This window comes from Marinobacter sp. L-46 (genome assembly GCF_056859535.1).
Genome location: NZ_JBSXOP010000050.1, coordinates 1 through 56,965 on the forward strand (window position 1 = coordinate 1; position 56,965 = coordinate 56,965).

At 61.1% G+C, this 56,965-nt stretch carries 51 protein-coding genes and 1 pseudogene (1 of these 52 cut by a window edge); 28 read left to right on the forward strand and 24 right to left on the reverse strand.

The genetic code is table 11. From position 1 onward, the window contains the following. Positions 1-556: pseudogene (locus AC13DJ_RS06855) on the reverse strand (IS1380-like element ISMaq3 family transposase); the annotation flags it as partial. A gap of 138 nt (positions 557-694) precedes the next feature. Between AC13DJ_RS06855 and AC13DJ_RS06860 the strand changes: the two are divergent. The 3 genes from AC13DJ_RS06860 to AC13DJ_RS06870 all read left to right on the forward strand — a co-directional run bounded on the left by AC13DJ_RS06860 (position 695) and on the right by AC13DJ_RS06870 (position 3,003). Then, complete coding sequence (locus tag AC13DJ_RS06860; protein WP_022988451.1) at positions 695-1,117, forward strand: OsmC family protein; 423 nt, start codon at positions 695-697, stop codon at positions 1,115-1,117. A gap of 99 nt (positions 1,118-1,216) precedes the next feature. Continuing rightward, the gene (gene speD, locus AC13DJ_RS06865) at positions 1,217-2,008 is read left to right on the forward strand and encodes an adenosylmethionine decarboxylase (protein ID WP_022988452.1); all 792 of its coding nucleotides are present in this window, start codon (positions 1,217-1,219) and stop codon (positions 2,006-2,008) included. A 137-nt stretch (positions 2,009-2,145) separates the two neighbouring features. After that, a complete protein-coding gene (locus AC13DJ_RS06870; RefSeq protein WP_482933674.1) occupies positions 2,146-3,003 on the forward strand; it encodes a pirin family protein in 858 nt (285 codons plus the stop codon). Between the two features lie 3 nt (positions 3,004-3,006). Here AC13DJ_RS06870 and AC13DJ_RS06875 read toward each other — a convergent pair whose 3' ends face one another. Both AC13DJ_RS06875 and AC13DJ_RS06880 read right to left on the reverse strand, forming a co-directional pair. Beyond that, positions 3,007-3,873, reverse strand: coding sequence for a phosphoribulokinase (locus tag AC13DJ_RS06875; RefSeq protein WP_199458227.1), 867 nt, complete (start codon positions 3,871-3,873; stop codon positions 3,007-3,009). Between the two features lie 19 nt (positions 3,874-3,892). Further along, positions 3,893-7,648: a DUF1631 family protein gene (locus AC13DJ_RS06880; protein ID WP_482933675.1), complete on the reverse strand. Its 3,756-nt coding sequence runs from the start codon at positions 7,646-7,648 to the stop codon at positions 3,893-3,895. A 92-nt stretch (positions 7,649-7,740) separates the two neighbouring features. Here AC13DJ_RS06880 and AC13DJ_RS06885 point away from each other — a divergent pair, with 92 nt between their 5' ends. Beyond that, positions 7,741-8,811 carry an aminopeptidase gene (locus AC13DJ_RS06885; RefSeq protein WP_482933676.1) on the forward strand — a complete coding sequence of 357 codons (1,071 nt, stop codon included), beginning with the start codon at positions 7,741-7,743 and terminating at the stop codon, positions 8,809-8,811. Here AC13DJ_RS06885 and argA read toward each other — a convergent pair. From argA to coaBC, 7 genes are all read right to left on the reverse strand, one after another. Beyond that, entirely contained in the window at positions 8,785-10,092 is a 1,308-nt protein-coding gene (argA, locus tag AC13DJ_RS06890; RefSeq protein WP_058342444.1) for an amino-acid N-acetyltransferase, read from the reverse strand. The two genes, AC13DJ_RS06885 and argA, sit on opposite strands and share 27 nt — an antisense overlap. 14 nt (positions 10,093-10,106) lie before the next feature. After that, positions 10,107-11,276, reverse strand: coding sequence for an acetylornithine deacetylase (argE, locus tag AC13DJ_RS06895; RefSeq protein ID WP_289101558.1), 1,170 nt, complete (start codon positions 11,274-11,276; stop codon positions 10,107-10,109). A gap of 23 nt (positions 11,277-11,299) precedes the next feature. Continuing rightward, positions 11,300-12,544: an acetylornithine deacetylase gene (locus AC13DJ_RS06900; RefSeq protein WP_482933677.1), complete on the reverse strand. Its 1,245-nt coding sequence runs from the start codon at positions 12,542-12,544 to the stop codon at positions 11,300-11,302. 26 nt (positions 12,545-12,570) lie between these two features. Continuing rightward, positions 12,571-13,467: an acetylglutamate kinase gene (gene argB / locus AC13DJ_RS06905; RefSeq protein WP_022988460.1), complete on the reverse strand. Its 897-nt coding sequence runs from the start codon at positions 13,465-13,467 to the stop codon at positions 12,571-12,573. A gap of 39 nt (positions 13,468-13,506) precedes the next feature. Next, on the reverse strand, positions 13,507-16,140 hold the full coding sequence (locus AC13DJ_RS06910) for a phosphomannomutase/phosphoglucomutase (protein ID WP_482933678.1): 2,634 nt from the start codon (positions 16,138-16,140) through the stop codon (positions 13,507-13,509). A gap of 96 nt (positions 16,141-16,236) precedes the next feature. After that, positions 16,237-16,698 (reverse strand): dUTP diphosphatase, encoded by a 462-nt coding sequence (gene dut, locus AC13DJ_RS06915; protein WP_022988462.1) that lies wholly within the window; start codon positions 16,696-16,698, stop codon positions 16,237-16,239. Then, positions 16,695-17,909, reverse strand: coding sequence for a bifunctional phosphopantothenoylcysteine decarboxylase/phosphopantothenate--cysteine ligase CoaBC (gene coaBC, locus AC13DJ_RS06920; RefSeq protein ID WP_199458234.1), 1,215 nt, complete (start codon positions 17,907-17,909; stop codon positions 16,695-16,697). The genes dut and coaBC overlap by 4 nt, the downstream gene beginning before the upstream one ends. Positions 17,910-18,088: 179 nt before the next feature. On the opposite strand from coaBC, the gene radC reads away from it, so the two are divergent. The 3 genes from radC (at position 18,089) to rpmG (ending at position 19,385) form a co-directional block, all read left to right on the forward strand. Continuing rightward, positions 18,089-18,763 (forward strand): RadC family protein, encoded by a 675-nt coding sequence (gene radC / locus AC13DJ_RS06925; RefSeq protein WP_011786974.1) that lies wholly within the window; start codon positions 18,089-18,091, stop codon positions 18,761-18,763. A 218-nt stretch (positions 18,764-18,981) separates the two neighbouring features. Continuing rightward, positions 18,982-19,218 carry a 50S ribosomal protein L28 gene (gene rpmB / locus AC13DJ_RS06930; RefSeq protein ID WP_011786975.1) on the forward strand — a complete coding sequence of 79 codons (237 nt, stop codon included), beginning with the start codon at positions 18,982-18,984 and terminating at the stop codon, positions 19,216-19,218. 11 nt (positions 19,219-19,229) lie between these two features. Further along, positions 19,230-19,385, forward strand: coding sequence for a 50S ribosomal protein L33 (gene rpmG / locus AC13DJ_RS06935; protein WP_008173465.1), 156 nt, complete (start codon positions 19,230-19,232; stop codon positions 19,383-19,385). Between the two features lie 66 nt (positions 19,386-19,451). On the opposite strand, the gene AC13DJ_RS06940 is transcribed toward rpmG, so the two are convergent. The 3 genes from AC13DJ_RS06940 to AC13DJ_RS06950 form a co-directional block, all read right to left on the reverse strand. After that, positions 19,452-20,312 (reverse strand): endonuclease/exonuclease/phosphatase family protein, encoded by an 861-nt coding sequence (locus AC13DJ_RS06940; RefSeq protein WP_288370298.1) that lies wholly within the window; start codon positions 20,310-20,312, stop codon positions 19,452-19,454. A gap of 64 nt (positions 20,313-20,376) precedes the next feature. Continuing rightward, entirely contained in the window at positions 20,377-21,012 is a 636-nt protein-coding gene (locus tag AC13DJ_RS06945) for a thiol:disulfide interchange protein DsbA/DsbL (protein ID WP_058341966.1), read from the reverse strand. 154 nt (positions 21,013-21,166) lie between these two features. Next, the gene (locus AC13DJ_RS06950; RefSeq protein ID WP_482933679.1) at positions 21,167-21,775 is read right to left on the reverse strand and encodes a c-type cytochrome; all 609 of its coding nucleotides are present in this window, start codon (positions 21,773-21,775) and stop codon (positions 21,167-21,169) included. Positions 21,776-21,956: 181 nt separating this feature from the next. Here AC13DJ_RS06950 and yihA point away from each other — a divergent pair, with 181 nt between their 5' ends. Then, positions 21,957-22,601 (forward strand): ribosome biogenesis GTP-binding protein YihA/YsxC, encoded by a 645-nt coding sequence (gene yihA, locus AC13DJ_RS06955; protein WP_022988467.1) that lies wholly within the window; start codon positions 21,957-21,959, stop codon positions 22,599-22,601. A gap of 185 nt (positions 22,602-22,786) precedes the next feature. Here the strand turns inward: yihA and AC13DJ_RS06960 are convergent, their stop codons facing one another. Next, complete coding sequence (locus AC13DJ_RS06960) at positions 22,787-23,449, reverse strand: TetR/AcrR family transcriptional regulator (RefSeq protein ID WP_058341968.1); 663 nt, start codon at positions 23,447-23,449, stop codon at positions 22,787-22,789. Positions 23,450-23,623: 174 nt separating this feature from the next. Here AC13DJ_RS06960 and AC13DJ_RS06965 point away from each other — a divergent pair, with 174 nt between their 5' ends. The 4 genes from AC13DJ_RS06965 to coaD all read left to right on the forward strand — a co-directional run bounded on the left by AC13DJ_RS06965 (position 23,624) and on the right by coaD (position 28,007). Next, complete coding sequence (locus AC13DJ_RS06965; RefSeq protein ID WP_482933680.1) at positions 23,624-25,069, forward strand: coniferyl aldehyde dehydrogenase; 1,446 nt, start codon at positions 23,624-23,626, stop codon at positions 25,067-25,069. A 5-nt stretch (positions 25,070-25,074) separates the two neighbouring features. Continuing rightward, complete coding sequence (locus tag AC13DJ_RS06970) at positions 25,075-25,665, forward strand: hypothetical protein (RefSeq protein ID WP_482933681.1); 591 nt, start codon at positions 25,075-25,077, stop codon at positions 25,663-25,665. Positions 25,666-25,690: 25 nt separating this feature from the next. Continuing rightward, on the forward strand, positions 25,691-27,283 hold the full coding sequence (locus tag AC13DJ_RS06975) for a GMC family oxidoreductase N-terminal domain-containing protein (protein ID WP_482933682.1): 1,593 nt from the start codon (positions 25,691-25,693) through the stop codon (positions 27,281-27,283). Positions 27,284-27,524: 241 nt separating this feature from the next. Continuing rightward, the gene (gene coaD / locus AC13DJ_RS06980; protein ID WP_022988472.1) at positions 27,525-28,007 is read left to right on the forward strand and encodes a pantetheine-phosphate adenylyltransferase; all 483 of its coding nucleotides are present in this window, start codon (positions 27,525-27,527) and stop codon (positions 28,005-28,007) included. Positions 28,008-28,080: 73 nt separating this feature from the next. On the opposite strand, the gene AC13DJ_RS06985 is transcribed toward coaD, so the two are convergent. From AC13DJ_RS06985 to AC13DJ_RS07000, 4 genes are all read right to left on the reverse strand, one after another. Further along, positions 28,081-29,373, reverse strand: a complete 1,293-nt coding sequence (locus AC13DJ_RS06985; protein ID WP_482933683.1) for a DUF945 family protein — start codon at positions 29,371-29,373, stop codon at positions 28,081-28,083. 43 nt (positions 29,374-29,416) lie between these two features. Beyond that, positions 29,417-31,558, reverse strand: a complete 2,142-nt coding sequence (gene ppk1 / locus AC13DJ_RS06990) for a polyphosphate kinase 1 (protein WP_288370285.1) — start codon at positions 31,556-31,558, stop codon at positions 29,417-29,419. A gap of 40 nt (positions 31,559-31,598) precedes the next feature. Continuing rightward, entirely contained in the window at positions 31,599-32,630 is a 1,032-nt protein-coding gene (hemB, locus tag AC13DJ_RS06995; RefSeq protein ID WP_482933684.1) for a porphobilinogen synthase, read from the reverse strand. A gap of 174 nt (positions 32,631-32,804) precedes the next feature. Continuing rightward, complete coding sequence (locus AC13DJ_RS07000; RefSeq protein ID WP_482933685.1) at positions 32,805-33,026, reverse strand: hypothetical protein; 222 nt, start codon at positions 33,024-33,026, stop codon at positions 32,805-32,807. Between the two features lie 272 nt (positions 33,027-33,298). Here AC13DJ_RS07000 and AC13DJ_RS07005 point away from each other — a divergent pair, with 272 nt between their 5' ends. From AC13DJ_RS07005 to panP, 4 genes are all read left to right on the forward strand, one after another. Continuing rightward, positions 33,299-33,928, forward strand: coding sequence for a TetR/AcrR family transcriptional regulator (locus tag AC13DJ_RS07005; RefSeq protein WP_199458242.1), 630 nt, complete (start codon positions 33,299-33,301; stop codon positions 33,926-33,928). Between the two features lie 2 nt (positions 33,929-33,930). Continuing rightward, entirely contained in the window at positions 33,931-35,622 is a 1,692-nt protein-coding gene (locus tag AC13DJ_RS07010; protein WP_482933686.1) for an isovaleryl-CoA dehydrogenase, read from the forward strand. 293 nt (positions 35,623-35,915) lie between these two features. Continuing rightward, positions 35,916-36,263 carry a DUF503 domain-containing protein gene (locus AC13DJ_RS07015; RefSeq protein ID WP_482933687.1) on the forward strand — a complete coding sequence of 116 codons (348 nt, stop codon included), beginning with the start codon at positions 35,916-35,918 and terminating at the stop codon, positions 36,261-36,263. A 183-nt stretch (positions 36,264-36,446) separates the two neighbouring features. Then, positions 36,447-38,141 (forward strand): pyridoxal-dependent aspartate 1-decarboxylase PanP, encoded by a 1,695-nt coding sequence (panP, locus tag AC13DJ_RS07020; RefSeq protein ID WP_482933688.1) that lies wholly within the window; start codon positions 36,447-36,449, stop codon positions 38,139-38,141. 192 nt (positions 38,142-38,333) lie between these two features. Here panP and AC13DJ_RS07025 read toward each other — a convergent pair whose 3' ends face one another. Then, the gene (locus AC13DJ_RS07025; protein ID WP_036219157.1) at positions 38,334-38,600 is read right to left on the reverse strand and encodes a hypothetical protein; all 267 of its coding nucleotides are present in this window, start codon (positions 38,598-38,600) and stop codon (positions 38,334-38,336) included. Between the two features lie 102 nt (positions 38,601-38,702). Beyond that, positions 38,703-40,268: an inorganic phosphate transporter gene (locus AC13DJ_RS07030; protein WP_058341979.1), complete on the reverse strand. Its 1,566-nt coding sequence runs from the start codon at positions 40,266-40,268 to the stop codon at positions 38,703-38,705. Between the two features lie 192 nt (positions 40,269-40,460). On the opposite strand from AC13DJ_RS07030, the gene AC13DJ_RS07035 reads away from it, so the two are divergent. From AC13DJ_RS07035 to AC13DJ_RS07045, 3 genes are all read left to right on the forward strand, one after another. Continuing rightward, entirely contained in the window at positions 40,461-41,564 is a 1,104-nt protein-coding gene (locus AC13DJ_RS07035; RefSeq protein ID WP_482933689.1) for a GGDEF domain-containing protein, read from the forward strand. A gap of 69 nt (positions 41,565-41,633) precedes the next feature. Further along, positions 41,634-42,080 (forward strand): flavodoxin, encoded by a 447-nt coding sequence (locus AC13DJ_RS07040; RefSeq protein WP_482933690.1) that lies wholly within the window; start codon positions 41,634-41,636, stop codon positions 42,078-42,080. A gap of 107 nt (positions 42,081-42,187) precedes the next feature. Beyond that, positions 42,188-44,734 (forward strand): EAL domain-containing protein, encoded by a 2,547-nt coding sequence (locus tag AC13DJ_RS07045; RefSeq protein ID WP_482933691.1) that lies wholly within the window; start codon positions 42,188-42,190, stop codon positions 44,732-44,734. Here the strand turns inward: AC13DJ_RS07045 and tesB are convergent. The 3 genes from tesB to rubA all read right to left on the reverse strand — a co-directional run bounded on the left by tesB (position 44,701) and on the right by rubA (position 46,993). Then, positions 44,701-45,561: an acyl-CoA thioesterase II gene (tesB, locus tag AC13DJ_RS07050; RefSeq protein ID WP_232901184.1), complete on the reverse strand. Its 861-nt coding sequence runs from the start codon at positions 45,559-45,561 to the stop codon at positions 44,701-44,703. The genes AC13DJ_RS07045 and tesB overlap by 34 nt on opposite strands. Before the next feature lie 90 nt (positions 45,562-45,651). Continuing rightward, positions 45,652-46,809, reverse strand: coding sequence for an NAD(P)/FAD-dependent oxidoreductase (locus AC13DJ_RS07055; RefSeq protein ID WP_482933692.1), 1,158 nt, complete (start codon positions 46,807-46,809; stop codon positions 45,652-45,654). 16 nt (positions 46,810-46,825) lie between these two features. Beyond that, positions 46,826-46,993 (reverse strand): rubredoxin RubA, encoded by a 168-nt coding sequence (gene rubA / locus AC13DJ_RS07060; protein ID WP_022988488.1) that lies wholly within the window; start codon positions 46,991-46,993, stop codon positions 46,826-46,828. A gap of 191 nt (positions 46,994-47,184) precedes the next feature. Between rubA and AC13DJ_RS07065 the strand changes: the two genes are divergently transcribed. The 8 genes from AC13DJ_RS07065 to AC13DJ_RS07100 all read left to right on the forward strand — a co-directional run bounded on the left by AC13DJ_RS07065 (position 47,185) and on the right by AC13DJ_RS07100 (position 54,499). Then, positions 47,185-47,742: a hypoxanthine-guanine phosphoribosyltransferase gene (locus AC13DJ_RS07065; RefSeq protein ID WP_232901182.1), complete on the forward strand. Its 558-nt coding sequence runs from the start codon at positions 47,185-47,187 to the stop codon at positions 47,740-47,742. After that, a complete protein-coding gene (locus AC13DJ_RS07070; RefSeq protein WP_232901181.1) occupies positions 47,723-48,274 on the forward strand; it encodes a chorismate--pyruvate lyase family protein in 552 nt (183 codons plus the stop codon). The genes AC13DJ_RS07065 and AC13DJ_RS07070 overlap by 20 nt, the downstream gene beginning before the upstream one ends. Positions 48,275-48,351: 77 nt before the next feature. Continuing rightward, positions 48,352-49,236, forward strand: a complete 885-nt coding sequence (gene ubiA / locus AC13DJ_RS07075; RefSeq protein ID WP_482933693.1) for a 4-hydroxybenzoate octaprenyltransferase — start codon at positions 48,352-48,354, stop codon at positions 49,234-49,236. 134 nt (positions 49,237-49,370) lie between these two features. Beyond that, positions 49,371-50,063 carry a phosphate regulon transcriptional regulator PhoB gene (gene phoB / locus AC13DJ_RS07080; protein ID WP_022988492.1) on the forward strand — a complete coding sequence of 231 codons (693 nt, stop codon included), beginning with the start codon at positions 49,371-49,373 and terminating at the stop codon, positions 50,061-50,063. A 57-nt stretch (positions 50,064-50,120) separates the two neighbouring features. Then, positions 50,121-51,437 carry a phosphate regulon sensor histidine kinase PhoR gene (gene phoR / locus AC13DJ_RS07085; protein ID WP_482933694.1) on the forward strand — a complete coding sequence of 439 codons (1,317 nt, stop codon included), beginning with the start codon at positions 50,121-50,123 and terminating at the stop codon, positions 51,435-51,437. Positions 51,438-51,551: 114 nt separating this feature from the next. Further along, complete coding sequence (locus AC13DJ_RS07090; RefSeq protein WP_482933700.1) at positions 51,552-52,778, forward strand: lytic murein transglycosylase; 1,227 nt, start codon at positions 51,552-51,554, stop codon at positions 52,776-52,778. A gap of 3 nt (positions 52,779-52,781) precedes the next feature. Further along, positions 52,782-53,810 (forward strand): metal-dependent hydrolase, encoded by a 1,029-nt coding sequence (locus tag AC13DJ_RS07095; RefSeq protein WP_482933695.1) that lies wholly within the window; start codon positions 52,782-52,784, stop codon positions 53,808-53,810. Continuing rightward, complete coding sequence (locus AC13DJ_RS07100; RefSeq protein ID WP_199458253.1) at positions 53,810-54,499, forward strand: pseudouridine synthase; 690 nt, start codon at positions 53,810-53,812, stop codon at positions 54,497-54,499. The genes AC13DJ_RS07095 and AC13DJ_RS07100 overlap by 1 nt, the downstream gene beginning before the upstream one ends. A 6-nt stretch (positions 54,500-54,505) precedes the next feature. On the opposite strand, the gene AC13DJ_RS07105 is transcribed toward AC13DJ_RS07100, so the two are convergent. Further along, a complete protein-coding gene (locus tag AC13DJ_RS07105) occupies positions 54,506-55,003 on the reverse strand; it encodes an asparaginase domain-containing protein (protein WP_482933696.1) in 498 nt (165 codons plus the stop codon). A gap of 182 nt (positions 55,004-55,185) precedes the next feature. On the opposite strand from AC13DJ_RS07105, the gene AC13DJ_RS07110 reads away from it, so the two are divergent. After that, positions 55,186-56,965, forward strand: the 5' portion of a protein-coding gene (locus tag AC13DJ_RS07110) for an EAL domain-containing protein (protein WP_482933697.1). 431 nt of this gene lie beyond the right edge of the window; only the first 1,780 of its 2,211 coding nucleotides appear in the window; it begins with the start codon at positions 55,186-55,188; the stop codon falls past the right edge of the window.

Below are 56,965 nucleotides of genomic sequence, written 5' to 3' on the forward strand. Positions count from 1 at the left end.
CCAGCAAGTGCCTACCGCAGAAGACGTAAAGCGGGAAGTAGCAGTGATGGTCGTAATACCGGTTAAAGAACTTACCCGGCTGGTCGCCGTGCACCGGAATATCGGTGCCGTCAAAATCCAGCACGATTTCCTTGGGCGGCTCTTCGTGTTGTTCAATAAAGTGGTGCCAGAGCAGCTCATGGGCCTTCACAATGGTTTGCCGGTCCATTGCCTGTTCCATTCGGCACAGCGTGGATTTGCCAGCCAGAGCGGAGGCGTTACCCGTGGCGGTTTGTAGCGCCTGATCAAAGCGCAGGGCTTCATGGTCATTCAGATCTTCGTAGCCACCGGCCACACCGTAGACCCGTTGCCGGACCAGGGACTTGAGCTCATGACGAATCATCCGGGGATCCCGCTGGTCGGTCAGAGTCTCGGCCAGCCGTTGGGTTAACCGGTGTTGTTTGTCGACTTCGCGCAGTAACAGCAAGCCGGCATCGGAGGTGATATGGCCTCCGGAGAAGTCGGTTTCAATCTGGCGGCGGGAAAGTGGCGAGAAGGTCAGTTTTTGAGGTACCATTTTGGATAGCGGTTGTTGGTGTTGATTGATGGTGTAAGGTCCTGAAATTTTAACACTTTCAGCCGCTTTCTTTTATCCCCTCATGAGAAATTCGGGCTAGCATTCCCCACCATACCCGAATAGCCGATGGAGACACCGATGAAAGCTACCGTTGACTGGACCGGCAATGCCAGCTTCAAAGCCACCAGTGGCACTGGCCACACCGTACAACTGGACGGGCCGCCGGACCACGGCGGCCAGGACCTGGGCCCCCGCCCCATGGAAATGCTGCTGATGGGCGTGGGTGGCTGCTCGTCGTTTGATGTCATGAGCATCCTGAAAAAGAGCCGTCAGGACGTCACCGCCTGCCACGCCGAGCTCGAGGCCGAGCGGGCCGATGCCGTGCCTTCCGTGTTCACCAGGATTCACCTGCACTTTGTGGTAACCGGCCACAACCTGAAAGAAAAGCAGGTAGAACGGGCAGTTAGCCTGTCAGCAGAAAAGTACTGTTCGGCATCAATTATGCTCGGTAAGGCAGGCGTGGAAATCAGCCACAGTTACGAGATCCACGAGGCGGAATAACCGGCTGGAAAAAGTCATTGTAACTACTATCCAATGACACATACGGTATGCATAATACGCAACTTTCTTAAAGGTCTGCGCAAAAGGTGATCAACTATTATGGAAACCAAACTCCAGCTACACGGTTTCAACAACCTGACCAAGTCCCTGAGCTTCAATATCTACGATATCTGTTACGCGCAGACCGAAGAACAGCGTGAAGCCTATATTGATTACATCGACGAGATGTACAACGCCGAGCGTCTGACCCAGATCCTTTCAGACGTGGTCAAGATCATCGGCGCCAACATCCTCAACATTGCCCGCCAGGACTACGAGCCCCATGGCGCGTCTGTCACCATGCTGATTGCCGAGCACGAAGTGACCGACAGTGAAGCCAATAACGAGGAATCGCCGGGCCCGCTGCCAGACACCATTGTTGCGCACCTGGACAAGAGCCACGTAACCGTTCACACCTACCCGGAAAGCCATCCCCACGACGGCGTAAGCACCTTCCGGGCGGATATCGATGTGTCCACCTGCGGCCTGATTTCACCCCTGAAGGTACTGAACTACCTGATCCACAGCTTCGATTCCGATGTCGTGACCGTGGACTACCGGGTGCGGGGTTTCACCCGCGATGTAGACGGCACCAAGCACTACATCGACCACGACATCAACTCGATCCAGAACTACCTGACCGAAGACACCCAGAACGCCTATCAGATGATCGACGTGAACGTGTACCAGGAAAACCTGTTCCACACCAAGATGATGCTGAAGGACTTCAACCTGGATAACTATGTATTCGGCGTGAATGCCAGCGAACTGGACCCGGCCGAAGCCCAGTCGATCGAAGACCGTCTGCGCCGTGAAATGCTGGAGATTTTCTACTCCCGAAACGTGGAGTAATCCGGCCCTGCCGGTGGCCCGGACGGGCCACCGGCCGCTCCTTCAGTTTTTTTGATCCCTCCCGCCAGAATTCTGCGTTTTCATCCTGCCCGTCGCCCCGGTTTAATGGAACCATTGCTAACCGAGAGGACGACACCATGACGCATCGCGCCCTGAAACAGATTATCCCCGCACTGGAGACCTCCGATGGTGCCGGGGTAAAAATCAAACGCTCCCTGGGCCAGCGCCAGAGCATCCGCATGGATCCCTTCCTGATGCTCGACGAGTTCGGCTCTGACCAGCCCCAGGATTACATTGCCGGCTTTCCCGCCCACCCGCACCGGGGGTTCGAGACGGTCACCTACATGATCGAAGGCCACATGTTGCACGAAGACCACCTGGGTAACCGGGGCAACCTGCGCAACGGCGGCGTACAGTGGATGACCGCCGGCCGGGGCATTGTGCACTCGGAAATGCCGCAGCAGGAATCCGGCCTGATGCGCGGTTTCCAGCTGTGGCTGAACCTGCCGGCGGCGGAAAAAATGAAACCGGCCGGCTACCGAGATATCCAGCCCGAAGACATTCCGGCCTTCAGTCAGGGCGGCGCCACCGTCAAGCTGATTGCCGGTGAGATGACCCTCAGTGGTGGCCAGGTATCCGGTACGGTCACCGGCGGCAGTACCGATGCCATCTATGCCGACATTCACCTGGAGCCCGGCAGCCAGCTGTCACTGCCGGTACCGGCCAGCCACAACGCCATGCTGTACCTGTACGAAGGCGACGCCGAGCTGATCACGGGGGACGAGCGCACCCGCCTGCCGGCATCGGCAGCCAGTGTACTGGATGACGGTGACGAGTTGATGCTGGAGGGCGGCACACAGCCGGCCCGTGTGCTGCTGATAGCCGGCAAACCGATCGGCGAGCCGATCGTGCAATACGGCCCGTTTGTGATGAACACCCGGGAAGAAATCGAACAGACCCTGAAGGATTACCAGAGCGGCCACCTGACCGCCTGAGCTTCAGGCGAAGGCCTTGCCGGCCATCAGCTTCTGCACCATGGGCCGGACGATCAGGTCCATGGCCAGGGGCATCTTGGTACCGGGAATCACCAGGGTATCGTGGCGGGACAGAGTGCTGTGGGGAATCACCTGCAACAGCCAGGCAAAGTCGACATCGGCGGCTTCCCGGAAGTGGATCACCACCATGCTTTCATCTTCGGTGGGCACATCCCTGGCAATAAACGGGTTGGAAGTATCCACCAGCGGGATGCGCTGGAAGTTGATGTGGGTATGGGAGAATTGCGGCACGATGTCGTGCACATAGTCGTCCATACGGTTGATGATGGTTTTGACCACCGCATCCGGGCTGTAACCCCGCTGGTTGGTATCCCGGTGAATCTTCTGGATCCATTCCAGGTTAACGATGGGCACCACGCCAATCAACAGGTCCACATACTGGGCAATGTTGTAGTTTTCGCTGACCACCCCGCCATGCAAACCTTCGTAGAACAGTAAATCGGTATCCGCCGGCAATGACTGCCAGGGGGTGAAGGTTCCGGGCTTGAAACCGGCAGCAATCAGCTCCCGGTCTTCATCATGGACATAGTGGCGATAACGGCCGTTGCCGGTATGGCTGTAGTCGTACAGCAAGGCTTCCAGGCGGTCGATGTGGTTGGCCGCCAGGGCAAAGTGGTTGCGCTCGCCGAACTGCCCCTTGGCTGCAAGCCGGGCCATCTGCTCGCGGGTATATCGGTGAAAGCTGTCGCCGCTGACCATCGCCGCGCTGATGTCTTCACTGGCAAACAACCGGCTGAAGATCTGGCCGGTTGTACTGGTGCCCGCTCCGGAGGACCCGGTAACGGCTATGACAGGATGGCGTTTGGACATAAACGGCAAGGCTCCCGGATCAGGTCAGGCTGTCGAGCAGCCGCGGCTTCTCGATCACAAAGCCCTGAGCATAGTCCACACCCAGCTGTCGCAACAGGTCCAGCACGCCCCGGGACTCCACCTGCGAGGCAATCACCTCCCGCTCCATGTAGTGGGCCATGTCGACCATGGACTTCACCATGGTCTGGTCAGTCTCGCTGGCCACCAGCTGGCTGGTGAAGGCACTGTCGATCTTGATCAGGTCCACCGGCAGCGAACGCATGAACTGGAACGAGCTGGGGCCGCTACCGAAGTCACCCAGGCAGAACCGGCAACCCAGCTCCTTCATTTCCGCCATGAAGTCGGCCACCGCCTGCAGGTCATTGATGGCCGAAGCTTCTGTCAGTTCGAACCAGAGCCGTTCAATGGGCGCATCCTGCTTGCTGAGCTTTTCGTAGATAAACTCCAGCAGCGACTGGTCATTCAGGGAGTGACCGGACAGGTTGATACAGATTCCACCTACCGCGCCGGGGTCCGGGGCCTCTTCCCGCAACCAGTCCAGCATGTGACCCACCACCCAGCGGTCCACCACCTGCATCCGGTCATAGCGTTCGGCCATGCGGATGAAGTCCCGCCCGGTAATCAGCTGCCCGCTGTCGTCGTACATGCTGATCAGCACTTCGTACTGGGACGGCATCCTGGCTTTGCCATGCAGCGGGATAATCTTCTGGCAGCGCAGCAACATGCGCTCGTCGCCCGGGTCCTGCAGGTTCGCCAGCCGGGCGGCAATCTGTTCCTGGCGGTCCTGGTCGGCCTTGTCCGGCGCATACTCGGCAATGGTGCCCTCGCCTTTCTTGCGGGCAGCGGTCAGCGCCTGCTCAGACGCCCGCAACCAGCGCTCGCCATTGACCAGCACCGGCAGATCCGGAACCAGCCCCACATTCGCCGACAACGCATACTGGCTGCCACCAAATTCGAACACATCGGTTTCGATGGCGCTGATCAGCGCCTTGGCAATGCTGTTGCCCTTGTCCGCCGGCACCAGCATGGCAAATTCGTTACCCGCCAGGCGCGCCACCGGCCGGCCACCCTCGGCCTCCCGGCACAGGATATCCGCCAGGCGTTTCAGCACTTCATCACCGGCCTGGTAGCCGGCCGTATCGTTCAGTAGCCGGAAACCCCGCAGATCCAGGTACAGCAAGGCCAGGTTTTCTTCCCGCCCCGCCAGTTGCTGGTCGAGCATACGTTCGAATTCCCGGCGGTTCAGCAGGCCGGTCAACTGGTCATGGCTGGATGCCCAGGACAGCTGGTCGTAAACATCCTTGACCATGCGGTCGATACTTTCATCCACCAGCGGCCGATCATACTCGGCATCCGGCACAATCACGCCACGGCGCATCTGGCGAGCCAGGTCTTCCAGGCCCAGCTCCACCACTCTCATGCCCTGATGGTTCACAAAGACAAAGCGGCCGAAGCCCCGGGCCACCCACACCAGCCTGATATGCTGGGGCTGTTCCGGCTGGCTCAGGTCCTTCAGCCATTGCCCGCCCTGCAACTGCTGGGCGCGGGTAATCCAGCGCTGGAGGTTGCGCCGCTCCAGTTCGCTCAGGCCATCCTGGTCCTGTGCTGACGCATCCTGCTCCGGCTCGGCCTCGGGCACATCCACCATTTCAGGCGGCTGCTCCGGCGACCGCACCAGGAACCGTTTGAGTTCTTCCCGAATCCGGGACGAGGGCATATGGTTACCGGAAATAGACGCCAGGCCATCCTGGATCAGCCGCAGCAATTCCGGCAGGTTGATCTCCATCTGCGGGTCTTCACCGAAGGCCTGCAGGGAGTCGATCACCGCCAGGTAATCGGCCCACGCCTGGCTGTCCGGGCCCTGGCGGATCCAGGTCAGCGACAGCAGGTCACGCCAGCCGCCTTCCAGCAGGGTCATCAGTGCCCTGGGCACCCGGCAGCCGGCAATCTTGCGGTTGACCGCTTCAGTGACCGCCGCCCGGGACTCGGATACTTTCTGGGCACCCTCTGCCGCCGCCGTCACCCGCTCAACGTTGCGGCGATAAATCTGGTTCTGGCGTTCGATCAGCCCGTCCAGCTCAGCGAGCGTTTGTTCGAACATCGCCGGGTCCTGCTCGAACTCGGTGGCGATACGGTGCACCAGCTCATCAACCCGGCGCTGCACCACCGGGTTAACCCGGCCGCCCCGGATACCCAGCTCGGCCAGCCGGTTCATCACTTCCCGAACCGGGCTGCCGTGGTCCTCGAAAAACGCAGGATCACGCATCACCACCTTCAGTACCGGCACTTCCAGCCGGCGCATGATGGCCTGGGCGTGTTCACTGAGTTTCGGGCTGGACAACACACTCTGGAAAAAGCGGTCAACCACATCGAGGGTTTCCTGCTGTTCCTCGTTCAGGCCGGCGTCTTCGCCATTTTCCCGAACCTTGCCCAGCACCCGCTCTTTCAGGGATGCGGTATCGTCTTCGTCACCGACAACCTGTAGCTGCAGTTCCTGCAGATCACGGTACAGCTCACCCGGCGACAGCGGCCGGGCATCGGCGTGGAACATCCCGGTTGCCGGCTCCCCGGCGGCCGCCGCCCGACTGGCCTGGAGGGTACTCAACAGGTTGCGGACCGTGGCGAACGCCGTCCGGGCCGACTGGGAATAACCACGGAAGTCACCGGTTGGCCGGTTAGCGGGGTCGCTGATCTTGTCCGCAGTACTTTGCTGATCATCCACAGCCGGTTTCGGCTCTTCAGCCGGCTTTGGCTCCGGCGGCGTCCTGGTTGGCCGGGGATCGGGCTGTTCACTGAGGTAGCGGGACAGGTCGAGATCCGGCAACACACCATGGCGAATCAGTATGTTGTTCAGTTCCCGGTACATGGGCCCGAGTTCCTTCAGCACCGTCAGCTCGAAAACCTTCAGGCAAATTTTTTCCACATCCCGGGACAGGTTGAGCTGCCCCAGGGCATTGTGGAACGCCTCGCTGACCAGGGCCGGCCCCAGCGGATTATGGTGGCCAGTGCGGTTGGCCACCTGCAGGTGATCCAGGCGCAGCTTCAGCTGCAGCAGGTCACCGCGATAGCGGGTGTCGGCCCGGGTCACCATCACCCGTACCGCCAGCCATTCCTCGAATTCGTTCTTGTCGACCACCGACAGCGCCGCGCCGGGCGCGCCCTTGGGTTCGGGCTTCAGAGGTGACTGCAGGCTGGCCGCCATCTGGTGCCAGATGACTCGTTGGCGGCTGTGGATCTGACCGGCCGCTTCCAGGTATTCGTTGGCCTGCTGGCCATGGGAGGCCTTCCTGGCAGCAGCCTGAAGTTCCTCGGCCATCTGAACGATGCAGGCATCCATCAGGGGTTCGATGTAATGGGTAATTGCCCGGGCGGCCTGGTGTAGGACAAACTGGACCCGGTCAGAAGGCGCCTTAAGGGAGGAGCGATCCTGTTCCCGGCTGGCGCCGCACAGCTTGAGCATGGCGTTGACCGCCTCGGGGTCCGAGCGGGTAAAGCTGACGCCCATGGCCCCTTCGGTACGACGGGTGGGTGTCACATGGAACTCGTAACGGCGGTTACCTTCCAGCCCGCGAAAACGCACCACCAGCTCTTTCGGCGCATCACCCGAGAACGCCCGCTCGATCTTGCCGGAAGTTTCGGCAGAATAACGAATGTACATGCCCTCGGCACAGAAATCGGCAATCTGGCACGGCAACGGATTACCTGCACCGATATCCAGCTGGGCTGCGAGTTTGATGGGCTGTCGGGTGCTGCTGCGACGTTCTTTGGGTTCCATGGACATCCTGGCCGGTTACCGGTTCGACGGCGATGGCTGGCAATGTATTTGCTCAGTGACCGTGCAAGTGTTTCATCATAACATTCCATGTCATGAAACAGCTTATTCAGATCAATCTTCTTTTACTACTTCTGGCTGGTGTATCCGGGTGTTCGACTTTCGGCTACTACAGCCAGGCCATCGGCGGCCACCTGTCGCTGATGATGCGGGGCGAGCCGGTAGAGCGCCTGCAAAAGCAGCCGGATACACCGCCGGAATTGCGGCAGAAACTGGAGCTTGCCGAAGCTGCCCGCCGCTTCGCCCGCAACCGGCTCGACCTGCCCGCAGGCGATGCGTTTACCGAGTTCGTGGAACTGGACAGACCCTGGGTGGTGGTCAACCTGGTGGCGGTGCCCGAGTTCTCCCTGGAGCCCCACCGCTGGTGCTATCCGGTGCTCGGCTGCCAGGCTTACCGAGGCTACTTCAAACTCGAACAGGCACGCAAGGAAGAGGCCCGGTTCCGCCTGCAGGGCTACGACACCTTTATTGGCGGGGTGACGGCCTACTCAACACTGGGCTGGTTTGATGACCCGCTGCACACCGGCTTTACCCGCCTGTCGGATGACCGCATGGTAGCGCTGATGTTCCACGAACTGGCCCACCAGGTGGTCTACATGGCCGAAGATACCGCCTTCAACGAAAGCTTTGCGACCGCCGTGGAACTGGAAGGGTTGCGTCTGTGGCTGGAGCAGCAGAACAGTGCGGAAGATTTTGACCTGGCCTTGCTGCGGCAGGAGCACCGAAACCAAACCCTGGCCCTGGTTGAGGCAACTACGGCAGAGCTGGAGCAGCTGTACAACCGGCAGGACAGGCTGACCCCGGAACAACTGCGTGAACACAAGGCAGGACACCTGGAGCAACTGGCGCAGGCCTATGCCCGGCTGGCCGATGACTACCCGGAGCCCGGCCCTTTCGGGGCGCCGCCGGTGCAGCTGAACAACGCCAACCTGGCGCTGTTCCGGCAGTACAACCAGCATGTGCCGGCGTTCCGGCAACTGTTGCGGGAGTTGGACTACAATTTCGGGGAATTCTACCGGCAGGTGGAACAGCTGTCCGGCCAGCCGGAACCGAAACGCTGGGCCCGGCTGGCGGAGTTGTCACATCGGTTTGACGAACACCTTTGAGTTGCGCTGGGTGTTGTAGGCCGCCAGCTTGGGCCCCGGCAGGTTCTGCACAGCCGTCGGCTCGAAGCCCCGCTCCCGGAACCAGTGTTCGGTCTGGGTGGTGAGCACAAACAGTTTGCGGATGCCCTGGCTGCGGGCCAGTTTTTCCACCATAGCCAGGATGTCGTCACCGCGGCCTGCCCGGCGATAGGACGGGTCAACGGCGAAGCATGAAAGCTCGCCTGCGCCTTCATCCGGGTAGTTGTACAAAGCGGCGCAACCCACAATGGTGCCGTCCCGTTCTGCCACCACAAACCGGTCGATTTCGGTTTCCAGCATTTCCCGGGAGCGGCGCACCAGTACGCCCTGCTCTTCCAGTGGCTGGATCAGCTCCAGGATCCCGCCAATGTCTTCCACCCGGGCCTGGCGAATCTGCTCGTAGTTGTCACCGCTCACCAGGGTGCCGGAGCCGTCCCGGGTGAACAGTTCTTCCAGCAAGGCGCCGTCTTCGGCGTAGCTGATAATGTGGGCCCGGCGCACCCCTTTAACACAGGCATCACAGGCAGCTTTCAGCAGCGCGGCATCGTGGCCGGTCACGGTATTGTCGTTCAGCCGCTCGGAAGCCTGGCGCGCAGACAACTCACGGATCAGCGAGCCGTCCTCATCCAGCAGGCCTTCATCATCAATAAAGACAATCAGTTTTTCCGCCTGCAGCGCGGCGGCCACTTGGCTGCCAACATCCTCGTAGGACAGGTTGAAGGCATCGCCGGTGGGCGAATAGCCCATGGGCGGCAGCAGTACAATGTGGCCGAGCTCCAGCAACTGCTCGATACCCCGGCTATCAACCCGGCGCACCCGGCCGGTGTAGCCGAAATCGATGCCATCCAATACCCCGACCGGCTTGGCGGTCAGATAGTTGCCACTGCTGACACGGATCCGCGCGTTGTGCATGGGCGAGTTCACCAGCCCCATGGACAACTGGCTTTCAACGTAGGCGCGCAAGCCGCCAATGGCTTCCATCACCAGCGGTAGATGGTCATCGGGCGTAACCCGGAGCCCGCGGGAGAAGGTGGATTCCAGGCCGGCATCATCCAGCCGCGACTGGATCTGCGGGCGACCACCAAAGGCCACCACCAGTCGCACACCCAGGCTGCTGAGCAAGGCGATGTCGTGGATGATATTAATAAAATTGCGGTGTTCTATGGCATCGCCGGGCATGGTCAGCACCACCGTGCGCCCGCGATGGGCGTTGATGTACGGTGATGAGTGCCGGAACCCGTGCAGCCATTCGTTTGATTTCAAACCGGTCTCCCTGTTCATCCGATACAGAACTGCCTGATCAGTCCCCGCAGAATATCCACCGTGGGCTGTAATTGCGACAATTCCAGGTACTCGTCTGGTTGGTGCGCCTGGTCAATGGAGCCAGGGCCCATCACCAGGGTTTCCAGGCCCAGCTTCTGCAGCCAGGGCGCTTCGGTGGCGAAGGCGACAGCATGGGCGGTGTGCCCGGTGAGCTTTTCGCAGGCTTGCACCAGTGCCGCATCCGCCGGCGTCTCGAACGGTGGCACACCATCGAACAACGGCTCGAAACTGAGGGCCAGCTGGCGCCGCTCCGCCAGCGGCTGGATGCGGTTCAGGATAGCCTGGCGCAGGTTATCCATGTCCATGCCCGGTAATGGCCGCAGGTCAAAGTGCAGCTCGCAGCGGGCACAGATACGGTTCGGGTTGTCGCCACCGTGGATACAGCCAAGGTTAAGGGTGGGCACCTGCACCTTGAAAGCCGGGTTTCGGTACTTCTCCTGCCACTGGCCGCGCAGGGCCAGCAGTTCGGTCATGGCCTCGTGCATACCCTCCAGGGCATTGCGGCCTAAATCCGGGTTCGAGGAATGGCCGGACTGCCCCTCGAAGGCCAGCCGCTCCATCATGATGCCCTTGTGCATACGCACCGGGCGCAGGCTGGTAGGCTCGCCAATCACGGCATAGCGGGCCCTGGGTTTGCCCGCCTCGGCCAGCGCCCGGGCCCCGTTCATGGAGCTTTCTTCGTCGGCGGTGGCAAGGATAATCAGGGGCTGCTTCAGGGGCTGGTCGATAAAGGCTTTCGCCGCCTCGATGGCGAGCGGGAAAAACCCTTTCATATCGCAGGTACCCAGGCCATACCAGCGATCGTCTTTTTCGGTCAGGGTGAAGGGGTCGCTGTGCCAGCGTTTGTCGTCAAAGGGCACGGTATCCGTGTGGCCGGACAGCACCAGGCCGCCGGGGCCGCTGCCCAGGGTAGCCACCAGGTTGTATTTTCCGGGCATGCCCGGCACATCCAGGATCTCGATGGCAAAGCCCAGCGCTTCGAGCCATTCAGCCAGGGTGCGAACCACCGCCTCGTTGCTGTGGTCCCAGTCCGGCGACGCACTGCTGATCGATGGCTGGGAAATCAATCGGGCCAGCATCTCCCGGATGCCCGGCACGCTGGCTTTACTGTCTGTGTGCACCATCCTCGCCTCCCGGCTTGTTGGCGTCAGTCTGCCCGGCCGCGCCGCCAGACTTCGAATTGGCTGATGGCGCGAATCAGTATCGGATAGGATACTTCGCCGCTGCCCACCGAACGGGCGATGTCCATTTCCCTTTCCCCGACAATGTCGAGCCGGCCTTCCAACTGGTTACCGTTCGACAGAGTTATACGAACCTGCCGGCCGATCCAGTCGCTCGCGTTTTCGGAATCTTCTTCATACCACCCCTGCTTGCCCGGCTCTTCCTGGACAGCGACCGGCTCCATGGCTTCAGCCGGCAGAGGCGGCTCAACCACTTCAATGGTGGTCAGGTAAACATCCGGAACCGTGGCGCCATTGTAGGTCACCGGCCAGGCGGCCTCCGGGTTGTCTTCGGTTCGAACCGGGATATCCGGTGTGCCGGTGGTGGCCGCAACCGGGAATACCAGCTCGCCGCCTTCGGTCAGCCACTGTCGATACAGTGCAACGAGTTGGTCACTGGCCTGGTATCCCCGGGCCCGAAGCCCGGCATCCAGTGCAGTTGCCGCCTTGCCTGCCCATTCGTTCACCGTGAGCCCGGTTTCCCGGCCACAGTAGGCTGACAAACGGCGCATCAGGCCACCATCCCGCAAAGTAACACTGGCATTGTCCTGCGCACCGGCCAGGGTCAGCTCCGAATCCAGCAGTTGCAAGCGGGCACCGGGCCAGTGCACTTCCAGGCTGCCGGTATCCACCGTATTCAGTTCCGCGTGCAGGCCTTCGCTGTCCTGAATCAGCAACAGGTCACCGCGGATGGCTTCAATACCCATGCGGGTCAGGTCGCCGCTGCCCAGCTGCTGGCGCGGGTCCGGCGCACAGGACAGCACAACCAGCGGAGCCGGTGCATCCTCGGCTTCAGCGCCGGCGGTTACCCAGTTGCGGAACATCACCGGTTCCAGAACCATGCTGGCCTGCTCTACCTTCAACTGCCAGTCAGATGGCAGCGGCTCCGGGTACATCAGTGCCGTCAGCAGGCTCACCGGCGAGCCGGTGTCCAGCTCCACCAGGCCCAGCTCCAGTGGCTGGGTCAGCCGGAAGTCCTGCCAGCCCGCTTGTTTCAGCAGTAACCGGCCATCCAGTGCCGAGCTGATGTTGCCTCGCTGCAATACACCGACCTCCGAGAGTGCCGTGCGCGCCTCCGCCAGGCGCTGATCCGCCAGCCACCAGGCACCGGCCTTGAAGCCGGCAAACACCACCAGGGCCAGGATGATCAGAAAGGACAGCAGGCGCTTCATGCCACGGTTACTCCCGGTTATCGGCTTCAGTTACGGGAAATCAGGGTACCGACACCTTCGTCGGTAAAGATTTCCAGCAGACAGGCATGGGCCACCCGGCCATCAATGATGTGGGAGGTACGCACGCCGTTTTCCACCGCACTCAGGGCGCAACGGATTTTCGGCAGCATGCCGCCGTGGATGGTGCCGTCTTCGATCAGGTCGTTGACCTGCTGCGCGGTCAGGCCGGTCAGCACCTTGTCGTCCTTGCTCTTCAGGCCGGAGACGTTGGTCAGCAGGATCAGCTTCTCCGCCTTCATGGCCTCGGCCACCTTGCCGGCCACCAGGTCTGCGTTGATATTGTAGGAAGCACCGTCCGGGCCGACACCGATGGGCGCAATCACCGGAATCACGTTGCTGCGGGTGAGCATGTCGATCACATCCACATTCACGCTGGCCACTTCGCCGACATGGCCGATATCAATGATTTCCGGGCGTTCCAGCTCCGGGGAACGATCCACCACTTCCAGCTTGCGGGCGCGGATCAGGTTGGCGTCTTTTCCGGTCAGCCCCACGGCGGTGCCGCCTTGGGCGTTGATCAGGGAAACGATTTCCTTGTTGACCTGGCCGCCAAGCACCATCTCTACCACATCCATGGTCTCGGAGTCGGTCACCCGCATGCCGTTCACAAAGCGGGACTGGATGTTCAATCGCTCCAGCAGCTCACCGATCTGGGGGCCACCACCGTGCACCACAATGGGATTGATACCGACCAGCTTCATCAACACCACGTCGCGGGCGAAGCTGCTCTTCAGGTCTTCATTTTCCATGGCGTTGCCGCCGTATTTGATCACAACCGTCTTGCCGGTAAACCGTTGGATATAGGGCAGGCCCCGGCTCAGTACCGAGGCCACCTGCATTGCTGTTTCACGATCCAGCGCCATGGTGATGTGTTAATCCTTACTGTCAGAGAATGGTTTGAATCAGAAATCGGCCACCAGGTCCGGTGCCGCTTTCTGTAACTGTTCCCGGAACACGGACTTGATCCGCTCCAGGGCGTCTTCGTTTTCGGCCTCGAACCTCAGCACCAGCACCGGCGTGGTGTTGGATGCCCGGCACAGGCCCCAGCCATCGGTGTAGTCTACCCGCAGGCCGTCAATGGTACTGACGTTGCCGTCGCCGAACTCAGCCTGCTGCTCCAGGCGTTCGATAATGGCAAACTTGTCGCTCTCGGTAACCTGTACATTCAGCTCAGGGGTGCTGATGTCTTCCGGGAAGTCCTCGAACACCTCATCGCTGTGGCGATCTTCAATCCCCAGGATTTCAAGCAAGCGGGCGGCGGTATACAGGCCGTCATCAAAGCCGTACCAGCGCTCTGCAAAGAAGATGTGCCCGCTCAGTTCGCCCGCCAGCAAGGCACCGGTTTCCTGCATCTTGGCTTTCATCAGGGAGTGGCCGCTCTTCCACATAATGGGCCGGCCACCGGCTTCGGAAATCACCCCAGCCAGGCGACGGCTGCATTTGACGTCATACAGCACATCGGCACCCGGATTGCGGGACACCACATCCCGGGCGAACAGCATCAGCAGGCGATCGGGCCAGATAATCTTGCCACTGTTGGTCACCACGCCAAGCCGGTCGCCATCGCCGTCAAAGGCCAGGCCGATATCCGCGCCGGTTTCCTGCACCTTCGCGATCAGGTCCTGCAGGTTCTCGGGCTTGCCCGGGTCCGGATGGTGATTGGGGAAGTCACCGTCAACGTCACAATGCAGCGGTGTCACTTCGCAACCCAGTTCTTCCAGCAACATGGGGCCAAGCTCACCGGCAATTCCGTTGCCGGCATCCACAACCACCTTGAGGGGTGCGGCCACGGCAATATCACCGACGATCCGGTCCAGGTAGGCCCGGCGCACGTCTTCCCGGGACAACTCACCCTGGCCGGCACTGAAGTCGGCATTCTGGATGCGGTCATACAGCTTCTGGATAGCATCGCCGGACAGGGTTTCGCCCCCCAGCATAATCTTCAGGCCGTTGTAGTTGGCCGGATTGTGGCTGCCGGTCACCATCACACCAGAGCCGGTTTCCAGGTGGTGGGCGGCAAAGTACAGCACCGGCGTGGGCACTGCGCCCACCTCGATCACGTTACAACCGGTGGAGAGCACACCCCGTGCCAGCGCATCGGCCAGGCCCGGGCTGGAATGCCGGCCGTCGTAACCGATACACAAAGACGTAACGCCCCGGTCGGTCGCCTCAGAGCCGATGGCCCGGCCAATAACCTCGACAACGTCCTCGGTCAGGTTATCGCCAACAATGCCGCGGATATCATAGGCCCGGAAAATTTCCGGCCGCACATCCACCTGCGAGGTCTCAGCCAGAACCGGTTCATCCTCGTCAAACAGTTCGTCGTCGAACATCGGGGCATCGCCGAAGCCCAGGACGTCTTCATCGCCATCCATCATATCCACATCGGGAATGTCGTCCTGGAACATGGGAGCGGCGCTATCGGAGGCAAGTGCACTGGCCCGGGCGGGCTTGCCGTTGCCATTCTCGCCGGCCTTGTTTACCCGGCTGTCTACCGCCAGCGACAACCGGTGCAGCACTTCGCCGGCTGAGGCCACCGTATCCCAATGCAACGCCGGCAGGCGCAGCCGTTCACCGACAAAGGCCTTATGGGCCCACTGGATCAGCGCAGACATATCTTCACGGATACTGCGCTGGGCTGCCGCCAGCAGCATCCACACCAGCAGCGCTGCCAGCAGGGCCGGAATACCGATCAGCAGTGCCAGTGCCATGGGGCTGACCACCGGTTCCGGCGCCGAGGCTGCCTGGTACACCACGGACCAGTCCGGGTTGGTCAATGTGCGGGTTTCTGAGGGCCCGTTTCCGTTACCGGCGCTGGCAACGGTTCCGGAACTGCCGGAAATGGTCTGGACCAAGGCCAGCTGACCGCCCAGCCGGCCATTGGAGACCGTCAGCATCGGTTGCAGAATGTCAGCATCAAAGACAGCCAGTACGGTTCCGACGACCGCATTGCTCACCGGATTCCGGACCGGCGCAGCAAACTGGATATACCAGACACCATCCCGGGGGAAGGCGTCTGGCTGCAGCGGCAAACCTTTTTCGGCCCGACGAGCCAGCTCAGCACCGGCAAACCCCAGCAAGGAGCCGTTATTACCAGCCCGCGGGATATCACCATAGGGGAAGACAAACACCGAACTGGCGCCGGGCAAGGCGGTTTGCAGCTGGCTGGCCAACGCCTCGGTACCGGTGTCTCCAGCCAGGCCCCGGAGCACATGGGGCTGGTTGGCGATGGCCTGAACCTGTTCCTGCTGGGCGGTAAAATACTGATTCAGGCGCTGCTGGGCGCTGTCGGCTTCCACCTGACGCGATGCTTCATGGCGCTTTTCCGCCGCCGGCATCACCGACAGGAAATACACGGCGAGCACAGCGACCACACCGGCCAGTAACACTGCCAGTGCTTGCTGCAACGCAACCGACCCCAGGCGACGACCCCTTTTGGCCACCGGCTCCTGTGACTTGCTACTTTGCTCTACTGGGCTCTGTTCCGGCGTCTGGTCCTGGGCGGACTCTTTGCTCTTCTTTTTACCGAATTTCATAGTGCATCCCGCAGTTATTTTTGAGTCCCGATGCTGCCTTGCTCTGCGAAGTATAGCTGGCAGCCGTGCTGACGGCTCTCAGCCTTTAGGGTGTGGTCAGTGGCTCCCGGTAGAGCCAAATCCGCCGGCACCCCGTTCGCTGGCATGGAACTCCGACACCACTTCAAACTCCGCCTGAACCACCGGAACCAGCACCAGCTGGGCAATGCGCTCGCCCACCTCAATGGTGAACGGGGTCTGACCCCGGTTCCAGCAGGACACCATCAGCTCGCCCTGATAGTCCGAATCGATCAGCCCCACCAGGTTACCCAGCACAATACCGTGTTTGTGGCCCAGGCCACTGCGAGGCAGGATCATGGCCGCCAGCGCCGGGTCTTCGATATAAATCGACAGGCCGGTGGGGATCAGGTGGGTTTCCCCGGGCGCCACCGTCAGCGGCTGCTGGACACAGGCCCTGAGGTCGAGGCCGGCAGAACCGTCGGTTGCGTATGAGGGAAACGGGATCCCGGTTCCGATACGGTCGTCCAGAATCCGGACCTGTAAATTCTTCTTGGTCATGCGTTTTCAATCCTGTCACTGTGGCTGGCAATGAGCGTAACCAGTCGCTCTGCGATGGCCTGTTTGCTGTCCGGGCCGATGGACTCCTGGCCTTCCGGCCAGAAAACCGTAACGGCATTCTGGTCGCTGTTAAAGCCCAGCCCCGGCGCAGAGACATCATTGGCCACAATCATGTTCAGTTTCTTGCGCTGCATTTTGTCGGTAGCGTAGCGGGCGACGTCTGTGGTTTCCGCCGCAAAGCCCACGGTAAAGGGCGCATCAGGCCTGGCCGCGATGGTGGCCAGGGTATCCGGATTGCGCACCAGCGCCAGGCTCATGGCTTCGCTGGTTTTCTTGATCTTGTCGCCGGCGCAGTTTTCCGGCCGGTAGTCCGCCACGGCGGCGGTGGCGATAAAAACATCGCAACCTTCGGTGACCGCTTGCTCGGACGCCCGCAGCATATCCCCTGCCGTCACTACCGGGCGCACTTCCACGCCCTCCGGGGCCGGCAGGTTTACCGGGCCACTGACCAGCACCACCCGGGCACCGGCCGCCGCTGCGGCACGGGCAATGGCGTAGCCCATCTTGCCGGAGCTGTGATTGGAGATGTAGCGCACCGGGTCAATGGGCTCCCGGGTTGGCCCCGCAGTGATCACCAGCCGTCGACCGGCAAGCACTCCCGTAGCCGGGGGTTCCGGCGGCGCCATAACCAGCCGGGCCAGGGCTTCCGGCTCCAGCATCCGGCCCGGGCCGGTATCGCCACAGGCCTGCTCACCCTGATCTGGCCCCCACAGGGTAATCTGTGGATCTTCTGAGAGCAGCTGAACGTTGCGTTGGGTGCGGAAATTTTTCCACATGGCCTGGTTCATGGCCGGCGCAACCGCGATCGGCGCCTCGGTAGCACAGCACACCGTGGTCAGCAGGTCGTCTGCCATACCCTGGGCCAGCCGGGCCAGGAAATCGGCAGACGCCGGCGCGACCACCACCTGGTCGGCCCACTTGGCCAGTTCGATATGCCCCATGCCGGCTTCCGCCTCCGGGTCCAGCAGGGACGTACGAACCGGCTCGCCGCTGAGGGCCTGGAAGGTCAGTGGCGTTATGAACGCCTCGGCACCACGGGTCATCACAACCCGCACTTCCAGCCCGGCTTTTTTCAGCAACCGGACCAGTTCGGCACTCTTGTAGGCGGCAATGCCACCGGTGATTCCCAGCAGAATTCGCTTGGCAGCCATGGGGGCTCCGTAATCCCGTAAAATGAAAGGGTTATAAGATAGCACGCCACGGGCCGGCAGGCAGCCTGCGCGGCCACCCCGTTCGTTTACCAAATGTTACCTTTTCAGGTAACCTTTGTAATTCTGAGAACCCGATGCAGGACGCATCGCCCGTATCAAACCAAAGCAAGGAAGCCCGGATGACCGATTCCAGCTGGCCCACCGACGAGCGGCCCAGAGAACGCCTGCTCGCCCATGGCGCCCAATCCCTGTCTGACGCCGAATTACTGGCCATTTTTCTGCGCACCGGCACGACCGGCATGCCGGTGATGGCGCTGGCACGACACCTGATTGACGAATTCTCCGGCCTGCGGGGGCTGATGACCGCCTCCCGCCGGCAGTTTCTGCAAGTGAAAGGCCTGGGTACCGCCAAGTACGCCCAGGTGCAGGCCGCCATGGAAATGGCCCGGCGGGTCATGGACGAACCCCTGCGCCAGGGTGATCCGCTGCGCTCACCGGCAGACACCCGGCGCTTTCTCACCAGCCGGCTGGGCACCTATCCCCACGAAGTATTCGCCGGACTGTTCCTGGACAACCGCCACCGGGTCATCCAGTACCGGGAGCTTTTCCGGGGCACCATCGACGGCGCAGCCGTGTATCCGAGGGAAGTGGTGCGCCAGGCCCTGGAAGACAACGCCGCAGCCGTCATTTTCGCCCACAACCATCCCAGTGGCGTGGCCGAGCCCAGCCAGGCCGACATTTCCCTGACCCGCAGATTGAAGGAAGCGCTGGGATTGGTGGATATCAGGGTTCTTGACCATATGGTTATTGGCCACGGTGAGGTAATATCGCTGGCTGAACGAGGGTTGATGTAACCGCTGCGGGGTCGCCACCGGAAAACTGGACAATTTCCCAACAATTTTTTGCGTTGGCTGGCCAGTTCTGGTATAAAAGCGTCCCTTTCTGGCGGCGTCTGGCGAGCAGCGTTCAGTTTAGAGGCGCGAACCGGTAGCAGTTATGGCTCCGGAGCAACCAGAGACGCATTAAATAACGAATTCGTATAGATAGACCATTGCTCAGGTCGGAGGCAAGTATGTCCAGAGTTTGTCAGGTTACCGGTAAGCGTCCGGTTACCGGTAACAATGTATCCCACGCGATGAACCACACTCGTCGTCGTTTTCTGCCGAATCTGCAGAACCACCGTTTCTGGGTTGAGTCCGAGAAGCGTTTCGTGAAGCTGCGCGTATCCACCAAGGGCATGCGCATCATCGACAAAAAAGGCATTGACGCTGTGCTGGCCGATCTTCGTGCCCGCGGCGAGAAAGTTTAAGGAGCCGCATCATGCGCGAGAAAATCAAGCTGGTTTCATCAGCAGGTACTGGTCACTTCTACACGACCAAAAAGAACAAGCGTAACACCCCGGAAAAAATCGAGATCAAAAAGTACGATCCGGTTGTCCGCAAGCACGTTGCGTATAAGGAAGCCAAGATCAAGTAATTGATCCTGCCTCCACGAAAAACCCGGCCATGGCCGGGTTTTTTTGTGCCTGAATCTGGAGCAGGATCAGAAGGTTTGCAGGTATCCCTTGGGCAGGGCGACGTCCATGGCGATGGGCAGGTGGTCCGACACCGGATAGCTCACTACTTCAGAACGGCGGATCTCCAGCGACGGACTCACCAGGATATGATCCAGCGCCTTTTCCGGCCGCCAGCTGGGGAAGCTGTGGGCGGTATCCGGCAGCGGAATCAGGTCGGTTTCTTTCAGGGGCGTCCTGGTCAGCAGTTGTTCTGCATGGGCATTCATATCCCCCATCAGCACCACATGCCGGTAGTCGGCAATCAGCTCCCGGATATACCCCAGCTGGCGCTGCTGCGCCGACTTACTCAGGGACAGGTGCATCAGCACCAGCACCAGGGGATCATCCTCTGCCCCGTAACGGGCAATGATGGCTCCCCGGCCCGGAATCACTCCCGGCAACTTGTGCTCGGTCACGTCCAGCGGCCGGAACCGGCTCAACAGGCCATTACTGTGCTGGGCAATCTGCCCCAGATTACGGTTCAGCTGCTGATGCCAGTACGGAATGCCTGCCGCCTCGGCCAGGTATTGCACCTGGTTTATATAACCACTGCGAAGACTGCCACCATCGCACTCCTGCAAAGCCACCACATCGTACTGGCTGAGCAGGGTTGCGATTCGATCCAGGTTCTCGATGCGCCGGCGGTTAGGCAGGAAGTGTTGCCAGCTGCGGGTGAGGTAGTGGTGATATGACGAAGTATTGATGCCCACCTGGATATTAAAGGTGAGCAAACGGATATGGCGGTGGGCCTCAAACTCGGGCACATGCTCGCTGCCCGAGCAGGCACCCCGGGGGCTTTCTTGCGATTTCAGAATCCCGTTCAGCTGATTGCGGATCCGTTTATACATGCGCGCAAATCCCCGGACTGCTCCAGAAAACGGCCAGCGTCAGCGCTGGCACGCGGCCACCGTATTACTCGGCTCCTGCCTGCTCCTGCTCGGCCAGGTATTCGACTACCTGAAGAACATTCTCGTGGCTGCCAGCCATGGAGGCACTGACCACATACTTGCCATTTACCAGCATAGTCGGTGTTCCGGTGATGCGCGCACCACGGATCTTGGACTGCGCCTGCTGCACCCGGGCACGTACGCCGAAGCTGTTGTAGGTGTCGACAAATTCCTGGGCGTCCACCCCGTAGTCAGCCACGAAATCCGCCAGTGCCTCTGCAGAATTCAGCGGGCGACGCTCCCCGGCCAGCGCATTGAACAGGGCGTCGTGCACCTTGTCGAGTTCACCCATGGCTTCAAGGGCGTAGAAAGCGTAGGCATGGGGCTCCCAGCTTTGTCCCAGGGCCGCCGGCAGGCGAACGTAGTTTACATACTCCGGCGCCTTCTCTTCCCAGGCTTCCGCCAGGGGCTTGAAGTTGTAACAGTGGGGGCAGCCATACCAGAACACCTCGGCCACCTCGACACCGCTGTCTGAGGCGGTACGAACCGGGTTATCCAGCGTGCGGTAATGTTTGCCATCCTGCCAGGACTGGGCATTTGCCACGCCTGAAACAAGCAGGGCAGCTGCAAGAAATACAACAGAGCCAAAGCTTCTGATCATCGAAAATCTCCGAGCCATGATTTTGAGTTATCGGGAATTATGACCCAGCATACGGAAAAAGTTCCACCGCAGGCCATGGGCAAATCGTTACAGAAAGGTAAATAGCAAAAACCCCGCCGAAGCGGGGTTTCTGACGCAGCGTTACCAGGAACGATCAGTTCAGGCCGGAAACGTAGTTGGCAACTGCCTCGATTTCCGCGTCGGTCAGCTTGGAGGCCACATCCATCATGATGGCTGCGTTGGCACCGCCAGCGCGTTCACCGGAACGGTAGGCATTCAGCTGCTTGGCAACGTACTCGGCAGTCTGGCCACTCAGTGCCGGATAGCCCGCAGGCTCGTTACCGGTACCACGAGGGTTGTGACAACCGGAACAGGCCGGAACACCGGAAGCCATGTTGCCGCCACGGTACAGGGCCTGGCCCTGTTCCACCAGCTCTGGATCAGCCTGGCCAACCACCATGTCCTGCTCGTTGAAATAGGCTGCCAGGTCCTGGAGATCCTGGTCAGACATGGCGTCCAGCAGGCCTGTCATTTCAGGAATCGGACGGTCGCCGTTCTTGATATCTACCAGCTGCAGGTATGTGTAACGCTCGCCGATACCGGACAGCTTCGGATACACAGTCATTACTGGCTTGGCTCCGCCCTGTCCGTGGCAGCCGGCACATACCGCTGCATTCTGTTCACCCGCTGCCGGATCTCCTGCCCCGTGAGCCATTGCTGTCAGGCCAACTCCGAGAACAACTCCTGCGATCAGTCTTTTCATGCTCGCTCCGCTTCTCTCATCTTTGCATCTTGAAAGTATTCTTCGTTGTGCAACCGGCAAGCACTGACAAAACAGGCTCATAACCGGGGCTAAAGCGGTAACGCGAGGCGTCCCGCCCTGAATTGGTGTAGCATTATACATTAATCGCCGATAACTGAAATCCAAAGGAACGCCAACCGTCGTGGACTCTGATCTGACTCAAAAAAGCCTCTCATTCAACAGCGCCCGATTTCTGATCAGTGCGTCACGGCTGGATGAATGCCCACCGGATTTCGGCGCTGAAGTGGCCTTTGCCGGCCGCTCAAATGCCGGCAAATCCAGCGCCCTGAACGCCATCACCGCCAACGGCAAGCTGGCCCGCACCAGTAAAACGCCGGGGCGCACCCGGCTGATCAACTTTTTCACCCTGAATCGCGAAAACATGCGCCTGGTGGATCTGCCCGGCTACGGCTACGCCAAGGTTTCCCGCGACATGAAAGACGACTGGCAGAAACACCTGGGCCACTACCTGAACGAGCGTCGCTGCCTGCGCGGCCTGGTTTTGGTGATGGATATCCGCCACCCGCTGACCGACTTCGACCAGATGATGGTGGACTGGTGCGAACACAATAACCTGCCCCTGATGATCCTGGCCACCAAGGCCGACAAGCTGAAATTCGGGCAAGCCAAGACTGCCATGCTGGGCATCGCCGGCAAACTCAAGCCTTTTAGCTGCGTACAGCACCTGATCATGTTCTCGGCCACCTCGAAGCGGGGCGTCGACGAATGCCGCGAGGCCCTGACCGACTGGCTGGAAGCGCCTGAAGCGGAAGAGACGGAAGAATAAGCAGAAGAAAAAGAAAAAACCGGCCTGCAAAGGCGCAGGCCGGCGAAACGTCAGGGTTTGCGACGTGCTAAACCTGAGAACTCACTCAGGAGACGCAGAAAAGTCCGATTTCCCACGTCACTACCTGTGACACCGCACTCTTCCAAAAGTTCAAAATCTGCTCAAAAAATAACCGCCAGCTACAATCAAGCCGGCACCGCCTCCGGCAAAACCGGGCGATACTTCTCTCGCAGTACCATCACCCGCTCACGGTATTCAGGCGTCAGGTACGGTATTTCCAGCGTCAGCACCTGGTAAATGCCCTGCTTCAGCTCGGTCAGAGTCAGGCTGGCCGACTCCTCGCTGGCGTGGGCCGTTTTCAGGAATGCCATCCAGTTAGTGATTACCAGCCAGACATTCAGTGACATGGCCGAACGCAGCTCTTCGGGCTGAGGCTCGATAATGCCCGCTTCCGCCAGCTTGCCGAAAATCCGGTTAATAGCGGCCAGGCAGCGGTTGGTAAATTCCCGGTAGTCCCGGCGCAGGCGCGGATCGCTGTCGAGCAGGTATTCAAGGTCCCGGTGGAAGAACCGGTAACTCCAGAGTCCGTCAAAGACCGACTCCAGGTAAAAGGTCAGGTCTTCCAGCGTAATGGCCCGGTCTTCGGGGATATCCAGGTAGTAATCCACCAGATTTTCATATTCCTGGAAGATCTCGTAAATGATGTCGGACTTGTTCCGGAAGTGGTAATACAGGTTGCCCGGAGAAATGGCCAGGTGCGCGGCAATATGGTTGGTGGTGATATTGCGCTCACCCCGCTCGTTGAACAGCTCCAGACTGGAAAGCAGAATTTTGTCTCTGGTTTTCATTCGCCCGCCGGTGTTTGTTGTTATCTGTCTCGCAGATGGCCCGATGGGCTATCCACCGCTTCTTGACTGCCTAGAGTATATACTCTAATAATAGCCGCAAGTGCAAATCCACCGGATTGCAGCCACCGATAACAACAAGCTGTACAGGCAGGCCTGACGGCAAGGGGAGAGAAAATGGGAGCCACCGTTGTTCAGCTCACCGAGAGCAAGAAACAGATCCAGCACACCCACCGGGTTTTCGAAGAGCAGAAAAAAGCCTTCCGCGCCAACCCGATGCCATCCCTCACCGAGCGCAAGGAAAACCTGAAACGCCTGAAGCGCGCCCTGCTGAGCAACCAGGACCGGCTCACCGATGCCATCGACCGGGACTTCAGCTGCCGTTCGAAGGATGAATCCCTGATTGCCGAAGTCATGCCGTCCATTCAGGGCATCAACTACACCCTGAAGAACCTGGGCGACTGGATGAAGCCGTCCAAGCGCCATGTCTCGGTACTGTTCCAGCCGGCCAGCAACAAGGTGCACTACCAGCCCAAGGGCGTGGTGGGCGTGATCGTGCCCTGGAACTACCCCCTGTACCTGGCCGTGGGCCCGCTGGTGGCCTCGCTGGCTGCGGGCAACCGCACCATGATCAAAATGTCCGAGTACACGCCGCATACCTCGGCCCTGTTCAAGGAAATCATCGAATCCATGTTCCCGGAGGAAATGGTCTCAGTGATCACCGGCGAAGCAGACGTCGCCGCAGACTTTTCCCAGCGCCCGTTTGATCACCTGCTGTTTACCGGCTCCACCTCGGTGGGCAAGCTGGTGATGCGGGCCGCCGCCGAAAACCTGACTCCGGTGACCCTGGAACTGGGCGGCAAATCGCCCGCCATTGTGTCACCGGATGTCCCCATGGAAGACGCCGCCCAGCGTATCGCCTTCGGCAAGGCCTTCAACGCCGGCCAGACCTGCGTGGCACCGGACTACGTGCTGTGCCCGGCCGACCGGGTGCAGGCCTTCGTGGATGAATTCCGCGCCCGGTTCGCCGAAATGTACCCCAGTCTGCGGGACAACGACGACTACACCGCCATCATCAACGAACGCCAGTACGACCGCTTGCAGGGTTACCTTGAAGATGCCCGGAGCAAGGGCGCCGAACTGGTTGAAATCAACCCCGCCAACGAAGACATGAAGGAAGGCACCCGCAAGATCCCGCTGACCCTGGTGCTGAAAACCACGCCGGACATGAAAGTGATGCAGGACGAGATCTTCGGCCCGATCCTGCCGGTGATCAGCTACAGCGGCCTGGACGAAGCCGTCCACTACATCAACGAACGCCCGCGTCCGCTGGCCCTGTATTTCTTCGGCTACGACAAAACCCAGCAGCAGCACGTGGTGGACAACACCCACTCAGGCGGCATGTGCATCAACGATGCCCTGATGCACGTAGCGCAGGACGACCTGCCCTTCGGTGGTATCGGCGACTCCGGCATGGGCCACTACCACGGCCGCGAAGGCTTCCTGACCTTCTCGCACCACCGGGCCATCTTCACCAAGCAGAAGTTCAACAGCGGCAAATACGTGTATGCGCCCCACGGCACCGCTGCCCATCGCATGGTCTACAAATTCTTTATCCGGTGAGCCCCATGAACCGGCGCAGTTTCCTGAAAACCGGGGTAGGCGGTGCCGTCTTCCTCGGCACCGTCAGCCTCACCGCCGGCTTGTCCGGCTGCGCCACCGCGCCGGCCGGGCGAGTCAGTGCGGTCGACAGCCGCATGGACGCCAGCTACCGCTTCCGGTTTCTGAGCAAGGACGACATCGCGCTGTTCGAAGCCCTGCTGCCGGCCATGTTCGCCGGCGCCCTGCCGGAAGAACCAAACCAGCGCCAGTTTGCCGTTGCGGCCACCATCGAGCGCATCGACCAGGGCATCGTCCAGTTCGGCGCCCCCAACCAGAAAGAACTGCGCAAGCTGTTCGACCTGCTGAACTTTGCCCCCACCCGGGTCACCCTGGCCCGGGTCTGGTCCGACTGGCCATCCGTGACCACCGGCGAAGCCGACGCCTTCCTGAACCGCTGGCGCAACAGCCGGATCGGCCTGCTCAACAACGGCTACATCGCCCTCAGTAAGATCTGCAACGTGGCCTTCTACGGCCACCAGAACCAGTGGCACCTGACCGGATACCCCGGGCCACAGGAATGGATCGTGAACGTCTTACCCCAGTTCAAAAACACCTGACAGACCCCGGATTACGGAGCGCAGTATGTCCATGAATGATCCCATTGCCCGGGGCCTCGCCGCCGGCTGGAAGGTTACCGACGCCAGCACCCTCACCAGCAACCAGACCGCAGAAGCCGATGTGGTCGTCATCGGCACCGGTGCCGGTGGCGGCACCACCGCGGAAATCCTGGCCCGGCAAGGCCTGGCCGTTATCCTGGTGGAAGAAGGCCGGCTGTATTACCAGAAAGACTTCAAGATGGACGAGCTGACGTCCTACGCCAATCTCTACCAGGAAGGCATGAGCCGGACCACCGCCGACGGTGCCATCGCCATACTGCAGGGCCGCTGTGTAGGCGGCTCCACCACCGTCAACTGGACCAGCAGCTTCCGCACCCCGGACGAAACCCTCACCTACTGGAGCCGGCAATTCGGCCTCGACGGCCTGGCACCAGACGCCATGGCGCCCTGGTTCCAGGGCCGGGAAGAACGCCACACCATGGCGCCCTGGCAAACCGACCCCAACCTGAACAACGACATCCTGCGCCAGGGCTGCGAAAAACTCGGCTACACCTGGCAGGTGATTCCCAGAAACGTCAAAGGCTGCTGGAACTCCGGCTACTGCGGCGTGGGCTGCCCCACCAACGCCAAGCAAGGCGCCCTGCTGACCACCATCCCCGGCGCCCTCGACAACAACGCCCGCATGTACCACGGCCTGCGCGCCGAAAAACTGGTCATGAACCAGGATCGCATCGACCACCTGCAGGCCTGCGCCATGGGGCCAGACGGCGTAACCCCCTCCGGCGTCACCGTCACCCTAAAGGCCCGGCACTTTGTCGTCGCCGCCAGCGCCATCGGCTCACCGGGCCTGCTACTGCGCTCGCAACTGCCCGACCCGCACCAGCGCGTGGGCAAACGCTCCTTCATCCACCCGGTTAACGCCACCGTGGCCCGCATGCCGGCCAACGTAGACCCCTTCTACGGCGCACCCCAGTCCATCTACTCGGACCAGTTCAACTTCAGCCAGGGCGTAGACGGCCCCGTGGGCTACAAACTCGAAGTACCCCCCCTGCACCCGGCCATGGCCGCCGGCGTCGTCCCCGGCCACGGCCCGGACCAACTCGCCGACCTCAGCCAGCTGGCCAGAATGCAGTCTGTCATCGCCCTGCTGCGCGACGGCTTCCACGAACAAAGCCCCGGCGGCACCGTCACCCTGCGCGACGACGGCAGCCCGGTACTCGACTACCCGGTAACCGACTACTTGTGGCAAGGCATCCGCCAGGCCTACCTGCACATGGCCGAAATCCAGTTCGCCGCCGGCGCCGAAGCCGTCCGCGCCATGCACCTGGATTCCACCTGGTACAAAACCTGGGCCGAAGCCAAGGCAGCGATCGCCGAACTCCCCATGAAACCTCACCGCGCCCGCCTGTTCACCGCCCACCAGATGGGCGGCTGCAGCATGGGCAGCAACCCGGAAGACTCCGTGGTCAACGGCTTCGGCGAACACCACCAGGTTCCCAACCTCAGCATCCACGACGCATCGATCTTTCCAACGAGTATCGGCGCGAACCCGCAGTTGTCGGTTTATGCATTGGCGGCGAGGAACAGCACCCGATTGGCGCAGAAACTGACAAGCTGACGAAGTTCCCGGGGAAGGCTGCACTTAGTCAGGGGCGCGGGCTGGGTGGCTCTGTCCGGGAATGTCGGAGGCCATGGATGGCCGGAGTCAAGCGCACAGGGATGTGCTTGTAGCGTTTCCCGGACAGAGCCACCCAGCCTGTGACCTGCACCAATTTATAAAACCGATCACCCAAAGTCCCGGACTACAGAACAACCCCCAACGCTGCTATGCTACCGCCCACAAACAAAAGGAGCTGCGCATGCCAAAAGTCATCTACCCGGGCACCTTCGACCCCATCACCAACGGCCACACCGACCTCATAGAACGGGCCGGCCGCATGTTTGACGAAATCGTCGTCGCCGTCGCCTACAACCCGAAAAAGCAGCCACTACTGAACCTCGAAGAACGCTGCGAACTGGTACGCAAAGCCACCGCCCACGTACCCAACGTAACCGTCACCGGCTTCAGCAACCTGCTGGCCGAATTTGTGCGGGAACAGAACGCCACCGTCATCCTGCGTGGCCTGCGCGCAGTCTCCGACTTCGAATATGAATTCCAGCTCGCCGACATGAACCGCCGGCTGGCCCCGGAAATCGAAAGCGTGTTCCTGACCCCGGCCAACCACCTGTCCTACATTTCCTCCACCCTGATCCGGGAAATCGCATCCCTGGGCGGAGACATCTCGGAATTTGTCGATCCGGCGGTGGCCGAGGCGCTGAAACAAAAATTCAGCCAGGCCTGAGCCCGGCTGGCGAGAAGAAAAGCAAAAGCGGAAAATTAGCGGAACCGCTGCCAGCACAGGCAGCGGTCTGAGCTCAGAGTAGCGGTGGCAGCGGAATCTGCAGCCCGTTGATGTCCAGCACCAGATCTTCCATGCGGCCATCCATCACCAGCCGGTCACCCTCCTGAACCAGCAAACCCTGCTTGATCAGCGGCGCTACCTGCATGCGCACCGCAGCATAGTCTTCGGCCAGCGCCATCGGCATGGAAAAATCCAGCTCGCCGGTCAGGCCCTGCATCACCATCAGCATGGCGTCCTTTTCAGCCCCGGCCAATTCCGGATGAGAGATATCCAGGCTGCCCTGCACCGGCCCTTCCGGCGTTTCCAGGCTCAACTCGCGGATCCCGGCCGAAAAACCCGCAGCGGCCAGGTCACGGATCGACTCATTAAACCGCCGCATCACCGCCATCTGCTGCTCGAAGCTGACACCACCGCCAGCCCCGGCCTTGACCGTCATCGCCTGCAGGTCTGTCATGGCCGAACTGAAGGCATTCCAGCCAGCCACATCCAGGTTATCCACCGAAACCGCCATCCGCTGGGGGCCGAATGCGTCACTGCCGACGCTCACCGACGCCACATCCAGCTCCAGGGTTGAATCCAGCCGACGATCCTGGTCCTTCGCCTCGCTGGCACTGGTCATGGCCAGGCCATTCAGGACCACGGGCTCCACACCCGGGCTTTGTACCGACAGGGACTCCACCGACAAGGTGCCGGTTCCGGTCCAGATATCACCACTTAACCAGGACAGGCTTTGCTCCAGGTGGGCATCTTCCACCGTCAGATCCAGCTCCGGCCCGGACAGCGACAGTGCCGGCCACACCAGCATCAGATCAGCCTGCTCACCCAGACTGCCCACACTGATGCTGGCCAGGCCACCGCTGCTGCGCAGGGACTCGCCCGATGCCGGGTTGTCGATCGCCATTGCCGGCGCTTCCAGCACCAGGGTGGCCGAGCCCCAAATCCGGGTTTCCAGGGTCAGGCGGGGCTTTTCACCACGAAACCAGTTGGCGCCCTCCGGCTGCCAGCCGGCGTCCGGGCGGAAATCCATCAGGCTGCCGGTCACCCCGTGGGACACCTTCACCCGGAAGCCTATCCGGTAACTGTCGCCCCGGGCCGGGTCGGTAATGGTCAGGGTGCCAGCGGCTTCGGAGGCCAGCACACCACGCTGATACTGCTGGGTTTCCAGGTGCACAAACGGCTGGGCAGCGTTTACTTCCAGGGCAGCCCGGGACCACTGCTGCTCGGTCACATAGCCCACGCCCCAGGGCGCGAGGCCGGCACCGACCAGAATCACTCCGCCGGCAACCAACCACTTGTTGAATTTCAAAATCAGAGTCCTGTTATCTAGGTAGTTATTGTTGTATCCGGGCTCAGACCGGCTTGCTGGTCAGGCGCTCCAACAGCACCAGCTGGGAGGCAAAGGGCTCTTCACCCTCGGCCGGCTGGTTCTGGATATAGCTGCCATCGGGCTGTAGCACCCAGGCCTGGCAGTTATCCGCCAGGTAGGTATCCAGGTCTTCCCGCAACCGGGCCACCAGTGCCGGCTCTTCCACCGGGAATGCGGTTTCTACCCGATGCAGCAGGTTGCGTTCCATGCCGTCAGCACTGGAACAGTAAACTTCCGGACGGCCATTATTACCGAAGTAATACACCCGGGTATGCTCCAGGAACCGGCCAATCACCGAACGCACCCGGATGTTATCCGACAGCCCCGGTACTTCCGGCCGCAGGCAGCAGATGCCCCGGATAATCAGGTCAACCTTCGCGCCGGCCTGGGAGGCCCGGTACAGGGCCTTGATCATCTGCGGCTCGGTCAGGGCGTTGAACTTGAAGATAATCCGGCCCTTGTCGCCATAGCTGGCCTCGCGCTCGATCAGGCTGATCAGCCGGTTGTGCAGGGTAAACGGTGCATGGAACAGCTTCTTGATCTTGAGGGCCTTACCCATACCGGTCAGCTGCTGGAACAGCTTGTTGACATCATCGCCAATAGACTCGTCGCAGGTCATGAAGCTGTAATCGGTGTACAGCCTGGCGTTGCCGGCATGGTAGTTACCGGTACCCAGGTGCACATAGCGGCGCAGGCGCCCTTCTTCCCGGCGCACAATCAGGATCATCTTGGCGTGGGTTTTGTAGCCCACCACGCCATACACCACGATCACCCCGGCTTCCTGCAACCGGCTGGCCAGCTCCAGGTTTTCCGCCTCGCTGAAACGGGCCCGCAACTCGATCACCACGGTCACTTCCTTGCCGCGCCGGGCGGCATCGGCCAGCGCTTCGACAATTTCCGAATCGGCACCGGTCCGGTAAAGCGTCTGCCTGATGGCCAGCACATTCGGATCTTTCGCGGCCTGGCGCAGCAGGTCTACCACCGGGCTGAAATTCTCGTAGGGATGCAGCAACAGGATCGGCCGTTTGCGGATGGCATCGAACATCGATTCCTTGCTGCGGATCTGGCGCGGAATGGACGGCGAGAAGCTGGAATAAGTCAGGTCAGAACGGTCTACCAAACCACCCACGGCCATCAGGCGGGTCAGGTTCACCGGGCCCTGTACCTGGTACAGGTCACGCTCGGTCAGCCCGAACTCCCGCAACAGAAACTGCACCAGTTCTTCCGGGCAGTTATCGGCTACTTCCAGGCGCACACCGTCACCAAAGCGACGGCTGAGCAGCTCGCCGCGCAGGGCCGACGCCAGGTCTTCCAGGTCATCTTCCAGCTCAAGGTCAGCGTTACGGGTCAAACGGAACTGGTAGCAGCCCTTTACTTCCATGCCCGGGAACAGCTCATCCGCGTGGGCGTGGATCATCGACGACAGGAACACCAGGTTCTCGCCACCTTCGCAGACTTCATCCGGCAGGCGCACCAGACGGGGCAACGAGCGGGGCGCCGGCAGGATGGCCATGCCGGTTTCCCGGCCAAAGGCGTCTTTGCCATCCAGTTCCACGATAAAGTTCAGACTCTTGTTCACCAGGCGCGGGAACGGGTGTGACGGGTCCAGCCCGATGGGGCTGACCACCGGCAGAATCTCTTCTTCAAAGTAAGTACGCACCCACTCTGCCTGGGCCGGAGTCCATTCCCGGCGCCGCACAAAGTGGATGTTTTCCTGCTCCAGCTCGGGAATCAGGACATTGTTCAGGATGTCGTACTGCTCATGGATATACTCGTGGGCTACCCGGCTGATCTCCGCCAGCACCTGGTCCGGCTGCATGCCGTCCACACCCACGGTTTCCCGGCCGTACTTCATTTGCTGACGCAGGCCCGCCACCCGGATCTCGAAGAACTCGTCCATGTTGCTGCTGAAAATGCAGCAGAAAATCAGCCGGTTGATCAAAGGATGCGTGGTGTCCAGCGCCTGCTTCAGTACCCGGTAGTTGAACTGGAGCTGGCTCAGTTCCCGGTTGAAGTAGTTCTCGCTGGCGTCCAGGTTCACTTCCTCGCCTACCGGCGGAAGCTCAACCGGCGCAGGCACGCTCAGTTCGGCATCGATTGTCTGCTTGGCAGTTTCAGTAGTCATCGCTATCCATATCCGTTGTCTGGGCAGGCGGTCGCCTGCGTCACGCCCGCGCGCGGTCTCTCATCAGTCTCGCGGCGCGCACGGCAAAATAAGTCAGAATGCCATCGGCACCGGCCCGGCGCATGGCCATCAGGCTTTCCATCATCACCGCATCGCCATCCAGCCAGCCGTTCTGGGCCGCCGCCATGTGCATGGCGTACTCACCGCTGACCTGGTAAACAAAGGTCGGCACCTGCAGTTCGGTTTTCACCCGGTGCACGATGTCCAGGTACGGCATGCCCGGCTTGATCATCACCATATCGGCACCTTCCGCCAGGTCCATGGTCACCTCGTGAATGGCCTCGTCGCTGTTGGCCGGGTCCATCTGGTAAGTGGACTTGTTGCTCTTGCCCAGGTTGGCGGCGGAACCGACCGCATCCCGGAACGGGCCGTAATAGCTGGAGGCATACTTGGCAGAGTAGGCCAGAATGCGGGTATTCACATAACCGGCACCTTCCAGGGCTTCACGAATGGCGGCTACCCGGCCGTCCATCATGTCGGAGGGCGCCACCACATCGGCGCCGGCGTCGGCGTGGGACAAGGCCTGGTTCACCAGGGCTTCTACGGTCACATCGTTGAGCACGTAACCGTCGTTATCGATAATGCCGTCCTGGCCATGGGTGGTGAACGGGTCCAGCGCCACATCGGTAATCACACCCAGTTCCGGCTGGGCTTTCTTGAGCGCCCGCACCGCACGCTGGGCCAGGCCATCGGAATCCCAGGCGCCAGAGCCGGACAGGTTCTTTTTCTCCGCCGGCACCACCGGGAACAGCGCCACCGCAGGAATGCCCAGCTCAACCAGCTCCGCCGCCTGCTCGACCAGCAGGTCAATACTCAGTCGTTCCACACCCGGCATGGACGGCACCGCCTCACGCTGGTTCTCGCCTTCGAGCACAAACACCGGGAAGATCAGGTTGTCCGCCGACAACTGGTTTTCCCGCACCAGGCGCCGGGAAAAATCACTGGCACGGTTGCGGCGCAGACGGGTAGCCGGATAGGCTCGGTTGGAAAGCGGCTGGCGTGGTTTGGGCATGAAATACCTCCTGAACATGGATGGCCTTGGAAAGTCATGACATCATACACCCGGTGAGCCGCCTGTTGCAGGGCCGGGGGCAAGTCTGCAGTACTCGGATGACAATTCAATGACAAAAACCAGGACGGCACCGAACCGGCCGCCCTGGTAAAGAAGGGAAATCGGGGAAGGAACTCAGATGGAACGGTTGTTAAAGCCCACTTCCACCTTGCGAGGGGTATCAGCCCGGAAGCTGGTAACCACTGCCTGGATCTTGCCGCCACCCTGCAAAAAGGCTTCGATATCTGACTGCAGCTGGGCCCTCACCCGGGCACGGCCGGCAACAGAATGGTTATCCTCGCTGTCGCTGCCCCAGTTACCAGACTGCTCCAGATTGCTTTCGTCGAATTCACTCATGCTCTTTTCTCCATCAACGAAAACAGATTTTCAGGTGCCCTGTACGCCCTCCCGGGCAGCACCCCGTCTCGACTGCCGGCCGCCTGCGGCCCCGTCTTGGCGTCTTTATAATCCGGTTTCGTTGACGGCGCTATTTCCTGACAACCACTTTTTTGTAACGTTTTGTAAACAGACGCATGCCATTGATTTTGAAGGGCCAATCCCATCACCTGTCAGGCCCTTCAAATTGACACAAAGAATGAATAATGATTCACTGCTTGCAAGGAGCCGGCATGGCTTATCGTGAAACTGAAAAAATGCGCCAACGCAAAGCCCAGGCGCGCCAGAAGATCATCGAAAGCACCTGGGAATGCGTGGCAGACGGCGGTTTCCAGAGCGCCCGAGTTACCCGAATTGCCGGCCTCGCCGGCGTGGCAACCGGCACGATTTACCGGCATTTCGAATCCCGGGAAGACCTGTTTGCGGAGATTTTCCGGCTGGCGACCCAGCGCGAAGTCGACAAGGTAGCCGAAGCCCTGGCCATAACAGGCAATGCGGTACAGCGTCTGGACCACGCCCTGCGCCAGTTCGCCCAACGGGCCCTGAAAGGCCCGATGAAAGCCTGGGCGCTGATTGCCGAGCCGGTGGACCCGAAAGTAGAAGAAGAACGACTGGCGTACCGCAGGGCCTACGCCAACCTGTTTGAACAAGCCATCCGGGAAGGCATCGCCGAAGGCACCATCCCGGAGCAGAACACCCGCCTGGCCGCTACATGTCTGGTGGGCGCGATATCCGAAGCCCTGGTAGGCCCGCTGTCTCCAACCCAGACCAGCGAGCTACCGGACAACGACAACAATGACAATGAACTGGTCGACACCATCGTCTGTTTCTGCCTACGGGGGTTGACCGGCACCAGGAGCTAAACATGAACAACCCGCAGCGCAAAACCGGGTCCGCCACCGACAACCGTTACCTGTCGGCCACCCATGAGGTCATCAACCAGCCCCGGCCGCTGGAGAACTACAACCTCTACGAACAGGACACCTCGCTGCGGGAAGCCGTTCTGCGGGAAGGCGCAGGCTTCGCCAACGTCGACCTCACCCGCTTTGGGGCCTGGGCCGGCCTGGCCGACACCATCGAACTCGGCAACCAGGCCAACGCCAACAAACCCGGCTTCCGCACCCACGACCGCTACGGCCACCGGACTGACGAAGTCACCTTCCACCCGGCCTACCACGAACTCATGCGAGTGGCCCTGGAAAATGGCCTGCACAGTTCACCCTGGACCAACCCCGGCAAAGGCGCCCACGTTGCCCGCGCTGCCAAGTACTACCTGCACTCCCAGGTAGAGGCGGCCCACTGCTGCCCGGTGACCATGACCTTCGCAGCCATCCCGTCGATCCAGAACCAGCCGGACCTGGCCAAACTCTGGGCCCCGAAAATCCTGGCCAACGAATACGACAGCCGAAATGTACCGGACAGCGAAAAAACCTCCGTCACCATCGGCATGGCCATGACCGAAAAACAGGGCGGCAGCGACGTGCGCGCCAACACCACCATGGCCTACCCGATGAGCCAGCAAGGCCCCGGCCAGCCCTACGAACTGGTCGGCCACAAATGGTTCGTCTCCGCCCCCATGTGCGACGCCTTCCTGGTACTCGCCCAGACCACCAGCGGCCTGTCCTGCTTCCTGATGCCCCGCTGGCGCCCGGACGGCACCAAGAACCCCTGGCAGGTACAGCAGCTCAAGAACAAAATGGGCAACGTCGCCAACGCCTCCAGCGAAGTGGAAATCCGCGGCGCACTGGCCTGGATGGTCGGCGAAGAAGGCCGCGGCGTAAGAACCATCATCGAAATGGTCGCCATGACCCGCTTCGACTGCATGATCGGCAGCGCCGCCGGCATGCGCCAGGCCGTCGCCCAGGCCACGCACCACTGCCACAACCGCAGCGCCTTCGGCGCAACCCTCAGCGACCAGCCACTGATGCAAAACGTCCTGGCCGACCTGATCATCGAAAACGAAGCCGCCCTCGCCTACACCATGCGGGTTGCCCGGGCCATGGACAACCAGGACAGCGAACACGAACGCCTGCTCGCCCGCCTGGCCACACCCGTCGGCAAATACTGGATCTGCAAACGCACCCCCAACCACGCCTACGAAGCCATGGAATGCATCGGCGGCAGCGGCGTCATGGAAGACTGCATCATGCCCCGCCTGTTCCGGGAATCCCCCGTCAACGCCATCTGGGAAGGCAGCGGCAACGTCCAGTGCCTGGATACCCTGCGCGCCCTGCAGAAAGAACCCGAAACCCTCGACGCCTTCTTCAAAGAAGCCGCCGAAGCCAAAGGCGCCGACCGCCGCTTCGACCAATACCTGGCCCAACTGCAACACGACTTCGCCGACATCAGCGACTTCCAGTACCGCGCCAGAAACCTCGTCGACCGCATGGCCCTGACCATGCAGGGTTCGCTGCTGCTGCGCTTTGGCGACAAAGACGTCGCCGACGCCTTCTGCGCCTCCCGCCTGCAAAACAACGGCGGCATGAACTACGGCAACCTGCCCTCCGGCACCAACCCGGCGGCGATTATCAAACGGGGGACGCCTGTAGTAGGCTGAGACTACAGCCCCTTGGAGCGGCAAACGACGTGTATTGCCAAAACGGCCAAGGGGGCTCCCCGAACAATGCCCGAGAGCAGGCGGGGATTAGCTTTCCAAAAATGTGTGGAGCCATGGATGGCGGAGCAGAAGCGCCACATGGGTTCGGCCGAGCGCTTATGAAGCAAAGCTTCATGCGACAGCCGAACGACCACAATCTACGATTGTGGGCCGGACCCCGCAGGGGTGCCGAAGGAGCGGTTTTTGGAAAGCCATCCCCCGCCGGTTCCTGCACCAACACGCGGTATCAGACCATGTCAGAAGCCCTTAGAAAACTGCTGAAAGAAGGCAAAACCCCACAACAGCACCAGGACATCACCCCCCACGTAGGCGTCCTCACCCTGCACTTCCAGCTCTACGGCTGCGAAGACCTCAAAGCCAAACGCAAAGCCTTCACCGCCATGAAAGCCATCTGGGGCAAAGAACCCGACCTGGCCGTGGCTGAAACCGCCGACCACGAAGCCCTCGACTGCGCCACCTGGACCGTCGCCGCCCTGGGCGCCAGCGCCCAGCAAATCACCCAGCGCCTGGACCAGGTCGAAAAAGACATACAGGAGCGCATAGACGCCCCCATTCTCGACATCCACCGGGAAATCCTCTGAGCCATGCCCCCGTAACCCCGGGGCATAGCGTCAAATCCGCACAGGCCTTATACTACGGCCCCTCAGGGAACACATGCCTCGCCTAGCGGCAGGCAGCCAAATTCAATGCCGGACCCAGCTCCGGCCCCGTCCGCCGGGTTTCCGGAACCGACCCACGGACAACCACTAAGTGTGTGTGGTGCTATGACCGGAAAGAAAAAATCCGCCCAGGCCTCATTAGAGGCAATGTATCGCGTGTTCACGGTGCCCGAAGCGCCGGAGTCGACCCTGAGCCGGATCGACCAGGACATCTCCCGCAACCTGGCCGGATTCCTGCAGGAGCACATCGTCGCCATCGAACGGGACCTGTCCGAAGTCGAGAAAGACTTCTCCGACTACGTCATCCCGGAGAAACCCGTTTTTGTCTCCGAGCAGACCCAGTTCCTGCTCGACAAACTGGTGGCCAATTCCGTACACACCGCCTCACCGGCCTTTATCGGCCACATGACCTCGGCACTGCCCTACTTCATGCTGCCGCTGTCAAAAATCATGATTGCCCTGAACCAGAACCTGGTCAAAACCGAAACCTCCAAGGCCTTCACCCCCATGGAGCGCCAGGTGCTGGGCATGATCCACCGGCTGGTGTACCAGCAGGACGGCTCCTTCTACCGGAAATGGATGCACGACCCCCGGCACGCCCTGGGCGCCATGTGCTCCGGCGGCACCATCGCCAACCTGACCGCCCTGTGGGTTGCCCGCAACCGCGCCTTCCCCGCCGAAGGCAGCTTCCGCGGCCTGCACGAAGAAGGCCTGTTCCGGGCCCTGAAATACTATGGCTACGAAGGCGCCGCCATCGTCGTCTCCAAGCGCGGCCACTACTCGTTGCGCAAAGCCGCTGACGTGCTGGGCCTGGGCCGCGATGCCCTGGTGCCGGTTGAAACCGACGAATACAACCGAATCCTGCCCGACGCCCTGCGCGACAAGTGCCTGGAGCTGCAGAAACAGAAAATCAAGGTCATGGCCATCTGCGGTGTAGCAGGCACCACCGAAACCGGCACAGTGGACCCGCTGGACAGCATGGCCGACATAGCCCGTGAATTCGGCGCCCACTTCCACGTAGACGCCGCCTGGGGTGGCCCCACCCTGTTCTCCCGCACCTACAAACACCTGCTGCGGGGCATAGAACAGGCCGACTCCGTCACCTTCGATGCCCACAAACAGCTGTACGTACCCATGGGTGCCGGCCTGGTCGTCTTCAAAGACCCCAGCCTGGCCAGCGCGGTAGAACACCACGCCCAGTACATCATCCGTAAAGGCTCAAGAGACCTCGGCAGCACCACCCTCGAAGGCTCCCGCCCGGGCATGGCCATGCTGATCCACTCCGGCCTGAAAATCCTGGCCCGGGAAGGCTACGAAATCCTGATCAACCAGGGCATCGAAAAAGCCAGAACCTTCGCCGGCATGATCGACGAACAACCGGACTTCGAACTCATCACCCGTCCGGAACTCAACATCCTGACCTACCGCTACTGCCCGGAACCGGTCCAGCAAGCCCTGGCCAACGCAGACGAACTGCAGGCAGAAAAAATGAACACCTGCCTGAACCGCATCACCAAGTTCATCCAGAAAACCCAGCGGGAACGCGGCAAAGCATTCGTGTCCCGAACCCGACTGGAACCGGCCCGCTATTACCACTTCCCGTGCATCGTGTTTCGGGTGGTGTTGGCTAACCCGCTAACAACGCCGGAGATCCTGGCAGACATCCTGAAGGAACAGCGGGAATTGTCGAAGGAAGACGGCATTGCCGATGAGATCGCCATCCTGCATCAGATGGCAGAAGCCGTATTGAGCCCCCGACCATCAAAGGCAAAACCCAGGCTGAAGTCAGCTCAGGGATAATACGGCTCATTCATTAAGATGAGAAGTAGCTGGTGCGATGGCGGCATGAACTATGCCCGGGGCGGGGTGTGCGAGGAGCTGTTCAAAAATTTGCGGAGCCAGGGATGGCGGAGCAGAAGCGCCACAGGGATGTGCCGAAGGAGCGGTTTTTGAACAGCTCCTCGCACACCCTGCCCTGCACCTGGCTAAGCTTTAATACAGGGCCTCTTCGTCATCCAGCACCTCGTGCAGGATCTCCAGGAACATCTTGTCCGCCTCACTCCAGGTCTCCGGAATACGGATCGTAGTGTTGGCGCTGATCTCGCGGGCAATCAACTCGTCAGCATTGGGCTCACCCTTGTACTTACGGGCAATCTCCATGGACTTTACGGCGATGGTCGGCTCGCTCATCACCTTCTTGATAAACACCCGTAACTCTTCAATCATTCTGGCCTGACGGCTCTCGGAAGATGAACTCATTCCTGACTCCCTGAAAAATAGCGTTGAAGCAAAACGGCCCGCACAGGGCCTGATGCTCATAGTATGGCCAAACCGCGGGGCGCTAACCAGCCCCGCCCGGCATTAAACCATCAAACCCCGCAGGGCGAAGAACAGGAACGCAGCCATCAGGGCGGACGCCGGCACGGTGATAATCCAGGCTGCGGCAATCTTCACCAGGTGGGAACGCTTGACCATCTCTTCCTTGTAAATCTTCTTCAGGCGCTTGCGTTCAGACTTGGACAGCGGCACCTGCTCCTTTTTCTTCTTTGCCTGCTTGAGCAGCTTTTCCATTTCCTCCACAGAGGCGTTGCGGAAATCGTCAAGGAACGGCTTCAGGCGTTCCTGGTCCGCCGGGTCATGGTGCTCGATCATCTTGTGCAGCTGGCTGGCGTAGTTGGACTTCAGGTACTCCCGCAGGAAGCCCACACCAAACACGCCACCGATAGCGATATGGGTTGAACTGACCGGCAGGCCCAGCTGGGACGCGAGGATTACCGTCAGTGCTGCAGACAGGGCGATACAGAAGGCCCGGGTCTTGTCCAGCTCGGTAATCTCGCTGCCCACGGTCTTGATCAGGCGCGGGCCGAATAGCATCAGGCCAACGGCCAGGCCGAGCGCACCCACCATCATGACCCACAGCGGAATGCTGGCAGAGGTCACCACGCCACCACCGGCGCGAATAGCATCGTTGATCGCAGCCAGCGGCCCGATGGCGTTGGCGACGTCGTTCGCGCCGTGGGCAAAGCTGAGCAACGCGGCGGCAAAGATCAGCGGCCAGGTGAACAGCGTGTTCACGCCCTTGGAGCTGTTCTCCATGGTCGCGGCACGGCGGCTCACCAGGTTACGCATGATGAACCACACCACGGCAGCCACCACCAGGCCCATGATCGACGCCGACAGGAAGTCCACCTTGACGATTTTCTTCACGCCCTTGAGCATCAGGTAGGTGGTGAACGCCCAGGCCATGATCGATACCAGGACAGGCACAAAGGTGCGGGCCGACGACACCAGGTTTTGCCGGTACAGCACGGTTTTCTTGATGGCAAACAGGAACAGCGCCGCCAGGGCACCACCCAATACCGGAGAGATCACCCAGCTGGCCGCAATCTTGCCCATCACACCCCAGTCGGCGATGGCCCAGCCACCGGCCGCGATACCGGCACCCAGCACACCGCCTACAATGGAGTGGGTCGTGGAAACCGGCGCGCCCATCCAGGTGGCCAGGTTCAGCCAAAGTGCGCCGGCCAGCAAAGCTGCCGTCATCAGCCAGACAAAGGCGCGGGGATCTTCCAGGGTGGTAGGGTCAATAATGCCGCCCTTGATGGTAGAGACCACGTCGCCACCGGCAATCAGCGCGCCGGCTGCCTCGAACACCGCCGCCAGCAACACGGCGGCGCCCAGTGACAAGGCACCGGAACCCACCGCGGGGCCCACGTTGTTGGCAACATCATTGGCACCGATATTGATGGCCATATAACCGCCGATGACCGCTGCGGCCATCAGCAACATGCTGTTGGGTAATCCCTGACTGAATGAGCCGACAATCAACCAGACACAGAGCAGGAACAGAACACTGAAACCAACCCTGTACCGTTCCGTAGAGGGGCTGCTGAGAAGGTTATCCAGAAAGCTGCTGGAACGGGCCATAAACAATTGGGTCTCTTGTGAACGGAATGAGTTCAGGCAATTTTGCCGCGCGCAAACTATAAATTTTTTATCATAAAATTGAAACCGAACTGTCATGGGGGGCTAAAGATCACAAACCGGACGGACATCACTCCAAAGCCGCGGTTTTTTGGCGCATACTTGGCAAAAACCTGTCAAAAAGAACAACACAAGATGACGGCCAGCTACCGACCCAACCAGATCATATCGTCCGAGCACGAAGAACAGCAGATTTCCCTCCTGCTGAACGGGTTATCGGCCATGGCGCTGCTGTTCCTCACCGGCATCGGCCTCAAGGCCTGGTTTGCCGACCATCACAGCCATGCCATCGTGCTCTGGCTGTTCAATATACCGGTGCTGGCCAATATGCTCTGGTATTTGCGGACCGGCAACCGGCTGGTGCAGAAGGCGGGACTGCTGATTACCGTTGCCCTGCTGTTTGCCTACCTGATCGCCTCGGGCGGCGAAGGCAACACCGGCCCCCTGTGGTTCTACGTGTTCCCACCGCTACTGTTTTTCCTCACCAGCCTGAAGGGCGGCACCGCAATCCTGCTGTTCTGCTATCTGCTGGCGATCATCGTATTCCAGTTTCCCAACCTGCCCGGAGTAGCCGCCGAATACTCCACTGACTTCAAAATACGCTTTTTCGCCACCCTCACCTTCGAATCCATTTTCTGCTTTGTGCTGGAGGCCGGCCGTCTGCAGGCCCGCAACAAACTGCTGAAACTGGCCGAAAGCCATGAAAAAGCCGCGCGTACCGATGAGCTTACCGGCCTGGCCAACCGGCGGGATATGCACAACCGCCTTGCCGCCGAGTTTTCCCGCTACCAGCGCTCCGGGCACCACTTTTCCGTGGTGCTGATCGACCTGGACCTGTTCAAACGGGTCAACGACGATTTCGGCCACGATGCCGGCGATGCCGCCCTCCGGCACTTTGCCAGCCTGGTGCGCAAGGTGATCCGGCAAACGGATATCGCGGCGCGCTGGGGAGGTGAGGAATTCCTGATCCTGCTGCCCGACACCACCCTGCTGCAGGCCCTGACACTGGCCGAGCGATTGCGTGCGGAAGTGGCGGCCACCGAGTTCCGCCACCAGGAGCAGATCCTGCCGGTGACCATCAGTGCCGGCGTCTGCTCGATCTCCAAGGCCGGGTCCGTCAACGAACTTCTGAAACTGGCCGACACCAACCTTTACAGCGCCAAGGAAGATGGCCGCAACCGCATCGCCCCCAGGGTGCGCAGCCAGGACAGCCAGCCTGCTGCGGAAAACCCGGCTTGAGCGCTGCCCATCGCAGCATTACCATCTCTGCCGGCAATGCAGATACCTGAACAGATATAAGGCAGTAACATGGCAGCAATTCGAATACTCACCGGCAGTGTTTACGGCGGCGCCCTGCTGACCGCCCGCAAGATCATGGAAGAGCTTGAAGCCGAAGGGCACCAGGTGACCGTGCTGGAGACCCCGGCCCTGGAAGACATCACCGGCAATGACGACGCCCTGCTGGTCTGCACCTCTACGACCGGCCAGGGGGAAATCCCTGACAACCTGCTGCCGTTTTACCTGGCGCTGCGGGAACAACTGCCACAGCAGCCCGGTCGCCCTTTCGGCATTATCGTGCTGGGCGACAGCTCCTACGGTGACACCTTCTGCGGCGCCGGCGACCTGATGGAAGAAGCCCTGTACGAAACCGCTGCCCGCAAGGTAGGGGAAACCCTGCGCATAGACGCGCTGGAAACCATGGAGCCTGAAGCCGAAGCCCTGCCCTGGGTCAAAGACTGGGCTAACGGAATCTGACTATTATTTACACAAGTTGCCAAAACTCTGTCTGGCTGCCCTTGAGCCACCCGCAGCGACAGGCCATACTCGACCCATAACGATAATAACGGTAACAACAGATCCTGATGAAACTGGCCCGGCTTCTGGCAGCGTTGACAGCTTTGCTGACTTTGTCGCTTCACCTCCATGCGGCACCGGCTTCCTATATTCCGGAAATGGAGTATCTGCGCCTGCCCCCGGATGCCAGCGTCACCGCCAGCGAAGTCATGGCCTCGGATCAATGGCAGAGGCTGCCGGACCAGACCCCCAATTTTGGCTATATCCGGGACCAGATCTGGCTCCGGTTCCCGGTGACCGACGCAAGCAACAGCAACCTGCTGGAAATCAGCTATCCTCAGCTCGACGCTATCGGCTTCTATCTGTTTAAAGACAACCGGTTACTGCGGGAAGTAATAACCGGCGACCGCATGCCCTTTGCCGAGAGGCCGGTACAACACCCCCACTTCCTGTTCCCCCTGCAACTGGCGCCTGGCGGCAATTACCAGGTGTTACTGCGGATACAGACAGAAGGTGCCATGCAGGCACCACTGCGGCTCTGGAACAACAGAAGCTATTTCGAAAAGGCCTCCGTTGAAAGCCAGCTCCACGCCGTTTATTACGGCATTCTGATTGCCGTTATCTGCTTCAACCTGTTTGTCTTTATCGCCCTGAAAGAAGCCGTTTACCTGTTCTATGTGCTCTCCACCCTCGGCTACCTGTTGCTGGTGGGCGGACTGAACGGTATTACCTACCAGCTACTGTGGCCGGAAAGTCCGACCATACAGAACCGGGCCATGGCGATGATTGTGCCCCTGGCCATGAGTTGCACCCTGATGTTCTCCAGGGCGTTTTTACGGCTCAAACAGGTCAGCCCGAAAATGGATCGCCTGGTACTGGTGGTGCTGTCCCTGAACCTGGCCATGGCGGCGGCCAACCTGTTCATCGATTACAACACCGGTATGCGCCTGAGCGTTGCCCTGGTGATCCCAAGCTCGCTGCTGCTGACCTTTATCGGCCCCCTGCAGTGGCTCAGGGGCAACCCCCAGGCTATGTACTACACCCTGGCCTGGGCGGCACTGACCCTCGGCAGCGCGATCACGGCCGCCAACAAATACGGCTGGATTCCCAACAGCTTTATTACCTCCTACGGCATGGAACTGGGCTCGGCCCTGGAAGCCATGCTGCTCAGCCTGGCCCTGGCAATCCGGATCTACCGGGAACGGCAGGACCGCCTGCACTCGCGGGAAGCGGAACTGCACGCACTGGAAGCCCGCCGTAACGCGGAACTGCAGTTGATGGACCAGGCCCTGCACAACCCGCTGACCGGGCTACCCAACCGCAGCAGTTTCGAGCTGCGGGTGAGCGAACTGATCCGCCGCAACCCGAAGCAACGGCTGGGCATTGCAGTCATTCACCTGAACAACCTGTATGCCGTGACCAAGACGCTCGGGCACCGCAATACCGACCGGATACTGGAACTGGCATCACGGCAGTTCAACGATGTCACCCGTAAGGTGCCCGGCATTGTCGCCATAGAACAGAGCGAGGGCCGGGACTTCTACCTGGCCAGCCTGGACCCGCAAACCTTCGCGCTGATCAGTTACGCTGACCGCACAGAATCCGTACCCCGCCACGTACTCAGGGATATCGAAGTTATCCGCCAGCCCATTGACTTCCTGGGCATGCAGATACCGCTCACCCCCCAGCTGGGGGTGGCCATCTACCCCGATCATGGCACGGACGTGAACACCCTGATCCGGCGAGCCGTCATTGCCGAGGGTTCGGAACGGGCCAGGGAACGGGGTGTGGCCTATTACAAGCCGTCGAAGGATTCCTACAGCACCGAACGGCTGACCCTGGTGTCCGAGCTTCGGCAGGCACTGGAGCTGAACCAGCTGACCCTGTACCTGCAACCCAAGCAGTGCCTGAAAAGCGGAGACATTACCGGCTTCGAGGCCCTGATCCGCTGGCCGGACCGGGAGCGGCAAGTCCCGCCCCATGAAGTGATCGAACTGGCCGAGCAAACCGGCCTGATCAAACCGCTCACCCGCTGGGTGCTGCGGGAAGCACTGGAAATACGGGAAAAGCTGGCGGCAAAGGGCGCCCCGACTCGTATCGCCGTCAACATTTCCCCCAACAACCTGCGGGAGCCGGACTTCCCGGTGTTTGTGCAACGAATGATGCAGAGCTATCAGTGCCCCGCCGGAGACCTGGCCTTCGAGGTAACGGAAACCTCAATGATGCAGGACCCGGCCAACTCCCTGAAAGCCCTGAAAGCCATCAATGCCGCGGGCATCCCCTTGTCCATTGATGACTTCGGCTCCGGCTATTCCTCGCTGTCATACATCAAGCAGCTGCCCGCCAGCGAGATCAAGATCGACCGTTCACTGATCACCGAGCTGGCAGAGCGGGAGGAGGACCGGGTCATTGTGCGCACCACCATCGAGATGTGCCACAGCCTGGGCTACACCGTGGTGGCAGAGGGCGTGGAGAGTGAGAAAACACTGAAGCTGCTGGAGAGCATGGGCTGCGACCTGGTTCAGGGTTATATCCTGGCCCGGCCGCAACCTTTTGACCGCATTATCGACTGGCTGGCAGATCAGCCCTGCCGTTCCCGGATCAACGCTTCCTGAGTGGTCGAAGCCACCAGTACGCCATCCCGGGTGAAGAAATTACCCCGATTGAAACCACGACCGCCGGAGGCACTGGGGCTGTCCTTGTCGTACAGCAGCCATTCGTCCATCCGGAAGTCCCGGTGGAACCAGATGGCATGGTCCAGGCTGGCTACCTGCATGTTCCGGTTCATGAACGTGCGGCCGTGGGGTGCCATGGAGGTGCCGAGGAACGAGAAATCCGACGCGTAGGTCAGCAGGCAGCGGTGCAAGACCGGATCATCCGGCAGTGGCCCCAGAGCCCGGAACCAGTTCTGGCGGTAAGGCGGCTGTTTCTCCGGTTTGAGCGGGTTGCCGGGGTTCACCGGGCGGATCTCGATGGGCCGGTCCCGGGTGAGCAGGTCCCGAAGCTTCTCCGGCACCTGGTCCACCAGCAACTGACCCAGTTCCTGTTCGGATTTCAGGGTTTCCGGTGCTGGCGCTTCCGGCATCGGGAACTGGTGGCTGAGCCCTTCCTCGGCCACCTGGAATGACATGGAACCGGTCAGGATTTCCTTGCCGTCCTGGCGGGCAATGACCCGGCGCACCGAAAATGTGCCGCCATCGCGAACCCGCTGAACCTCATAATCAATCGGCATGCTGTGGTTGCCGGGGCGCAGGAAGTAGGCGTGCAATGAATGGCACAACCGGCCTTCAACGGTACGGCTGGCCGCCATCAACGCCTGGCCAAGCACCTGGCCGCCAAACACATGGGGAAAGCCGAGATCCTCACTGTCACCCTGAAAATGATCATCTCCGATGGGCGACAAATCCAGCAAATCAATCAGCTTCCGGGTTATTTCCAGCATGCATGCTCCTGTTGTTTTGGTCAGGAGCCAGCGGCCAGCTCCTTAGCTTACGAAAGAATTTCTACCTCAGGTGAAACAATTTCGCAACGCTCAGTCACTGTGGATGGGCGGCACTTCCCGCGACAACGCCTGTTTTTCCACGGCAAACCGGCCGGTCACCGCAAAGCCGAGCACCTCGCCCGATGGCGACAGGAAACGGGCTTTCACGTCTGAACCCTCCTGCTCGATGTCCCATTCGCCTTCGGCACCGGCCGGTGGCGGGCACACCGCTGTGGGACAACAAGGAGTTTTGATCATCACCGGCATGGCACCGTAGCTCACCTCAGTGCGTTCACCCGTAAGGGTTTTCGCCAGGGCGCGGGCACAGGCCATCAACGGCAATACATACAGCAACACCTGGCCGTCTACCTCGGCGCAGTCACCCAGGGCATAGACATCCGGTGCCGACGTTTCCAGGGCCCGGTTGACCACAATGCCGCGGCCGGCTTCAATGCCGGCGGCACGGGCCAGCTCGGTGCGCGGCCGCAGACCGACCGCCGAAACCACCAGGTCTGCCGCCAGAGTGCCGCCGTTGGCCAGCGCCAGCTTTACGCCCTGCCCGTCGCGATCCACCCGCTGTACCACCGTGCCCAGGTGGAAGTTCACACCCAGGGCCTGCAACTCCTGCTGCACGGCGTTGGCGGCCGCCTCCGGCAGCAAACTGGGCATAACGGCGGCATCCGGGGCAATCACATCCACCTCATAACCGCCGTTGCGCAGGTCGTTGGCAAATTCACAGCCGATCAGCCCCGCACCCATGATGGCCACCCGCTTGCCACCTTCCAGGGCCTTGCGGAACGCCCGGTAATCCAGCAGGTCGTTGATCGAATAGACCCGGTCCAGGCCATCACCGTCCAGGCCCAGGCGGATCACATCCGCGCCCCAGGCCAGCACCAGTTTGCTGTAGGCCAGCCGCTCGTCGCCCAGCACCAGCTCGCGGGCACCGGTATCAATACCGGTAACGGTGCTGTAGGTGCGAATGTCCACCGACAGCTGTTCGGCCATTGCCTCGGTGTCGCCCTGGGCCAGCCCTTTGGCATCCTTACCCTTGGTAAAGCCGGTGGACAGCATCGGCTTGGAGTAATTCACGCCGTCGTCTGCGGTTACCATCACCACCGGAGTGGTTTTATCCAGCTTGCGCAGTTCCCGCACCAGCGAGTATCCGGACAATCCGGTGCCTACTATTACAATCGGTGCCTGGTCGGTCATAGTCCTGCTCCGTTAATCAGCCGATTTCGATCATCTCGAAGTCTTCCTTGCCCACGCCACAGTCCGGGCATACCCAGTCATCCGGCACATCTTCCCACTTCGTGCCCGGCTCGATGCCGTCTTCCGGCCAGCCTTCAGCTTCGTCGTAAATCAGGCCACACACTACACACTGCCACTTCTTCATACTTGCTCTCCATTAAAATTCCGTGCGCCATAATACCCTCCACCCGGTCTGTGACCAATGCCACGCGAGACGCCGGTTGTCCGGGTTTTGTGCCAATAGGCATGATTACAGATAGTCCGTTCACCATCTGCCCCTCCCTTCAGGGCAACCGGTTCGGTATAATCGCCGGTTTTACGACAGGACCGACCGTTATGACCGATACCGTCGCCGAAATGAACCAGGTCATGGCTGAAGCCGACTGCCTGGTAGACGAACAACAGGTAAGTGCCGCCATCGACACCATGGCCTCGGCCATCACCGATCGCCTGAAAGACAGTAACCCGCTGTTGTTCTGCGTTATGAACGGTGGCCTGATCACAACCGGCCAGCTGTTGCCCCGCCTCAAATTCCCGGTGCAGGCGGAATACCTGCACGCCACCCGCTACCGCCAGGAAACCACCGGCGGCATCCTCGAGTGGAAACTCCAGCCGGAATCCGACATGAAAGACCGCACGGTGCTGATTGTCGACGACATCCTGGATGAAGGCACCACCCTGTGCGCCATCGCTGACTACTGCCTGGCCCACGGCGCCCGGGAAGTGCTGACCGCGGTACTGGTCGACAAGATTCACGAACGCAAGGCCCGTCCGGGCCTGAAAGCCGACTTCACCGGCCTCTGCGTTGAAGACCGCTTCCTGTTCGGCTACGGCATGGACTACAAAGGTTACTGGCGTAACGCCCCCGGCATCTATGCTGTCAAAGGACTCTGACCGGGAAAACAGCCTGAAGATCCCGCCTACCCGCTGGTACCGGTCGCTGGCTGCGGCCGGGCTGCGCAACCCGGAGGTTCACGGCCCGGCCCGCTACTGGCTGCAGGTGGAGGGGTCTTTCACCCAGGCCCTGAAGCACCGGTGCCTCGAGAGCTTCCATGTGGAAGTCGCGCGCGAAGGCTACGCCACGCCGTTCCCGGAAGAGGTTCGCCGGCTCGGGCTGCAGCCCCGGCAACAGGCCTGGATCCGCGAAGTCCGCCTGTGCGGCGATGGCCAGCCCTGGGTCCTGGCCCGCACGGTCATCCCCCACCAGTGTTTTGAAGGCAAGGGCAGGCAGCTGCGCCACCTGGGCAACAAGCCCCTCGGTGCCTTTCTGTTCAGCAGCCCGGACTGGTCACGGGGGCCGCTGGAAACCGGCCTGTGCCTGCCCGATCATCCGCTTCAGCCCCGGCTGGCCCGGCGCTCCCTGTTCCACCACGGCAACAACGCCTTGATGGTGGGTGAATACCTGTTGCCGGTGCTGTACCGGTAAGCTTCGGTTTAACCCCCGGGCCCGGGCTGGCTATAATCCGGTGTTTGCCACGCACCTGACCCACGGAAGAGCGCACCATGTTGCAGAATGCCCTGCCAGACCCTGTCCAGGCACGCCTGGCCGACTACGCCCGCCTGCTTCGCATTGACCGGCCTATCGGCAGCCTGCTGTTGCTCTGGCCGACCTATTGGGCACTCTGGCTGGCCGGCGACGGCAGCCCCTCTATTGCCAACGTCATTATCTTCACCCTGGGCGTGTTCTTTATGCGGGCCGCCGGCTGCGCCATCAACGACTTTGCCGACCGGGACTGGGATCGCCACGTAAAACGCACCCAGGACCGCCCCCTGACCACCGGCCGCATCCAGTCCTGGGAAGCCGTTGCCCTGTTTCTGGGCCTGTGCCTGGTTTCCTTCCTGATGGTAGTACTGTTCACCAACCGGCTGACCCTGTACCTGTCCTTCGGTGGCGCCCTGCTGGCGTTTATCTATCCGTTCATGAAGCGCTACACCCACCTGCCCCAGCTGTTTCTGGGGGCCGCGTTCTCCTGGGCCATCCCCATGGCCTGGGCCGCACAGGCCAACGAGCTGAGCCAGCTTACCTGGCTGCTGTTCACCGCCAACGTGTTGTGGACCGTGGCCTACGATACGCTCTATGCCATGGTGGACCGGGATGACGACCTGAAAATCGGCATTAAATCCACCGCCATCCTGTTCGGCGAAGCCGACCGGGCGATCATCGGCATACTGCAGGCGCTGGTGGTGCTGATCCTGGTAATTGTAGGAGGCCAGGCAGAACTGGGCGCGTTCTGGTATCTGGGCGTGGCGGTAATGGCAGGCCTGTTTGCCTATCACCAGTACCTGGCCCGCGACCGTGCCCGGGAAGGTTGTTTCAAGGCCTTCCTGAACAACAATTGGGCCGGGTTTGCGGTATTTGCCGGGCTGGTGGCCGACCAGCTTCTCTGAGTCGCCAGCTGGCACGGAACCGCTGCTAACTCAATCGTGTCATATACTTGTAACAAAGACGCGTTGTAATGAGCCAGCAACATTACTGGGGAGCGCAAATCCTGCTCCCGGGGTTCTGACACAGGTTGAAGCACATGAATGGAAAAACTGTCCTGATCGTCGATGACGAGCCAGCCATCCGCGAAATGATCGCCGTGGCCCTCGAAATGGCTGATTACGACTACCTCGAGGCAGAGGACGCCCGCCAGGCCCACGCCCTGGTTGTTGACCGGCAGCCAGACCTGATCCTGCTGGACTGGATGCTGCCGGGCACCAGTGGTGTCGAGCTGGCACGGAGGCTAAAAAAGGAAGAGGCAACCGCCGACATCCCGATTATCATGCTGACCGCCAAGGTTGAGGAAGACAACAAGATCCAGGGCCTGGAAGTCGGCGCCGATGATTACATCACCAAGCCCTTCAGCCCGCGGGAACTGGTTGCCCGGCTGAAAGCGGTACTGCGCCGGGCAACGCCGGCCGGCGTCGACAGCCCGATCGAAGTGGACGGGCTGACCCTGGACCCGGTCGGCCACCGGGTAACCACGCCGGAAGGCGCCCTGACCATGGGCCCCACCGAGTACCGGTTGCTGCAGTTTTTCATGACCCACCAGGAACGGGTCTATACCCGGTCGCAGTTGCTGGACCAGGTCTGGGGTGGCAATGTCTATGTTGAAGAGCGCACGGTAGACGTACATATCCGGCGCCTGCGAAAGGCCCTTGGCGACCGCTACGACCACCTGGTCCAGACCGTCCGGGGCACTGGCTACAGGTTCTCCACCAGGGTCGCATAACCACTTCGGCCACTGGCCTGACACCAGAACACAGAACACAGAACAAGGCTGCGCCTGATGCAACACAACTGGTCACGATATCTGCGCCTGATCCTGGCCAGCCTGGCCGGCACCACGCTGGTTGGCCTGTATTTTGGTGAACCGGTATACGGCCTGCTCGTTGGCCTGGTGGGTTACCTCTGGTGGACCCTGATCCAGGCCCGCCGCCTGTACCAGTGGCTGGGCAACCCGGACGCCAGTGAAGAAGCGCCCCAGAGTATCGGCATGTGGGGCAGCATCTTTGACGGCCTGAACAAGCTGCACCAGGGCCACCTGCGTACCCAGGACCGCCTCCGGGCCCGCATCAACCGGGTTCAGGAATCCACCAACGCCATGCGCGACGGCGTGATCATGACCGACGCCCGGGGCGCCATGGAATGGTGGAACGGCTCAGCCGAATACCTGCTGGGGTTCCGGCGCAGCACCGACCGGGGCCAGTACATCCACAACCTGATCCGAAACCCGGCCTTCAAGGCCTACTTCGACTCCCGGGACTACCGGGAACCGCTGGAACTGAACTCCCCGGCCAAGCCCCATCTCCACCTGCAAATCCAGATCAGCCTGTTCGGCGACGACGACCGCCTGATCGTGGCCAAGGACGTTACCCGGCTGTACCAGCTGGAACAGATGCGCCGGGACTTCGTGGGCAACGTTTCCCATGAAATGCGCACCCCGCTCACGGTAATCAGCGGCTACCTGGAAACCCTCGTTGACCATGCCGACGAACTGCCACCCAAGTGGCGCAGGGCCATTAACACCATGGCCGCCCAGTCATCCCGGATGGAAGCACTGATTACCGACCTGATCCTGCTGTCGCGTATTGAAACCGGTGAACACACGGTAGATGACACCCTTGCCGACATGGATGCCCTGCTGAACCAGATCTGTCACGACGCCCAGGCCCTGAGCGGCAGCAAACAGCACCGCATTACCGTGAATATTTCCGACCACCGGCTGCTGCGTGGCGATGAAAGCCAGCTGCGCAGTGCCTTCTCCAACCTGGTGTTCAACGCCGTGAAGTACACGCCGGCGGAAGGCGAAGTGACTGTATCCTGGACGGCCAATCGCGACGGCGCCCATCTGTCCGTCAAAGACAGCGGTATCGGCATCGACCCGGTTCACATTCCCCGCCTGACCGAGCGCTTCTACCGCGCCGACCCGAGCCGGCATAAAGACACCGGTGGCACCGGCCTGGGACTGGCCATCGTCAAACACGTGCTGATCAACCACGATGGCAACCTTGAAATCCGCAGCAAACCCGGCGACGGCAGCGAATTCATCTGCCACTTCCCCCGCGAGCGACTGGTAGAACGGGTACCGGAACTCCGGGATTAAAGAATTGTCACTCCCGGGCCGGTTCAGCGGTATTTCCGAACCGTAAAAACGCGCTAACATGGCATTCATACCCGCCCATTCATCTTGCGAGGTTTTACTGTGGCCAATCAGCCGATGCCGGGGCCAGTACGTCACGCCCTGACTGCCCTTTTCCTGCCAGCCCTGCTCTTTACCAGCCAGGCTTCGATGGCAGAACTACCCACCATGACCGACGCCGCCTTTGCAGAGTGCAAGGCAGGCCTGCAAGACAAAGCGGTCCAGGCCGGTGTCAGTGCCGACACCGCCAGCCGGGTGATGGCCGATGTCAGCTACCTGGAACGAGTCATCGAACTGGACCGCCGGCAACCGGAGTTCACCACCACCTTTGCCGACTACCTGAACCGCCGGGTTAACGAAAGCCGGATCAGCAAGGGCCGGGAAATGCTGGCCGAGCACAAGGACCTGCTGGCCCGGGTGACCCGGGAAACCGGTGTGCCTGCGCCCTACCTGGTGGCGTTCTGGGGCCTGGAAACCAACTACGGCAGCTACTTCGGCAAGATGCAGGTGCCCAGTGCCCTGACCACCCTGGCCTGTGACCCGCGCCGCACGACCTTCTTCACCGAACAGCTGATTGCCGCCCTGCGCATTATCGACGAGGGCGCCATTCCGGCAGAACAGATGGAAGGCTCCTGGGCCGGCGCCATGGGCCACGTCCAGTTCATGCCCACGGTGTTCCTGAAACACGCCGTAGACGCCGATGGCGATGGCCGCCGGGACCTGTGGAACAGCCTGCCCGATGCCATGATGTCGGCCGGCAGGTTCCTGGAATCCATGGGCTGGGACGGCGACTACCGCTGGGGCCGGGAAGTGTTACTGCCCGAAAACTTTGACTTCAGCCAGGCCGATGGCCGCCGGCTGCCCCTGGCAGAATGGCGGAAACTGGGCATTACCGATGCCTTCGGCAATGCCCTGGCCCGGGAGCCCATTGAAGCCGCACTGGTGGTGCCCAGCGGCCACCAGGGCCCGGCCTTCCTGGCTTACAGCAACTTCCGGGTCATCATGGGCTGGAACCGCTCGGAGTTCTACGCCATCGCCGTTGGCCACCTGGCCGACCGGGTGGCCGGTGCCGGCGGCCTGCAGAACCCGCCACCGGAAGACCAGCCTGCCTTGTCCCGGGACCAGATCTTGCAGCTGCAGGAAAGCCTGAACGCCAAGGGCTACAGCAGCGGCGAGCCTGACGGCATTCTGGGTTCCAACACCCGCAAGGCCATCCGCCAGTACCAGAAAGCCGAAGGCCTTATTGCCGACGGCTTTCCGTCCGGGCAACTGCTGCAGGCGCTGGATATCCAGGCCGGTAGCTGAACCATGGACTCCATTACCCAGGCCGCCCTTGGCGCCACCCTGGCCGGAGCTGTGGCCGGCAAAACCCTGGGGCGGTCGGCACTGCTGACCGGCGCCTTGCTGGGCACCCTGCCGGACCTCGACGTAGTCATCGACTATGGCACCGCGGTCGCCAACTTTACCCAGCACCGGGGCTTCAGCCATTCCCTGCTGATTCTCGCGCCCCTGTCGCTGCTGATCGCCTGGGGCCTGTGGCGCTGGAAGCCTGTCATAAGCTACCGGCGATGGCTGGCGCTGGTAGCACTTATCCTGATCACCCACCCCCTGCTGGACGCGCTCACCACATACGGCACCCAGCTGTTCTGGCCGTTCGGCACTCCGGTGGCTATCAACAGTATTTTCATTATTGACCCGCTCTACACCCTGCCGCTGCTGGCAGGCTGCCTGGCGTTTCTGGTGCGCCCGCCGGCTCGCACCGCGCTGAGCCTGGCACTGGGACTATCCACCCTGTATCTGGGCTGGACGCTGGTGGCACAGCAGATCATCACCGACAGGGTTCAACCGGCACTGGCCCGGGCCGGGCTGGAACAGCCGGCACTGATGGTACAACCCATGCCGTTCAATACCCTGTTATGGCGAGCCACGGCCATCACCGACGACACCCGGGTGGAGATTGTTACCGGTTTTCTGGATCGCACGCCGGAACTGTCACTGGAATACTTCTCCCGCAATCCGGTGCTCCGGGCCCGGGTAGCAGACCTGCCGGAAGCCCGGCGCCTTGAGTGGTTCACCCGCGGCTTCCTGCATTATGAGCAGGCCGACCAACAGATTACCGCCACCGACATCCGCCTGGGCATTCCCGGCGCGCACCCGTTTACCTTTACCCTGGCGAACCTCTCGGATCAGGGTTTAGCCCCGATCCCCAGCGGCAGACTGGGCCGGCCGGCCGTCAATCCGGACGCCCTGCCACTGCTTTGGGCCCGGCTGACCGGAGAGCTGCCGGTGCTGTGCCTGGCCACACTGGCCCCGCCGGCTCAGGGACATGCTTGCTGATGCGCCTGGACCAATACCTTGCCAACGGCACCGGGTTGTCCCGCAAAGACGCCAAGCGGGCAATCACCGGCAAGCGGGTTCAGGTGAACGGTCAGTTGTGCCGCAGCACCAGCGCCAACATCAACACCGGAGACAGCGTGCTGCTCGACGGCGAGCCGGTGACCCTGCCCGGCGAGCTGTACCTGATGCTGCACAAACCCGCCGGCGTGATCAGCGCCACCACCGACAGCAGCCAGCCCACCGCGCTGGACCTGCTGCCACCGGAACTGGCGCGGCAGGTGCACATTGCCGGACGGCTCGACAAAGACACCACCGGACTCCTGCTGCTCACCAGCGATGGCCAGTGGTCGCACCGGGTTACCTCGCCCCGGCGGGACTGCCCGAAAACCTATCGGGTACAACTGGCCGAGCCATTAACGGCAGAAGCCCGACAGGCCCTGGAACAAGGCATTCAGCTCAACGGAGAAGACACGGCCACGCGACCGGCGCAGGTGGTGGCCTGTTCCGAACAGGAGATAGAGCTGACCATCAGCGAAGGCCGTTACCACCAGGTCAAACGCATGCTGGCGGCGGTGGGAAACCATGTCACGGCACTGCACAGACAACGTATCGGCGCGATTGAACTGGATGCAGGGCTGGCACCGGGCCAGTTTCGGGAATTGACCCGGTCAGAAATCGATTCGGTTTAGCGAGCGCTACCGGGCTGCGTCATCGATACGTTCGAACTTCTGGGCCTCCAGGTTCTTGCGCACCGCTCCCGCCTCGAACACCTCGCCATTCATGGCAATGTAGACCCCCGGCGGCAGTAGCCGGGCCGCCGCCCAGGCAAAGCCGATATTGAAGATGGCATCGGTACGACGCATCCGGGCCGGTTGCATGGCCCCGGTCAGCACAATGGTGCGATCGGGCAGGGTTTTCAGGACCTGGGCCGTCTGGGCCATGGTGTCGGTGCCATGGGTGATAATAATTCGGGAATGTTCGGTCTGCTTTACCGCCTCGAGAATACTGTCGCGGTCGTCATCGGTCAATTCCAGGCTGTCTTTGCGCATCAGCCCCCGGATGGCATAGCCCTCATGGATGTTCGATTCTGCCAGCAATTCCGGTAACAGGCTGTCGCCGATCTCGAACTTGCTGTTGGCATCAAAGTACACCTTGTCGATAGTGCCGCCGGTGGTCAGTATCTGGATGGTCACGGGGTATCCTCTGTTGGAATGGAGCTATCGGGAACAGGTCTCATTTTAACCATCCCCATGAAACTCCAAATGCAAAATATCTTTAAATGCATTAAAATTTGTTCAAATTCATGATGTTGCAATATGTTGCATAGGGTAACATTGTGTATCAAAACCTTTGCACCAACCAGGATTGCTACGGAATGGGCGCAGCCTCCACAAACCAACACAGCCCAGAGCGGGGCCGGGGCCGGCGCGCCAGTGGCAACGGGCTGCAACGCTGGTTTCCGTTTGTGGTGCTGCTGGTAGTGGCAATCTATGGTTTGCTGGCGGCATTTCTGGGCCAACACGCTTCGTCGCTGGTTGGCGACACGGCCATCGCCGAGCCTGACCTCCCGGTCATGGCCTGGAAGTCCTTCGTCACCGGCATGCTAGTGTTTGCCCTGCTGCTCAACCTGAGCATTGTCATCAGGCTTCGCCGGCCCGGGCTGGCCTGGCTCAGTGTGCTGATGGTGGGTGTTATCTACAGCCAGCTGGTGATGGATGGCCTGGGGCTCTGGCTGATCTGGCCCGGCATACCGGAGCTCAACGCCCTGCTGTCCGTCAGCCTGCCACTATGCCTGATTGCCCTGTGTGAATTCACCCCCCACTTTATTGCCGTGGGCCGGCAAGGCGCCCGGCTACTTCGGGGCTTCAGCCTGGCCGCCGGCCTGCACCTGCTGGCGGCCCCCTTCGCCATCGGCCCGCTGGGGCAGGATGTGTTCCTGGTAGTTGCCGCCACCGGTGGCGTGTTCATCTTCGGACTGGTGCTGGGGCAGATCCGCAAGCACGTCTACGCCCGTTATTTCGCCCTGTCGGTACTGGCCATTCTGGTCGGCGCACTCACCACGTCCCTGACAACCATCGGCTGGCTGCCGGTCAATCCGCTGACCGACTCTGCGTTCTTTCTGGGGGCAGCCGCCGGCTCCCTGATCCTCACCAGCGGTGTCGGCCGGCTGTTGCTGGAAGAGCGCAAACGCCGGCTGAGCGCCGACATCCGCGCCCGGGAAGAACAGGCCCTGCGCGCGCGCATCGAACAGGATTACGACCGGGTCCTGAAAACCCACCGGGTAACCGGCAAACCCAACCGCCCCATGCTGGAAGAGGCGCTGACCGCCATCGACAGCCGGCAAACCCCTTACACGCTGTGCATGGTGCGGCTGACCCGCTTCAATGAGCTGGAGCAGGCACTGGGTTACCGCTCTGCCGAAGAGCTGTTGAGGCAGTACCTGCGGAAGATGAACCGGTTCCTGAAACAGGCATTAGGCGAGCAGCTGATTCCCATCAACGGCTATGCCATTGCCACACTGGATACCGTCAACCATGCCTTTGCCCTGCGCCGCAGCCCGAACCAGCCGGAGCTAGAAACCCGCGCCCTGAGCGCCATTGCCGACTGGTTATCGGGCAACTTCAGGGACGGCCGGTTCTCGTTTTCCTGGGCTGCGTCACTGGGCCTTGCCCACGCCCCGGAGCATGGCACCGACGCCGGCAGCCTGCTGTCGGCGGCCGGCTTTGCCTCACTGAACAGCGACAGGGCCCTGAGTGTTTATGACCCGTCTATTGCCGAGTGGCAGTACCGCCAGCAGATCCTGATGCTGGACGTTGAAGATGCCCTGAACTCCGGCGACATGTGGCTGGAATACCAGCCGAAAGTGAGTATCCGCGACGGCCGGATCAGCTCGGTGGAAGCCCTGCTGCGCTGGGAACACAGCGAATTCGGACGAATCCCCCCGGACCAGTGGATTCCGCTGGCCGAGGAAGTGGGCATTATCCACCAGGTTACCCGCTGGGTGCTGGACCGGGCCTGCCGTGATGCCAGCGGCCTGCGGGCAAGGTACGGCGACCACATCGCCATCAGCGTCAATATTTCCGCCAAGGACCTGGCTCACCCGCTGTTCGCCGAACAGGCCCGGGCGATCCTGCGCCGGCACCATCTGCTGCCCC

Excerpts from the sequence above, each read along its gene's own strand:
- AC13DJ_RS06860 (WP_022988451.1), top strand. The coding sequence starts at position 695 with ATGAAAGCTACCGTTGACTGGACCGGCAATGCCAGCTTCAAAGCCACC.
- speD (WP_022988452.1), top strand. The coding sequence starts at position 1,217 with ATGGAAACCAAACTCCAGCTACACGGTTTCAACAACCTGACCAAGTCC.
- AC13DJ_RS06870 (WP_482933674.1), top strand. The coding sequence starts at position 2,146 with ATGACGCATCGCGCCCTGAAACAGATTATCCCCGCACTGGAGACCTCC.
- AC13DJ_RS06875 (WP_199458227.1), bottom strand. The coding sequence starts at position 3,873 with ATGTCCAAACGCCATCCTGTCATAGCCGTTACCGGGTCCTCCGGAGCG.
- AC13DJ_RS06880 (WP_482933675.1), bottom strand. The coding sequence starts at position 7,648 with ATGGAACCCAAAGAACGTCGCAGCAGCACCCGACAGCCCATCAAACTC.
- AC13DJ_RS06885 (WP_482933676.1), top strand. The coding sequence starts at position 7,741 with ATGAAACAGCTTATTCAGATCAATCTTCTTTTACTACTTCTGGCTGGT.
- argE (WP_289101558.1), bottom strand. The coding sequence starts at position 11,276 with ATGGTGCACACAGACAGTAAAGCCAGCGTGCCGGGCATCCGGGAGATG.
- AC13DJ_RS06900 (WP_482933677.1), bottom strand. The coding sequence starts at position 12,544 with ATGAAGCGCCTGCTGTCCTTTCTGATCATCCTGGCCCTGGTGGTGTTT.
- argB (WP_022988460.1), bottom strand. The coding sequence starts at position 13,467 with ATGGCGCTGGATCGTGAAACAGCAATGCAGGTGGCCTCGGTACTGAGC.
- AC13DJ_RS06910 (WP_482933678.1), bottom strand. The coding sequence starts at position 16,140 with ATGAAATTCGGTAAAAAGAAGAGCAAAGAGTCCGCCCAGGACCAGACG.
- dut (WP_022988462.1), bottom strand. The coding sequence starts at position 16,698 with ATGACCAAGAAGAATTTACAGGTCCGGATTCTGGACGACCGTATCGGA.
- coaBC (WP_199458234.1), bottom strand. The coding sequence starts at position 17,909 with ATGGCTGCCAAGCGAATTCTGCTGGGAATCACCGGTGGCATTGCCGCC.
- radC (WP_011786974.1), top strand. The coding sequence starts at position 18,089 with ATGACCGATTCCAGCTGGCCCACCGACGAGCGGCCCAGAGAACGCCTG.
- rpmB (WP_011786975.1), top strand. The coding sequence starts at position 18,982 with ATGTCCAGAGTTTGTCAGGTTACCGGTAAGCGTCCGGTTACCGGTAAC.
- rpmG (WP_008173465.1), top strand. The coding sequence starts at position 19,230 with ATGCGCGAGAAAATCAAGCTGGTTTCATCAGCAGGTACTGGTCACTTC.
- AC13DJ_RS06940 (WP_288370298.1), bottom strand. The coding sequence starts at position 20,312 with ATGTATAAACGGATCCGCAATCAGCTGAACGGGATTCTGAAATCGCAA.
- AC13DJ_RS06945 (WP_058341966.1), bottom strand. The coding sequence starts at position 21,012 with ATGATCAGAAGCTTTGGCTCTGTTGTATTTCTTGCAGCTGCCCTGCTT.
- AC13DJ_RS06950 (WP_482933679.1), bottom strand. The coding sequence starts at position 21,775 with ATGAAAAGACTGATCGCAGGAGTTGTTCTCGGAGTTGGCCTGACAGCA.
- AC13DJ_RS06960 (WP_058341968.1), bottom strand. The coding sequence starts at position 23,449 with ATGAAAACCAGAGACAAAATTCTGCTTTCCAGTCTGGAGCTGTTCAAC.
- AC13DJ_RS06965 (WP_482933680.1), top strand. The coding sequence starts at position 23,624 with ATGGGAGCCACCGTTGTTCAGCTCACCGAGAGCAAGAAACAGATCCAG.
- AC13DJ_RS06970 (WP_482933681.1), top strand. The coding sequence starts at position 25,075 with ATGAACCGGCGCAGTTTCCTGAAAACCGGGGTAGGCGGTGCCGTCTTC.
- AC13DJ_RS06975 (WP_482933682.1), top strand. The coding sequence starts at position 25,691 with ATGTCCATGAATGATCCCATTGCCCGGGGCCTCGCCGCCGGCTGGAAG.
- coaD (WP_022988472.1), top strand. The coding sequence starts at position 27,525 with ATGCCAAAAGTCATCTACCCGGGCACCTTCGACCCCATCACCAACGGC.
- ppk1 (WP_288370285.1), bottom strand. The coding sequence starts at position 31,558 with ATGACTACTGAAACTGCCAAGCAGACAATCGATGCCGAACTGAGCGTG.
- hemB (WP_482933684.1), bottom strand. The coding sequence starts at position 32,630 with ATGCCCAAACCACGCCAGCCGCTTTCCAACCGAGCCTATCCGGCTACC.
- AC13DJ_RS07000 (WP_482933685.1), bottom strand. The coding sequence starts at position 33,026 with ATGAGTGAATTCGACGAAAGCAATCTGGAGCAGTCTGGTAACTGGGGC.
- AC13DJ_RS07005 (WP_199458242.1), top strand. The coding sequence starts at position 33,299 with ATGGCTTATCGTGAAACTGAAAAAATGCGCCAACGCAAAGCCCAGGCG.
- AC13DJ_RS07010 (WP_482933686.1), top strand. The coding sequence starts at position 33,931 with ATGAACAACCCGCAGCGCAAAACCGGGTCCGCCACCGACAACCGTTAC.
- AC13DJ_RS07015 (WP_482933687.1), top strand. The coding sequence starts at position 35,916 with ATGTCAGAAGCCCTTAGAAAACTGCTGAAAGAAGGCAAAACCCCACAA.
- panP (WP_482933688.1), top strand. The coding sequence starts at position 36,447 with ATGACCGGAAAGAAAAAATCCGCCCAGGCCTCATTAGAGGCAATGTAT.
- AC13DJ_RS07025 (WP_036219157.1), bottom strand. The coding sequence starts at position 38,600 with ATGAGTTCATCTTCCGAGAGCCGTCAGGCCAGAATGATTGAAGAGTTA.
- AC13DJ_RS07030 (WP_058341979.1), bottom strand. The coding sequence starts at position 40,268 with ATGGCCCGTTCCAGCAGCTTTCTGGATAACCTTCTCAGCAGCCCCTCT.
- AC13DJ_RS07035 (WP_482933689.1), top strand. The coding sequence starts at position 40,461 with ATGACGGCCAGCTACCGACCCAACCAGATCATATCGTCCGAGCACGAA.
- AC13DJ_RS07040 (WP_482933690.1), top strand. The coding sequence starts at position 41,634 with ATGGCAGCAATTCGAATACTCACCGGCAGTGTTTACGGCGGCGCCCTG.
- AC13DJ_RS07045 (WP_482933691.1), top strand. The coding sequence starts at position 42,188 with ATGAAACTGGCCCGGCTTCTGGCAGCGTTGACAGCTTTGCTGACTTTG.
- tesB (WP_232901184.1), bottom strand. The coding sequence starts at position 45,561 with ATGCTGGAAATAACCCGGAAGCTGATTGATTTGCTGGATTTGTCGCCC.
- AC13DJ_RS07055 (WP_482933692.1), bottom strand. The coding sequence starts at position 46,809 with ATGACCGACCAGGCACCGATTGTAATAGTAGGCACCGGATTGTCCGGA.
- rubA (WP_022988488.1), bottom strand. The coding sequence starts at position 46,993 with ATGAAGAAGTGGCAGTGTGTAGTGTGTGGCCTGATTTACGACGAAGCT.
- AC13DJ_RS07065 (WP_232901182.1), top strand. The coding sequence starts at position 47,185 with ATGACCGATACCGTCGCCGAAATGAACCAGGTCATGGCTGAAGCCGAC.
- AC13DJ_RS07070 (WP_232901181.1), top strand. The coding sequence starts at position 47,723 with ATGCTGTCAAAGGACTCTGACCGGGAAAACAGCCTGAAGATCCCGCCT.
- ubiA (WP_482933693.1), top strand. The coding sequence starts at position 48,352 with ATGTTGCAGAATGCCCTGCCAGACCCTGTCCAGGCACGCCTGGCCGAC.
- phoB (WP_022988492.1), top strand. The coding sequence starts at position 49,371 with ATGAATGGAAAAACTGTCCTGATCGTCGATGACGAGCCAGCCATCCGC.
- phoR (WP_482933694.1), top strand. The coding sequence starts at position 50,121 with ATGCAACACAACTGGTCACGATATCTGCGCCTGATCCTGGCCAGCCTG.
- AC13DJ_RS07090 (WP_482933700.1), top strand. The coding sequence starts at position 51,552 with ATGCCGGGGCCAGTACGTCACGCCCTGACTGCCCTTTTCCTGCCAGCC.
- AC13DJ_RS07095 (WP_482933695.1), top strand. The coding sequence starts at position 52,782 with ATGGACTCCATTACCCAGGCCGCCCTTGGCGCCACCCTGGCCGGAGCT.
- AC13DJ_RS07100 (WP_199458253.1), top strand. The coding sequence starts at position 53,810 with ATGCGCCTGGACCAATACCTTGCCAACGGCACCGGGTTGTCCCGCAAA.